Raw genomic sequence first — 57,671 nt, 5'->3', positions numbered from 1 at the left:
AGGAGATCTACACGATCGCGGAGATCCTCAAGGAAAGCCACCGCCACAGCTTCCGCCATGCGAAGGTGGATGAGCTGATCCTGTCGCAGCAGTCGATCTCCCATCTGATCGCCAGCTCCACGGTGAACCAGGGCTCGTCGCGCCTGTTCATGAACCTGATGAGCAAGGACAGCGGGGACGAGCTGTACGCGATCGCCAAGCGGCCGGAATGGCGCGTCTACAACGATGCTTACGAATGGCTGAAGGCGCGCGGCGCGCTGCTCGTCGCCGACGGCGACGACACGGGCATCATCCGCCGGCTCGGCGACACGATTCCGGAGCAGGCGCGGCTGTTCATCATCGCCGATACGGCGACGTACGAGGCGCTGGCTCTAACGGGGGCGAGCGAGAAGGCGTCCGTAACGAGAGAGCGGAATTGACCGCAGCGCCCCCGCCACCCCGCCTTCTGCCCGACTTCCGGCTCCGCCTGCGGGCCGATGCCCGGCTGCGGACAGCGTGATAAGCTGAGTCCATATCAGTCTATTTGAAGGGAGAATGGTCTTATGAACAGCGATACGGGCAGGGAGATTCGGCTGGCGGGCATCGGCACGGTGGAGGGCGGCAGGGCGGAGCGCACGATCATCGACGGCATGGGCAAGGTGACGGGCGACCTCGACAGCGGAGCGGTCATCGTGAACGGTCAGGCGACGTTCAAGGGCTCGGTGCAGGCGGAGCACGCGGAGATCAACGGTCTGGCGGGCATTCACGGCGGATTGAGGACGAAGAAATGCCGCGTGGAGGGCAAGCTGACGGTAGAGGAATCGCTGGAAGCGGACGAGGCGGCGGTCAACGGCAGCCTCACGGTGCACGGACCGTGCCGAATCGGCCGCCTGCTGTCGCACGGCAAGCTTCAGCTTGACGCGCTGAACGGCGACGAGATCCGGCTGGAGCTTCAGGGCGGCAGCAGCATCCGCGAGCTGTCGGCCCGCTTCATCCAGACCAAGGCCTCGAGCAGCGACCTGCACGGCTGGCAGAAGCTGCTGCCGCTGCCCGCCATCCAGAACCGGCTGCTGGCGCAGACGATCGAGGGCGAGGAGATCGTCTTGGAGCATGTGACGGCGAGCCTCGTGCGCGGGGTCAAGGTGCGGATCGGTCCAGGCTGCGAGATCGGCCGGGTCGAGTACACGGAGCAATTCGAGCGGCATGCGGATGCGCGCGTCGACAGCGAAGTCCGTCTGACCTGATCGAGAGGGGGAGTGCCGCATGGCGGCGAAAACTCATGACGAGCCGCGCCGCCTGTCTCTGACAGGGACAGGCGCGACTGGCGGCGGCAGCTATGAGAAGGCGCGCGTGCTCGGCGACGCCGTCGTGCACGGGAGCCTCGACTGCGTGCAGCTGGCCGTGACCGGCACGATGCGCGTGCACGGCGAGCTGAACGCGCTCAAGGCCAGCATCACCGGCACGATCTCCGCAGAGGGACTGTCGATCGGCCGCCTGCGGCTGACCGGCGAGCTGGCTTCCCGCGACGCCGCTTCGGTCCGCGAGCTGATCGGCACGGGCTCGATTACGGTGCAGGAGCGGCTGCATGTCGACCGCCTGCGCCTCAGCGGAGAGCTGCAGGCGATGAGCTGCGACGCTTCGGACATTCATTTGCGCGGCAAGGCCGCCGTGCCGGGCCGGCTGGACGCCGGCAGCATCGAGCTGCAGCTGTACGGCGACTCGTCCGTCGGCGAGCTGGTCGGAGACCGGATCGAGGTCAGCCGCCCGGCCTGGTGGACGAGGCTGTTCGGGATCTTTTTCCGGCCTTCGCGGCAGGCCCGCTTATCCGCCCATCACATCGAGGGGGCTGTCGTCCGGCTGGAGCATACCCGCGCGCACACCGTGCGCGGAGGCAGCGTGACGGTGGGCGACGGCTGCGAGATCGGAGCGGTCGAATATACGGAGGAGCTGATCGTGCATCCCGGCGCGGTCGTGAAGGAGCGGCGGCGGATCTAGCATCCGGCCGCCTTTTTTAGTTTCCGAACGGTCGCAGCCCCCGCCGGCCGACGGAGCCTAGGAGTAGAATCGCCGCAGCTCGGAAAACGAGCTCCTCAAGCCGTTTCCGCATCGTTCTCCCTCCCTCTCGATACGCCCATCCCGCACGGGCGGCGCGGAGCCGAGCATATACTGGCAGCAACCTGTTTTTACGACTGGAGGTGCGGGCCCGATGGTCCACCAGCTCGCGAATACGCTCCGCCCCTGCGGAGACGAAGGGCGATGAAGCTGCTGCTCGTCTTCTCGACGCCGAGCGGGGGCATGGAGACGCTCAACCGCATCCGCTCCCGGGCGCTCGCCGCAAGCGGCGTCGACTGCCACGTCCTGTATACGAACGAAGGGAGCGGCCTGCAGAACGCCCCCGGCGCGACCGTGCTCGTCTACCGCGAAACGGCAGACATCCTGGAGCTGATCCGCCGGGAGGGCTACGACATGATCGTCGTCTGCTCGCATGTCGTCCTGCTGGAGCAGATCCGGCTCAGCGGCTACGCGGGACGCCTCGTGTTCGAGGTTCAAGGGCTCGGCACGCCGCAGCAGGCCGAGGAATTCCTGCGCAACTACGGCAGCGTGCTGCGCTTTTGCGCGGACGGCCTTTTGTACCCCGTGACGGGCCATCTGCAGGCGATGTTCGGCGGCGCTTATCCGGAGCTGCCGCAGTTCTGCTTCGACGATCCGCTCGACACGGACAGCTTCGGCTACTCGCGCTTCCCGGTCGTGCCGTACCCGATCCTCGGCTGGATCGGACGGATCGAGCCCAACAAGAACTGGCGCGAGCTCGCGGCGATCGCGGAAGCGCTCGTGCCGGCTTTCCCGCAGCTGGCGCTGTGGATGTTCGAGGATGCGAGCCTGTACGATCCGGTCGAGCGCCAGTCGTTCGACCAGTGGCGCCAGACCTCTCCCGTCGCCGGGCGGCTGACGCTGCGCTCCAACGTGCCGCATTCGCAGATGGCTGATTATCTTAGCCTGATCGGCGATTCGGGCGGGCTGCTCGTCTCCTGCTCGATCCGCGAAGGCTTCGGCTACGCGGTCGCGGAGGCGCTGCTCTGCCGCTGCCCGGTGCTGGCGACCGACTCCGGCGGGGTGGCGCGCTTCATCTCGCCTGGTCAGACGGGGGAGCTGTACCCGCTCGGCGACATCGGCGCGGCTGCGGCCGGCGCCTACCGCCTCATGCAGGACGTCGCCTATCGGGAGAGCATCCGCGTCCAGGGCGAGCGCCATATCCGCGAGCGCTTCTCGGCTGCGGCCTATGTCGCTCATTTCCGCGCGATGCTCCAGGCGATGCAGGCGGTCCAGCCCAAGCGGCCTTGAGGCTCGGGACGGGGGCTCTCGCCCCGCTTCCCGCCTTCGGACCGCTCCGGCCTCGCCCGGCTGCGGCGGCCTTACGGCGCTTCGGCCTTGCGCCGAAGGGGCTCGCCCGGTAGAATGGTCGTAGTTTTTTCCGGCGGCTCGCCGCCAGGCATCGACCCGAGGTGAGTGATCATGATTGTTCCGGCTTCCTTCGAATCGCGCATGAAGGACCTGCTGCAAGATGAATACGAGGCGTTCCGCCGCAGCTACGAGCAGCCGCGGGCGCAGGCGCTGCGCGTCAATACGCTCAAGCTTTCGGCCGAGGATTTCCTCGCCGTCCAGCCGTTCCGGCTGGAGCCGGTGCCGTGGGCTCCGGCAGGCTTCTATTATGATGGCGAAGAGGACCGTCCCGGCCGGCATCCGTGGCATGAGGCGGGCCTCTATTACATTCAGGAGCCGAGCGCGATGGCCGTCGCCGAGCTGGCCGCTCCGCAGCCGGGCGAGCGCGTGCTCGATCTATGCGCCGCGCCCGGCGGCAAGACGACGCATCTGGCCCAGCTGATGCGGGGCGAGGGGCTGCTCGTCGCCAACGAGCCGCATCCGGCGCGGGCGAAGATCCTGTCGCAGAACGTGGAGCGCATGGGCGTCCCGCATGCGGTCGTGACGAGCGAGCTGCCGGATCGGCTGTCGCCTCGTTTCCCGGCCTTTTTCGACCGGATCGTCGTGGACGCTCCATGCTCCGGCGAGGGCATGTTCCGCAAGGACCCGGACGCCTGCGCGCAGTGGAGCCCGGACCATGTGCGGCTATGCGCGGCGCGGCAGGAAGACATCCTGCGCCATGCGGCGCTCATGCTGCGTCCCGGCGGCACGCTCGTCTACTCCACCTGCACGTTCGCTCCGGAGGAAAATGAAGGCGCCATAAGCCGCTTCCTGCGGGAGCATCCGGAGTTCTCCGTCGCGGCCGCGCAGAGGCAGGACGGCTTCGGGAGCGGCCGGCCCGACTGGACCGCCGACCCCGCGCCGGGACTGGAGCATACGGTGCGGATCTGGCCGCATCGGACGCGCGGCGAGGGCCACTACGCCGCGGTGCTGCGCAAGGCGGAGGAGGCGCCTGCGGGCGGCGCCAAGCTGAAGCTGGAGACGGGCCTGCGGCGGGACAAGCTGCCGGAGCCTTTTCTGCGCTTCGCCGAAGAGTCGCTCGCGGAGCAGCCGCAAGGGAGGATGCTCCTGTTTGGCGACCAGCTGTACGCGCTGCCGGAGGGCATGCCGGAGCTCGCGGGGCTGAAGGTGCTGCGGCCGGGCTTGCATCTCGGCACGCTCAAGAAGAACCGCTTCGAGCCGTCCCACGCGCTGGCGCTGGCGCTCCGGCCGAGCCAGGCGCGGCATGCCGCCGACCTGCCGCTCGGCTCGGCGGAGCTGGCGGCCTACCTGCGAGGCGAAGCGATCGCGGGCGGCGGAGCGAAGGGCTGGCAGCTCGTGCTCGCTTCCGGCTATCCGATCGGCTGGGGCAAGCTGGCGGACGGGCAGCTCAAGAATCATTTTCCGAAAGGGCTGCGCTGGACGGGAGTCCCGGCGAAATAGCCCGGAATGCCTCATTCGAAACGGGAACAAGTGTTCGAAATGCGACTAGGCAATTTCCCGTTCGCAGGGTATACTGGACTAAGTCAAGCATTCGGGAGGGCAGAGCGATGGAGCAGATGCTGGAGCGGATCATGTCGACGCTGGAGGGAATGAACGGCCGCTTCGATCGAATCGACGAACGGTTGGACAAGATGGATCAGCGCTTGGATAAGATGGACGAGCGTTTGGAGGCGGTCGAGCAGCGTCTTGACGGCATGGACCAGCGTCTGGGAGCGGTCGAGCAGCGTCTGGACGACGTAGACCAGCGTCTTGGGGCGGTCGAGCAGCGTCTGGACGGCGTGGACCAGCGTCTTGGGGCGGTCGAGCAGCGTCTGGACGGCGTGGACCAGCGTCTTGGGGCGGTCGAGCAGCGTCTGGACGGCGTGGATCAGCGTCTGGGAGCGGTCGAGCAGCGTCTGGACGACGTGGACCAGCGGCTGGGTCGCCTTGAAGAAGACGTCGATTCGCTTCAGACCCAGGTCGCGACGCTGAACGGACAGGTCTTTTCGCTCCACGAAAAGGTGGATGCCTACCATCTGGAGAATATTGCCGCAGACGAGAAGCTGATGAGCGAGATCATTCCCCTCCGTGGAAATGTAGAATTCCAGGATCATAAGATCATGCAGGTGGAGAAGGAGATGTTCTTCCTCAAGAAACAGCATGCTTGAGCCGGGTTCCTTACGAGGACAGCTCGGCACTGCGCATTATCATCGCTCCAAGATGTGCCCCGACAGCGGGACGAAGCAGAGGCCGCCTCCGCTTCGTCCCGTTTCGCTTTCCGGCTCAATGAAGCTGAAGCCCCGCCGCCACGTTGATCGTGAACGAGCCGCTGGCCGCCGGCCGCCAGCCGTCAGCTCCGGCCGCGACCATCAGGATGAGGCCGCCCAGCAGCGCCGCCGCGGCGAATCCCGTCCATGATTTCATCGTCATAGGTGCAGCTCCCTTCTCGATCTGACGCTCCATTCGAGCCGGCCGCCGGCAGGACGGCGATTGACGGGGGTTAACAGGAGCGGCGCGGAATGGCGATGTAAGAAGGAAAAGAAATCCGTTCAGGAGGTTCTCATGGATGTTCAAACAGGCTGGCGGCCTCCGCTCGCCAAAATAACGAAGCCGCAAGGCGGACTCGCCGGACTGACGGCCCGCCCCCGGCTGATCCGGATGCTGGAGCAAGGCGCCTCCTGCCGGCTCGTGACCGTCTGCGCCCCCGCCGGCTACGGCAAGACGACGCTGCTCCGCCAGTGGGCGGAGCAGGCCGGCCGCCCTGTCGCTTGGCTGTCGCTCGACGAGGCGGATGACGACGCTCCGCGCTTCTGGCGTCTGGTCGCGTTCGCTCTTGCGCAGGCGCTGCCGCCGAATTCGCTGCGACGCAGCCTTCCGCTCAGCTCGGCGCTGCCATCCTTGTCCGTTTCGGCTTTTCTGGACGCCCTCATCGGCGAGCTGGCGGAGGCCGGGGGCCGGATCGTCCTGGTGCTGGACGACATCCATCTCATCCGGGATGCGGGCATCCTGGAGCCGCTCGGCTACTGGCTCCGCTACTTGCCGCCAGGCGCCGCCGTCGTAGCGGCAGGCCGCTCGGCGCCGCGCGTCGGCGGCTCCAGATGGGCGGCCGAAGGCAAGCGGCTCGACCTGTCGGCGGCGGAAATCGCTTTCACCGAGGACGAGGCGGGCGCGTACCTGGACGCGGCGTTTCCCGGCACGTTCACTCCGGCCCAGCAGCTCCGCCTGCATCAGGCGACGGAAGGATGGGCGGCCGGCCTCCAGCTGTCGGGACTGTCCGGCGCGGCATCGCTCGGCCTCGAAGCGGGCGGGGAGGAGCTGGCGGCGTTCCTTATGGAGGAAGCCTACGGCCGCTTGCCGGATGAGCTGAAGCAGTTCCTGCTCCGTTCGGCGCTGCCGGAGCGGATCGACTCGGAGCTGGCTGCGGCCGCGGCAGGATGCGGCCGGGAGGAGGCGGAGGCGCTGCTCGGCCGCGTGCGGCGCGACAGCCTGTTCCTGCTGCCGGCCGGAGCGGATGGATGGCATCGCTACCATGCGCTGTTCCGCGGCTTCCTGCTGAGGCGGCCGGAGCTGTCCGACTTCAGCCGCCGGGACGCGCTGCAGCGCTGCGCCCTGGAGCTCGATCGGCGGGGGCTGGCTGCGGAGGCGATCGGCTGCGCGCTGAGCGCCGGCGACGGCAAGTGGAGCTCGGACAAGCTCGATGCCTTTGCCGCGCAGGCGCTGCGGCAGGGGGAGGGGCGCAGCCTGCTCGGCCTGCTGGAGCGGCTGGCGGAGCTGCGCGAGCTGACCGCCGAGCAGCAGCTGCTGCAGGCCTATCTGCTGGCTGTCGGCGGGAGCTTCGAGGCTGCCGGAGCGGCGATGGCGGGAGCGCGGCGCATCGCCGAGCGCCTTGAGCCGGGCCAAGAGCGGAGCCGGCTGAGCAGCGGACTGCTGTTCGTCGAGTCCAACCGCATCTTCTTCGGCGGACGCTTCGAGCTGTGGCAGCAGCTGGCGGACCGCGCGGGCAGGGAGCTGCTGCCGGCGGAGGGGATGTATTTCAACGTCGACTTCAACCGCTCGGAGCCTCAGGTAAGGCGCGCGGACATCGGGATGAAGGGCGTGCTGAGTCCCGATACGGAGGCGATCGGCCGCCAGTTCGCCGGGATGCTGGATGAAGGCGGCTGGGGCGGCAGCCTGGTGAGCCTGTACGTGAGGCTTGCGCTGGCTGAAGGCTACTTCGAGTGGAATCGGCTGGAGGAGTGCCGGACGCTGCTCGCAGGCGTGCAGCAGGACCGGTCCGCGCGCCTGACAGCCGGCCTGGCGGTGCCCGCGGCCATCCTGCAGGCCCAGCTCGATGCCGCCGACGGCAAGCTCGACGCCGCCTTGAATGAGCTGCTTGCCGCCGAGCGGCTGGAGGCGGCGCTGGAGCCCCAGTGGCAGGCGGGCCTCATCGCGGCGAGAGCCCGGCTGCTGCTGCAGGCCGGGCAGCCTGCGGCGGCCGGGAAGGCGCTCGCCTCGCTCGGCCTTCCCGGCAAGGAGCCGCCGGCTTACCATCGCGAGTTCGAGCTTATGACGCTGGTCCGCCTGCTGCTGAGCCAGCGCAGGCTGGAGCGGGCGCTGCGCCTGCTGGACGCCTTGGAGCGGCTGCAGCGGCGCGAGGGGCTTGTATCGGGACTGGCGGAGACCGCTGCGCTGCGGGCGCTCGCGGAGCAGGGCAGAGGCCGCCAGACGGAGGCGCTGCGGGCAATCGGACAGGCGCTGGCCATCGGGGAGGCGAACGGCTACGTCAGGCTGTTCGTCGCCGAAGGCGCGCCGATGCGCAAGCTGCTTGCCGCGTTCCGGGCCCGCGCTGACGGGCCGCCCAGCGGCAGCGAGCCGCGGAGCGCTTATGTCGAGCGGCTGCTGGGCGCGTTCGATTACGCCCCGCCGCGCGTGCTGGAGGCTGCTGCGCCGCTGGCGGAGCCGCTGACGGAGCAGGAGCTGATCCTGCTCCGCCATCTGGCGGACGGCGCCGCCAACCGCGAGATCGCGGACAGCCTCGGCTTGACGCCCGGCACCGTCCGCGTCTACCTGTCGCGGCTGTACGCCAAGCTCGGCGTCGCCTCGCGGCTGCAGGCCGTGCACGCGGCGCAGGAGCTGCGGCTGCTGCGCGGAAGCTAGAGGATCGTCCGCGCGCCGGGGCATTTCGGCGGCCGACGGCGAGAGCCGACGAGGGCGCTACGGCGGCCGTCCATCCGGAAATTGCACTCTAGCGGCAAGACAGCGCCAGGAAGCGCCGCTGGCGCAGACGCCTCTCGGGCAGCTCGATTGCAGCCGCCCTGATTGAAAAAGGCTGTTCCCCGTCCGTCGGACGGAAGGAACAGCCTTTTTCAATTCACAGATCGTCTAAGGCTGCGCCAGCCCTAGCCCCAGCTCCGCGAGCGGGATGTCGGCGATCGAGCCGACGATCCAGTCGGCCTCGGACAGATCCTGCTGGCCGGAGTTCGGGTTGCGCAGTCCGATCGCGCGCATGCCCGCCGCCTTGGCGGCGCGGACTCCGTTGCGCGAATCCTCCAGCACGACGCAGGCGTCCGGCGACACGCCCAGCTGACGAGCCGCTTCCCGGTACACATCCGGCGCGGGCTTGCCCATCGGCACTTCCTCGCCGCTGACGATGCAGCCGAATTTGTCCAGCAGGCCGAACTGGCCGAGCACCGCCTCGATGAAGACGCGCGGCGAGGACGAGGCGACGCCGATCCGCACGCCAGCGGCGAGCAAGGCGTCGATCAGCTCCGCGATGCCGTCCATCGCGGTCAGGCCGCTGGCGGCCAGCGCCTCCAGCTTGCGGTTCATCTGGAGCTCGATGATTTCGGCGATGGAAGGCTCGAAGCCGAACTGAGCCCGCAGCCGCTTCCACATTTCCGGATTGGTCATGCCGACGTAAGGCTCCAGCCCGTGCTGGTCGATTTCCGCGCCGAGCGCGCGGACCGTTTCGATGTCGACGGCGAAGTGCAGCGGCTCACTGTCGATGATGACGCCGTCCATGTCGAACAAAAAGGCTTGCTGAGTCATATCTACATTCCCCCCGAGTTAGTCGCGATGCTTGAATGGGTGGTGTCGTTCGCTCTCCGAAGCGTCCGGCGCAGCGAATGCGCGCCAGTCGATGCCGGCGGCCAGGCTGAGCAGCAGCGTCCAGAGCAGATAAGCGGCGGCCGCCAGCAGCAGCAACATGCCGAACACCGGGCCGGGCATTTCCCCCCGGTCGGCGAACGGCACGGAGAGCAGCAGGCTTGCCGCGGCGAGATGGAGCAGCAGGCGCAGCGCGGCCCTGCTCGCGCCGGCTATGCGGACGCGCCGGCTTTTCGAATCGAATCGGTGCTTGCCGCTAATGCGGATCCCTCCTTTGTTGGGGGAGAAGAGGCGCCGGCCGCTGTGATCGGCGTCCTCTTCTTTCCTCGTACACTGCGCCTGCGGACGCGAGCCTCCTCCAGCCGGGCCGCCGCTAGCTCAAGTCCGGCTCACGACCGGGATCCACAGCTCGTTGCGGTTCTCCTCCGGCGGGAGATACGCCTCCACCGCAGGCAGACCCGCCAGCTCGTAGCCGGCGGAGGGCACCCATTCGCGGTAAAAGCGGCTCCAGACTTCCTGCAGCGCCTCCGGCGGTCCGGCCGCCTCGAACACCGCCCACAGCGAGGCGGGAAACTCCAGCTCGCGCCAGCCCTCCGGCAAGGCCTCGCGAGAGACGCAGCCGAGGATGTAGTCGAAGCGCTCCCCCTCGCCCCAGCTGCCGCCGGCGCAGATGCCGAGGATGCCCGGCGGCCGCCCGCCCGGCTCTCCCAGCTCGAGGAAGCGCGCGAACGCTCCTTCCGCGGCGGCTTTCTGCCATAGCTGCGGCACCTCCGAAAAGGCCTCGCTCATCTGCACGCTCGTGCCCATCCCGATCGCGCGGAACGCGGGCAGCTTCTCCATCCGATAATTCATGTCAGATCCTCCCTGAGCTTCGAATCGAAAGGCGAGGCGAGGGAAGGCCAGCAGACGCGCTCCGGGCCGCCGCGCCTCGGAAGGCGAGAGGCCGTGCTGCTGGCGGAACGCTCGGGCGAATGCTTCCGGCGACTCGTAGCCGTAGCGCAGCGCGATGTCGATCACCTTGCCTCCTTCCGCCTGAAGGTCGGCCGCCGCGAGCGTCAGCCTGCGCCTGCGCACGTAATCCGCGAGCGTCATGCCCGCGAGATAGGAGAACATCCGCTGAAAATGATAGGCTGGGCAGCCCGCCCGGCGCGCCGCCTCGGCATAGGAAACCTCTCCGCGGAGGCCGCTCTCGAGGCACTCGACCGCTTCATTCATCTTGCTGGACCAATCCATGCTCCACGACCTTTCGTTCTTCAAGCCTACCAGGCTTCTACGCCGCTGTGCCTAGCATCAGACGCGCGTCTGCGGCTAGCCCGCATCGCCAGCCAAGGCAGCCGTTCCTTCTATTCTGCTCTCCCCCCGGGCCTATCCGCAACTATTTCGCTTGACGCGGAGTATACATTCGATTAATATCTAATTAGATTAATATCTAATCTAAATGAGGAATCGTCATGCAGCTGGAAAAAGTCGTCGCCTATCATAAGGCGCTTGCCGATCCGACCCGCATCCGCATGCTGATCCTGCTGGCGGACGGAGAGCGCAACGGCCTGGAGCTGGCCGAGCGGCTGTCGCTCGCGCCGGCGACGATCACCCATCATGCCGCCAAGCTCCGGGAAGCCGGGCTCGTCGGGGAGCGGCGGGAGAAGAATGCGATTTACTTTTCGCTGAACGAATACTTCCTGCGCGATGGAGCGGACGCGGCGATGGAGCTGATCCTCCGGTCGCGTGCAGGCGCGAGGAGAGAGGAGAGGGGCATGGACGAACAAAGAGAATTCGAAGAGCAGGCGCGCCGCGAAGAGCTGGAGAAGTACCGAAGCGGCGTGCTGCGCAGCTTTTTCGATCGGGAAGGCAGGCTGAAGAACATCCCGGCCCAGCTGAAGAAAAAGCTCGTCGTCCTGGAGCATCTGGCGCAGAAGCTGGAGCCGGGACGCAAGTATCCGGAGAAGGACATCAACGCGTTCATCCGCGAGTTCCATCCGGACTTCGCCACGCTGAGGCGCGAGTTCATCATGCAGCAGTACCTGTTCCGCGAGAAGGAGATCTACGAGCTCAACCCGGCCGAGATGTGGCCGCGCTGGGCGGAGCTTTCCTAGCCTGCTCGGCAGGCGGCTTGCAGCCGCAGCCCTTCCGCTTTTGCAGCCCGCCGCGCGCGGGCTGTTTCCCGTTGGCCGCTCCTTACGCACCGCCTGGCAGCGTCATTTTCTGAAAGCCGGCCGGGAACGGCTTCAGCCGTTTTCGCCCCTAGCCGCGCAGGCGCCGATCGGATATGCTGTCGGTATCGGAAAGGGGAAGAGAGAAATGGACATCTACGCGCATCCGCCGCTGACGAAGCAGGCGATCGCGCTCGGCCTGAAGGAGCTGGGCGTCAAGGAGGGCATGACGCTGCTCGTGCACTCGTCGATGAAGTCGTTCGGACGGTGGATTCCCGGCGGCAGCCAGGCTGTCGTCGAGGCGCTGGAGGAGGCGGCCGGGGCGTCCGGCACGATCGTCATGCCGACCCAGACGGCGGATCTGTCCGAGCCGTCGGCCTGGAGCCGGCCGCCGGTGCCGGAATCGTGGTGGCCGGTCATCCGCGCGGAGATGCCGCCGTTCCGCCCGGATCTGACGCCGACGCGGGCGATGGGAGCGGTCGTCGAGGCGTTCCGGCGCCGCGATGGCGCGCGGCGCAGCGCGCATCCGCAGGTGAGCTTTGCCGCCCGCGGACCGCTCGCCGAGGCGATCGCCTTGGAGCATCCGCTCGTTCCTCCGCTTGGCGAGCCTTCGCCGCTTGGCCGCCTTTATGAGCATGGAGCTCATGTGCTGCTGCTCGGCGTCGGCCATGTCAACAGCACGTCGCTTCATCTGGCGGAGCATCGGGCCGATTGGCCGGGCAAAAGGATGAATCGCCAAGGCGCGCCGATGCTCGTCCAGGGCGAGCGCCGCTGGGTCGAGTACGAGGAGCTCGCCTATGACGACAGCGACTTCGAGGCGATCGGCGAGGCGTTCGAGGCGTCGCATCCGCAGGCGCGCCGCCTGACGATCGGAGACTGCCTCGCCCGGCTCATGCCGATGCGGGAGCTCGTCGACTTCGCGGCGGAGCGGATGGCGCTTCGCGGCGCCGGCAGCTCCGGGCCTGAGCCAAGCTCGACGTCGGAGTGAAGGCCTTCCTTGGCGGAGCCTGACCGGGGATCTCTAGCTTGGAACGGATCGGGCGGAGCCTTCCTTCGATAGGACCTCCGCCAGAGTCGGGAAGCGTCCGACGACCGCCTTCATCTGGCGGCCGCGGCGCTTTTTTTCGTTGCCTGCGGAGGAGCCGGACCGGCGGCGCGGTTGTGCCCGGCGCAGGCGGCATGCTATCCTGCTTGATGACAAGCCCGATCGGCAGCCGCCGACGGGAGCAAAGGAGACCTGCATCATGAGCAAGGGCGCATTCATGGGAGAGGACCGGCAGGCTTGGCTGGACTCGTTTTCCTTCTCGATTCCGCTGAAGATCCGCTATTGCGAGACGGACATGCTGGGGCATGTCAATAATGTGAGCTATTTCATGTACTTCGAGCAGGGAAGGATCGAGTACTTCGAGAATTTGGAACTGACGGAAGATTTATTCAGTCAAAAGGCCGTATCCGTCGTCGCCGATCTGGAGTGCCAGTACCTGGATCAGATCTACCTCAAGGACGCGCTGCGCCTGCATGTCAAGACGGCGCGGCTTGGCCGCTCGTCGATCGACATCCAGTATGCGCTGACGGTGGACGGCAAGCTCAAGGCCGGCGGCCGGGGCGCGATCGTCCTGATCGACACGGCCGGCGGACGGCCGACGCCGATTCCCGACCATGCGCGCGAGGCGATCCGCCGATTCGAAGGCCCGCGGCTGGAGGAGTAGCCCGCCGTAGAGCGTGTCTGCAACCCCGCCCTAGGTCCAGGTGCAAAAACCGGCTGCGGCCCGAAGGCGGCGGAAGCCGGCCGAGGTAAGCTTTTCTTCAGGGAGATTCGTACATCATGTGGCGGCGGAAAAGCTTCGCAGACTATTTTTCGCCCTTGTCCCGTATGTATATCGTAGCGAGCCGCTCTTGGTCCCGAGAGACGCCCCGGGCAGGGCGGCCGCAGCCAGAGGAGGAAGCGTACGTGCACGCGAGCAGCCAGCAACGAATTCTTGTCCTGACCGGGACGCTGGGCGAGGGCCACAACCAGGCCGCGCGGGCGATCGCGGAGGCGGCCGCGGGAGCCGCGCCGAACGCCGAGACGACGATCGTGGACTATATGAAATGGACCCATCCGAAGCTTCATTCGGTCGGACGCTTCTGCTACATGCAGGGCATCAAGGGACTGCCGTCAGTGTACGGCGTCCTGTACCGGGCGACGCGCGAGGAGAACCGGCTGTCGACGCTGTTCAAGCAGCTGCGCACCTTCCGCACGGAGCGCATGCTGCAGCTGCTCGAGGAGCTCCGGCCGACGGTCGTCGTCTGCACGTTTCCGGCCGCTGCCGCAGCGATGTCCCATCTGCGGCTCCAGCGGCTGACGCGCGTGCCGACCGTCACCGTGCTCACCGACTACGCTCGGCACAGCTACTGGATCCATCCCGGCACCGACCGCTACATCGTCGGCGCCGAGCCGATCCGCCAGGCGCTCATCGCGAGCGGCGTGTCGCCGTCGCGCGTCGTCGCGACCGGCATCCCGGTGCGCCGCCAGTTCGGCCAGCGCCATGACCGCGCGGAGCTGCGGCGCAAGCACGGCCTCGATCCGCAGCTGCCGACGATCCTCGTCATGGGCGGCGGCGACGGCCTCATCGGCCGCAGCGTCATGCGCCTCGTCGAGGAGCAGGACGGCCTGCCGCGCGCGCAGTTCGTCATCGTCTGCGGCCGCAACGAGCGGCTGCGCCGCCAGCTGCAGGAGCGGCTGCGCAGCGTCGGGGACGCCCACCGAATCGTCGTGACCGGGTACGTGCCGCATGTGCACGAGCTGATGGCGGCGGCCGACGTCATGGTGACCAAGCCGGGCGGGCTGACCGTCTCCGAGGCGCTCGCGCAGGAGCTGCCGATGATCCTGTTCAAGCCGATTCCGGGACAGGAGCAGGAAAATTCCGCATACCTGGCCGGCCTTGGCGCCGCTCTGGAGGCGAGCAGCCGCGGCGAGCTGATGGACCAGCTGCGCGCGGTGCTCGAGCATGCGGCGCTGCGCGACCGGCTTCGCCGCAACGCGTCGCGCCACAAGCCGGTCGCGGGCGCGAGCCGCGCGCTCCAGGCGATCCTGGAGCTGCAGGATCCCCGCCGCGCGCCGGCGGATGTCGCGGCATCCGCGCTGGACGCGGCGGTCGTCGCGGCCGTCGCCGGCGGCGCCGCGCTGCAAGCCTCCGCCTCGGCTGTAGCGCAGGCTTGAGAGCGGGCGGGCCATCGTTTCAGAGAAGGAGCCGAATGACGACGACGTCATTCGGCTTTTTTAGCGTGGAAAAAATGTCTATCTTCGCGTGTGGATGAGATTGAGGGAGGGAAACGAACAGGGGAGGCTGCAATGATTTCGGGTTGCGGCCTTGGCATCGCGTGCCGGGGAGGCTGCAGCCCGGTTTTTTCGCGTTGATCGCGCAACGCGTATAAAGCGAATAAAGCGCCTTCTTGCAGCGGGCTTGGAATCCGCCTCGCCGTCCATTCGGTTAGGCGAGGCGATGTCGCTGCGGAGGAAATGGCGCGCTAGAGCGGTAAATCTGCCACTGAAGGAGGCGCAGCGGCGGAGAAGGAGCCCGTAAGTGGTAAATGTACCACTGATGGAGGCGCAGGCGCGGAGAAAGAGCCCATATGTGGTAAATGTACCACTGATGGAGAGGAGCGGGTGAATGGGCGTGGACGCGATCCGAAGCCCGATGCAGCCCGCGGCTCCCTGAACGCCTCCTGGCCGCTTCCCCTTCCAACTTGAATGCGCTATCATAGGGAAAAAGAATGCGCGGCATCTTCATTTCTTCAACCTGGAATTCGATGAAAATGAAGGAAATACGCATTCGCAGCTTCGGATCCCGCTCAAAAAAAGACTGGATTCCACCCGCAACCTTCACTATCATGATAGGAAACATGCCATGAGGCGCATCGGCATCTAGAGCTTCCGCTCATCCCGATCTGCATCGGTCCCGATCCGCATCCGCATCGGCATCCGTCCTCACCCGCACGACGGCACCCGCACCCGCATCTACGGTTTTCGGCCAGGAGGCATCCCGATGGAAAATTGGCTCGGTCGCTCGCTCAAGCATAAGCTGTCGCTGCTCACGATTCTGGCGGTGCTCGTTCCCCTCTTTTCGCTCGGGCTTCTTTCCTATTCGATCGCCGAAGGGCTGTCGGAGGAGAAGGCCAAGACCGAGGGCATGAAGACGCTGGACCTGCTCCAGGCCTACCTCGACAACATGGTCCGAGACGTGGAGAACATGTCTCTGTTCCTGATCGGCAACGAGAACGTGCAGCAGGATCTGCAAGCCCGGCAGTCCGATCTCCGCAAGCAGACCTCGATCATCAGCTTCCTGACCGATCTGGCTTTTTCCAAGGCGTACATCAGCAATATCGTCATCGAAAGCAACGACGGCCGCGCCGCCTACAGCATCCGCTCCGTCGTCAGCTCGGGGCTGGACGTGCTGCGGGCCGAGGACCCGGAGCACTACGATCCCGCCCGCAAGTTCTGGTCGACCGTCTATCGCCAGGACAGCTCCCTCGAGAGCCATCAGGTGCTGACGCTGTCGCGTCCGATCCGCAGCACGAAAAAATACGACAAGCCGATCGGCATCCTCCGCATCAGCCTCGACCAATCCGTCATCGCCCGCCAGCTGCGGCAGTCGGAGCTGCAGGGCTCCGGCTCGGTCGTGCTGCTGGACGCCGACAACCGGATCATGGCCGGTCCGCCGCAATGGGAGCTCAACCGCCCGATCAGCGACTACCTGCCCGGCTTGCCGGCGCTCTCCGGCGAAGGAGGCTCGCTGACCTACGGCGAAGGGGACGGCCGCTCGACGATCCTCTACCGCTCCCTGAACAGCGCGGACTGGAAGCTGGCCGGCATCATTCCGTTCGAGGAGTACCGCTCGCAAAACCGCTACTTCCTGACGCTGGCGGCGATCGCCGTCTGCATCGCGCTGCTGTTCGTCATCGTCGTCGTCGGCTTCATCGTGCGCAAGGTGACGGGTCCGCTCAGCTCGCTCACGCGCCAGCTCCGGCATGCCCATCCCGACGAGCCGCTGCCGGTGCTGCCGGTGACGACGATCGACGAGGTCGGGCAGCTCGTCATCAGCTACAACCGGCTCAGCGCCAAGATCGCCAACCTGACCGAGGAGGTCAAGCGCAGCGAGTCGCTCAAAAAAGAGGCGGACCTGCTCGCGCTGCAGGCGCAGATCAATCCGCATTTCCTGTACAATACGCTCTCGTCCGTGCAGTGGATGGCGCTCATGAACCAGGACGGGCGCACGGCCGAGATGGTCGGCGCGCTCAGCGACTTCCTGCGGTTCAGCCTCAACAAAGGGCGCGAGTACTGCACGGTGGCGCAGGAGTTCAGCCATGTGGACAGCTATGTGAAAGTGCAGTCGATCCGTTATCCGGACCGCTTCGAGCTCGTCTCGTCCGTACGGGAGGAGCTGCTGGAGCGGCCGATGCTCAAGCTGCTGCTGCAGCCGCTCATCGAGAACGCGCTGCTGCACGGCATCCTGAAGCGCCCGGAACCGGGCCGCATCGAGGTCGAGGCCGAGGCGGCCGAAGACGGGGCGATCCGCTTCATCGTGCGGGACAACGGCGTCGGCATCCCGGAGGAAAAGCTGGACGCGCTCCGCACGCTGCTCGGCAGGCGCATGCTGCCGGGGCTGGACGCCGACACCGGAGGCGACTACGGCAGCTACGGGCTGCGCAACGTGCATAATCGGCTGCTGCTGCATTACGGGCCGGAGGCGGGACTGCATCTGGACAGCTCGCCGGGCGTCGGGACGACCGTCAGCTTCCGGCTGCCGAAGCCAGGCATCGAGGAGGGAGAAGCATGAAGGTATTGATCGTCGACGACGAGGTCATCATCCGCACGGGACTCAGCACCGTGCTGCCGTGGAAGGAGCGCGGCTTCGAGCTGCTGGAGCCGGCGGCGTCCGCGGAGGAGGCGCTGCTGCGGCTGCCGCTGGAGCGGCCGGATCTCATCCTGACGGACATCTGCATGACGGGGGCGTCGGGGCTTGAGCTCGCCGCCCAGGCGCTGCGGGAGTACCCGGAGCTCGATATCATCGTGCTGTCCGGGTAAGACGAGTTCGCCTACGCGCAGCAGGCGGTGAGGGAGGGCGTCAGCGAGTATCTGCTCAAGACGAGCCGCCCCGGCGAAATTCTCGATGCCGCCGATCGCGCCAGGCAGCGCTGGCTGGCGCGCAAGCAGCGCGCGCAGACGAGCGCGCGGGAGTCGGCGGCCTACCGCGAGCAGCTGCTGGCGCGGCTGCTGCTTGGCGGCGGCGAGCCGGACGAGGAGCTGCTGCGCCGAGCGGTCGCGGCGCATCCGCAGCTCGCCGGCGTCGGACGCGGCCGGCTGCTGCAGCTGTGGCGGCTGGCCGCGGTCGAGCTGCCGAGCGGAGCGGCGGCTCCGGGCGCCTGCGCGGCAGCGGAAGGCGTGCAGGCGGCCGGCCGCATCGAGGCCTCGGTCGCCCGCGCCGTAGCCGCCGCTCGGGCCGCCGCGGCCGGCGAGCCGGCATCCGCGCCTGCGGAGGAGCCGGCCGACGCCGGCGAGCTCGCGGCCGCGCTCGGCTGCGCCGTCGTGCCGCATGAGCGCGGCGGCTGGCTGGCCGCGGCCGCCGTCGAGACGGAGCAGCAGCTGCAGCCATTGCTGCGGGCGGGACTGCGCCGCCTCGCCGAGCGCGGCCGGCCGGCGCTCGCCGCCTGCGGCGAGGCGGCCGCGGATTGGAGCGGCTTCGCCCGTGCGCGCCAGACCGCGCTGCAGGCGTTCGCCTTCCGCCATCTGGCCGCCCGCTCCGGCATCGTCCGCTACGACGACGTCGCCGGGCGCGAAGGCATGCGCGCCGTCTGCTCGCCGGAGGAGGAGCGCAGCCTGATCCGGCTGCTGCAGGCCGGCGGCGAAAGCGAGCTGGAGCGCGGCGTGGACGCGCTCCTGGAGCAGGCGCGCGCCGACGCGCAGGCGACGCCGGCCACGATGACCGCGTGGCTGTATTCGCTGCTCGCGGCCGCCCGCCGCTCGCTCGAGCGCTCGGCCGCCTCCATCGGCCGCGAGCTGCCGCCGATGCCGGAGGGCGCATCGCCGGCGGAGCTCGAGGAGCGGCCGCGCGAGGCGCTGCTCGCCGAGCTGCGCCTGCTCTCGCTTCGCTGGGCCGAGCTGGAGCGCGGCGGCCACTCCGCCGTCCGCCAGGCGGCGGAGTACATCCGCGCCCGCCTCGGCGAGAGCCTGACCTTGCAGCAGGTCGCCCGCAGCCTGCCGATGAACCCGACGTACCTGAGCGAGCTGTTCAAGCGCGAGACCGGGCAGACCTACCTCGAGTACGTCACGCGCCAGCGGCTCGAGCGGGCCAAGGAGCTGCTCCTGCAGACGCCGGCCAAGGTCGCGAGCATCGCTTCCGAGGTCGGCTACGAGGACGCGAAGTATTTCAACAAGCTGTTCAAGGCGGACACGGGGCTGACGCCGACCGAATACCGCCAGCTTCACGAACGATGACCCCCCTCCTCCCGAAGGATCTCCCCTGCGGCGGGAGCGGGGTCTTTTATATACTGAGGGCATAACAGGACAGGGGGATGCGAGCATGAACAAGAACAGATTCGGCAAGACGGCGCTGGCTTCGCTGGCGGCGATGGCGCTGCTGAGCGCATGCGGCAACGGAGCGGAAGAAAATGGCGGCGCTTCCACGAACGATTCCGGAGCCGGCGGCGGCAAGGTCAAGCTGACGCTCTGGCACAACTTCGCAGGCGACGACGCCCGTGCCAAGACGGTCCGCGCCAAGATCGACGAATTCGCCGCGGCTCATCCGGAGATCGAGCTGGACGCCCAGGCGATTCCGGTCGACGGCTACCGCCAGCGGCTGAGCACCGTCGCCGCGGCCGACGAGATGCCGGACGTATTCCTTTCCTACGCGGGCAGCCATATCAAGGGCTTCCAGGAATCGGGCCTCGTGCAGCCGATCCAGGAGCTGCTCGACGCCAAGCCGGAGTGGAAGGACAGCTTCCTGCCGGGCGCGTTCGACGGCTCCACGTTCGACGGCGCGACCTACACGGCGCCGCTGGCGATGTCGGCCACATCCTTCCTGTATTACAACGCGGAGCTGTTCCAGCAGCATAACGTCGCCGTTCCGAAAACCTGGGACGAGCTGATGGCGGCGGTCGACACGTTCAACAAAGCCGGCATCACGCCGATCGCGCTCGGCAACAAGGCGCCATGGGTCGCGCAGTCGACGATCCTCGGCTCGCTCGCGGATCGCGTCACCGGCACCGACTGGTTCAAGAAAGCCGTCGCCCAGGACGGAGCCGCGTTCACCGACGCGCCGTTCGTCGAAGCGCTCGGCTACTTCAAGCAGCTCGTCGACGCCGACGCGTTCGACAAGGGCGCCAACACGATCGACAACACGCAAGCCGAGCAGGTGTTCATCCAGGGCAAGGCCGCGATGATGGTGAGCGGCGCCTGGACGCTGACGAACCTCGCGACGACCCCGGAGGACACGCTCAAAAAGATCGAAGTGACCGTGCTGCCGGCCATCGCAGGCGGCAAAGGCGACGCGAACACGATCTCCGGCGGCCCCGGCGCGGGCTTCGCGCTCAGCAAGAAGGTCGAGGGCGACCGCAAGCAGGCGGCGTTCGACCTGATCTACGCGATCAGCGGTCCGGACGCGCAGAAGGCGATCGCCGAGAGCAACTCGATGGTCATGTACAAGACCGACGTCGATTCGTCGAAGGTCACCTCCCTTTACTACAAGGCGTTCGAGCTCGTCAAGACGGTCGGCATCACGCCGGTCTACGACGCGTACCTGTCCGCCGAAGCCGGCGAGGCGATCAACAACGGCTTGCAGGAAATCATGATGGGCGCGGCTCCGGACGCGGTCGCCAAAAACCTGCAGGACGCCCAGGCCCGCTCGCTCAACCCGTAAGCGCAGTTCCCAACGTCCGTCCCTATGCCACATCCGGGAGATCCGCTCCGCGCTTCGCGGGGAGGGTCTCCTTCTCCTAAGGAGGCGAATCCCCCTATGCCCGCATCTCTGCGCAGCAACCGCTTCATCCTGATTGCCCTGCTGCCCGCCTTGATCGTCTTCGTCCTGTTCGCCGTGCTGCCGATCCTCTGGTCGATCTACTACGGCTTTTTCCAGTGGAAAGGCATGGGCGACGCCAAGTTCATCGGCCTCGGCAACTATCGGGACATGCTGCAGGACCCCGTCTTCTGGCGGGCTCTGCGCAACAACCTGATTCTCGTCGTCTCGGCCATCGTCGGCCAGATTCCAATCGCGCTGGCCGGCGCCCTGCTCCTGACCGCGAACACCTGGTTCAACCGGCTGATCCGCTCCGCGCTGTTCATGCCGATGGTGCTGTCGACCGTCGTCATCGGCATGATCTGGGGCTACATCTACAACTACCAGTTCGGCCTGCTCAACCAGGCGCTCACGCTGATCGGCCTCGAGAGCTGGACCCAGGCATGGCTGTCCAATCCGAAGCTCAACATGTACGCCGTGTCGATTCCGATCAACTGGAGCAACATCGGCCCGTATCTCATCATCTTCATCGCCGCGCTGCAGAACATCTCCTCGGAGATCCACGACGCCGCCGCCATCGACGGAGCGACCGGCTGGCGCAAGCTCGTCAGCGTGACGCTGCCGATGATCTGGGGCACCGTCGTCGTCACGATCGTGCTGTGCATCGCCGGCAGCCTCAAGGCGTTCGACCATGTCATCGTCATGACCGGCGGCGGACCGGCCAAGTCGACCGAGCTGCTCGCCACCTATATGTACAACAGCACGTTCGCCGTCTACCGATACGGCTACGGATCGGCCGTCTCCACGATGATCCTGCTGATCAGCCTGCTGCTGATCGGCATCAACATGGCGGTCACCCGCCGCAAATCGAGCTGACGAGAGGGGAGTGCCGACTGTGAAAACGACCATCGCGCCGCCTGCCGCCGGCTCGGCCGGCGGCGAGAGAAGCCGCCTGCGCCGCCTGATCGGCGGCGGAGCGCTCAAGCTGGTCCTGCTGCTGTACGCCGCAGGCACGCTGTATCCGCTGTACTGGCTGTTCATCAGCGCCATGAAGACGAACGAGGACTTTTTCGCCCATCCGTACTCGCTGCCGAGCGAATGGGTGTTCACGAACATCAGCCGGGCTTGGGATCTCGGCAACATGGGACGCGCCATGCTCAACTCCGCCATCGTCACCTCCGTCTCGGTGGCGCTAACGCTGCTGCTCGGCACGCTGGCCGCCTACGTGCTCTCGCGCTTCCAGTTCCGCCTGCACAAGCTGGCGCTGGGCATCTTCGTCATCGGCATGCTCGTGCCGATCCACAGCACGCTCGTGCCGCTGTTCATCTTCATGAACAAGATCGGGATGCTCGACACCTATGGCGCGCTGATCCTGCCGTACACCGCCTTCGAGCTGCCGATCGCGATCTTCATCGTCATCGCCTACCTGTCCTCCATCCCGCGCGAGATCGAGGAGGCGGCGCTGATTGACGGTAACGGCTGGTGGGGCGTCTTTTTCCGCATGATCCTGCCGCTGTGCAAGCCCGCCCTGGCGACCGTCGCGATCCTGGCGTTCCTGCGCTTCTGGAACGACTTCGCGTTCGCGCTCGTCTTCATCAACTCGCAGGCGCTCAAGACGCTGCCGCTCAGCCTGTCCTTGTTCTCCGACGGCTTCGGCACCGACTACAGCCTGACGATGGGCGCGATGGCGATCGCCGTGCTGCCGACGATCATCGCCTACCTTATTTTCCAGGAGCAGATCATGAAAGGCATGACCGCCGGCGCCGTAAAGGGATGATTCGACGAATTTCTTCTTCAATTATATGGATAATTAGATGAAGGAATTTTAATCCATACTCTCTTTCTAACCAAAACATTGGGTCTTTTTGATCATAAAAAAGCCGCTTTTTTCGACAAAAAGCAGGCTTTTTACTATGAAGTCAATAGGACCTTTGTGCAACAATGAGTAGGATATGCTACTTAGATCATATTGACTAGGTTCATGAGCCCGTCTTATAATGACCCTGTGCAAATGTTGGTAATTGTAGATTTTTACTGGAATAATGATAATGCCGTCGAGAAGGAGCAAGGCGAATGGTATATGATGGGATCCTTCTAGGACTGATCGTCGGGTTCATCCGCGCGGGTTGGAAGAATGGGCTGATCGCGATCGGAAATCTCCGCATCAAAGGCGGATGGGCTTTCCCGATTCTGCTGCTCGTCCAATTTCTGCTCTTTTACCTGCAGGGTGACATTCCATTTTTCGCTCAGTTCAACGGATACTTTTATATGGTCATTTATGTCGTCGGACTCGCGCTCCTATGGATCAATCGTCACCAAAAAGGACTGGGCATCATCTTTGTCGGCGTGCTCCTGAACTTTCTCGTCATGATGGCGAACGGCGGACGAATGCCGGTATCTTTGGAAGCGGCGTCCGTATTGGATCCGATCTACATTGAAATGCTTCGCAGCGGAGATGCCGTAAGCAAGCATTTCCTGATGGACGAGTCTACCCGGCTTTACTTTCTGGGAGATATCATTCCGCTGTCGCCGCCCTATCCTCGAACTCAAGCCATCAGCATCGGCGATGTGGTGATCAATGTCGGGGCGTTCTTCTTCCTCTGTCAATTGATGGGAAAGAAATCAAAGGATTATGTCGCCTTGTCCCAAGAATCCTCTTAAGCTTTCTACACTCTAGGAAAGGGGGTGGGCAAACTATGAAGAAAGCCAATCTGAAAGTTATTTTCTTCAATATTTCCATTCTCGCATCCGTAGCCGTGGCTCTGACTTCGGGCTTTAGAGTAGGTTGATAGGAACCGAACAATTAGGAGTCGGAAGAACAACTCTTCTGATTCCTTTTTTTATATCTTTTTGGGGGAGCAACGACATGGGCGGTCAACAACGGTTAATTGGACTCCTAAAACCAAAAGAGTGGCTGGTAGTGGCAATTTGCCTCATGGGCACATTGCTGTTCTTGTCGTTTTTTTGGCCTGAGGGATTTTCGCTGGATCGTAAGGACTGGGTCATCTTCTATGCAATGGTAGCCGGGGCGATAGTGCTTGAGTACTTTATGTACAAGCTGCCTCCAGAAGGTAATCATCAATCCATGGATTCGACGATATTTCTTGCCTCCCTGTTCATTTATGGCGTTAAATTTTCCTTAATGGTACTGTTTGTAAGCGCGATTATTATCGTAATTAATCGTAGAACAGTGGCATGGTGGAAGCACTACTATAATTTCATTACCTACTCCGCCATGATTATAGGTGCTCATTGGGCTTTTCAGTGGATGGACGGGACGACGGGAGATTTTATCGTCGGTGAGATTTATGCTTTCGTCCTTGCTTTGATCGCATATTTCAGTGTGAATATTATTTTGGTAGCAGCTTACTTTTTCTTGCTCTATCGAAATCAGTTGATTCCAGTATTAGCTTTATTCGTTCGTGAATCGCTGTTCGCCTATATTGGAATCCTGCTTTTCTCCCTGGTGCTCGTCATTATGGTGTTGAAAACAGGTTTCTTCGGAATTCTCTTGTTCCTCATCATCGCCGTCCTGCTTTCCCATGTCTTCAAGCAGCTTTTCCTCATGTATCACGAAATCAACGACAAAGCCAATAAAGACCAGCGGACAGGGCTGTTCAACCACAGCTACCTCGAAGAAAAGCTGGATGAATATATCAAGCTCTACCGCGAGGATGGAAAGACGTTTTCCTTCGCTATGATCGACCTGGATGACTTCAAGAAGTATAACGACATGTACGGCCACCCGCAGGGGGACAAGCTGCTCGGCTTCGTCGGCTCCATCATCAAGGAGGAGTGCGAGCCTCACGGCTATCTGGCCGCCCGCTACGGCGGCGAGGAGTTCGCCATCATCATGCCGGAGCTGGACAAGAACAAGGCGAGGGCCTTCGTCAACCACGTCCGCAAGCGGGTGAACAACGCGCCGTTCGACGGCGTCGACGTGCTGCCGCACGGATGCGTCTCCTTCTCGGCCGGCATCATCGAAATGAGCGCCGACACCTACGAGAAGTCCCAGCTGGTCGGCTTGTCCGACCGGGCGATGTACATCTCGAAGTCCAAGGGCAAAAACGTCGTCACCGTCTATGGCGAGCAGACCTATCTGCCGCAGCAGTTCGAGCATGAGATCAACGAGCTCGAGCAGCAGATCCGCATCTTCCTCTCCAAGGACGTGTACACGTTCAAGCATTCCAAGCGCGTGTTCTCGTACGCGGTGGATATGGCCGGCATTCTCGAGCTCGGCGAGGAGGAGCGGCGCACGCTCATTCTCGGGGCGCTCATCCACGACATCGGCAAGCTGGAGGTACCGCGCGAGGTGCTGACCAAGCGCTCCAAGCTCGACAAGGACGAATGGGAGATCATCAAGAAGCATGTCACGTTCGGCAAGGAATTCCTGCTGGCGACCGGCAAGTACACGGACCTGGTGCCGCTCGTCGAGCTCCATCACGAACGGTATGACGGCGGCGGCTATCCGCATGGGCTGAAGGGCACCGAGATTCCGAAGCTCGCCCGCATGCTCTGCATCATCGACTCGTTCGACGCGATGACGACGGAGCGGCCTTACCAGCGGACGAAATCGTTTGCGGAAGCGCTTGACGAGATGCATCGCTGCACCGGCACGCAGTTCGATCCGGAGCTTGTCTTACCGTTCATCCGCTACATCGAGAGGCGGATCGAGCTGGGCGACATTCCGGACGAAGCGCTGGAGGCGATGGAGCAGCAGCGCAAGCAAGAGGCGAGGCATGACGACAGCCGCACATCATCGGGATAAAAAGGCGTTGCAGCAGCCGCTGCAGCGCCTTTCTCACTAGACGAGATCGCGGGGGAGGCAGGCCGTCAACCGGAGCATGGCGCCATGCGCTTCAGCGATGCCGAGGGTTGACGAATCGTGCCTCGGAGGGCGATAATCATAACACTTGTAAACGCTATCTCAGAAATGGGACACGAGAGGAGGGGGAAACGATCGCCAAGCCGGACAAAGTGCTGTCGAAGCTGCAGGAAGTGGCGGATCGCCGAAGCATTCTGGGCCTCTCCTGCGCCTATCTGATCCGAGGCCGCGTCGTCTGGAAGGGCAGCCTGGGACTGGCGGACCTCGAGCGCCGGATTCCGGTGACGGAGCGAACCGTATTCCGCATCGCCTCGATTTCCAAGACGATCGGAGCGGCTGCGATCCTGCAGCTGGCGGAAAGAGGCCAGTGCAGTCTCGACGACGACGCGGGCCGGCTGCTCGGCCTGCCGCTCCGCCACCCGCAGCATCCCGAGCAGCCGATCAGGCTCCGTCATCTGCTGACGCATACGAGCGGCCTCCAGGATGAATATGCCGCATTTGCCGCGGCATCGCGGCAAGAGCCGTTGCTGCCGCTGTCGGAGCTCTTGCTGCCGGGAGGCGCCTATCACCCCCCGCGCCTATGGGGCGAGCATCCCCCGGGCGATCCGGCGGGCTACGCCTATTCCAATCTGGGGGCGATCGTGCTCGCCACGATCGTGGAGCGGCTGAGCGGGGAGCGGTTCGACCGCTATTGCCGCAAGCAGCTGCTCCTGCCGCTCGGCATGAGCGATTCCAGCTTTCTGCTCCAAGACATCGAGGATCCGGACCGGATCGCCGTGCTGTACGAGCGGGAGCGCGGCAGCGGCTCGTGGACGCCGGCGCTCGATGACCGCGGCAGCCGCCACGAGCCGCCGAGCGCCGCCTTGCGCGACTACGTGCCGGGCGTCAACGGCTCGCTGTTCGCGCCGCAGGGCGGGCTGCGCACGACGGTCGCCGATCTGTCCCGCTGGCTGGAGATGCTGGCCGCAGGCGGCGAGCGTGGCGGCGTCCGGCTGCTGCGGGAGCGGACCGTGCGGGACATGATGGACAAGCACTGGGTCCGCGATCCGCAGGAGGGCTTTTACCGCGAGGGGGGACTGCAGCTGCAGCGGACGCGCGACCTGTTCCCCGGCCGCCTGATGGTCGGTCATGCGGGCGACGCGTACGGCCTCAAGAGCGGCATGTTCGTCGAGCCTGAGACCGGCACGGGCTTCGTCTATGCGATGAACGGCCTCGACGACGCCAAGGACGGCCATGTATTCACGGCGGCGGAGACGGAGCTGGCGCAGGCGATGACGGATATTTTCCGCAAGCGGTAGCTCGCCTGCCGCGCCGGAAGCCGTCGGATTTCCACGGTTTTTCCCGTTTACAGACCCGTCCGTCGATGTTAGAATGGTTTACATCAGATCGGCTTGCAGAGAAAAGCTTACAAGGGGTTATCACGATGCCGTATGATCGCAGCACGCTTTATGTGATCGGCGACGCCCAGTCCTCGGTCAACAACCCGATCACCCAGCAGTACAGCGCTTTTTTCATCGGGCTGGTCGTCGAGCAGGATACGGGCCTCATCGTCGATGCCGGCTGCTCGTCCACGATTCCGCTCACCTCGGAGTTCGTCAAGTCGATCTTCATCGGCTGCAGCGTGCTCGACGTCGATGCGGTGAGCGAGGAGATCCGCAGGCGCTATCACGGCTCCTCGCAGAAGGCTCTCATCGTCGCGTTCAAGGACGCCTCCAAAAAATTCAAATCCACACGCAGCGGCCGCGAAGAGCGGGAACAGCCCACTTCCGGCAGCGTGTAAGCTGCTTTATTTATCCGCAGGGCGCTTCGCCGCCACGCTCGTAAATAAAACCCAGCCCTTGCCGCCACCTCGATGGCGAGCTTCGGCTGGGTTTTTTCCATCCTATGAATGTAAAATTCCGACTCGGGAGGAAGAAAGATGAAGCTGTACGTATCGGTGGACATGGAAGGAATCACAGGCATGGTGGACAGCACGTTCGTCTTCCCGGGCAGGCACAATTACGCCCGCGGCCAGCAGATCATGACCGACGAGGCGAACCATGTAATCGCGTCGGCGTTCGACGAGGGCTGCGCCGAGGTGATCGTCAATGACAGCCACTCCAAGATGAACAATCTGCTGATCGAGCGGCTCCATCCCGAGGCGCAGCTCCTGTCCGGAGACGTGAAGCCGTATTCGATGGTGCAGGGGCTCGACGCCTCGTTCGCGGGCGCGGCGTTCATCGGCTACCATACGATGGCGCCGACTCCGGGCGTGCTCAGCCACTCGATGGTCTTCGGCGCGCACCGGATGTGGCTGGGCGGCAAGGCGGTCGGCGAGCTCGGCCTCAACGCTTACGTCGCGGGCCGCTACGGCGTGCCCGTGCTGCTCGTCGCCGGCGACGACCGGACGGCGGTCGAGGCCGAGGAGCTCATCCCCGGCGTCACGACAGCCGTCGTCAAGACGTACGTCTCGCGCACGTCGGCGCTCTGCCTGACGCCGGACAAGAGCGGCCAGCTGCTGCGGGACAAGACGAAGGAGGCGCTCGCCTCGCGCGGCCGCGTCCAGCCGCTCGTCCCGCCGGACAAGCCGGTGCTGGCGATCGAGTTCGCCAACTACGGGCAGGCCGAGTGGGCGCATCTGATGCCGGGCACGGAGCTCGACAACGGCAGTCCGGTCGTCACCTTCGCCGCCGCCGACATGCTCGAGGCGTACCGCGCCATGCTCGTCATGGTCGAGCTGGCCTCGCGCGCCGAATTCTGCTGAGCAGTCCCCCAGCCCCCGAAAGGAGCGTCGTACGGCTATGGCTTCCTACATCCTGAAACGGTTCATCTCCATGGCGGTCACGCTGTGGCTCATCGTCACGGTCACATTTTTCCTCATGCATTCCGTTCCGGGCAGCCCGTTCGACAAGGAGGGCCGGAATACGAGCCAGACGGCGGTCGACAACATGATGGCGTACTACCATCTGGACGAGCCGCTCGGCGTGCAGTACGTGCTCTATCTCAAGTCGCTGCTCATGCTTGATCTCGGCCCCTCGATCGGCCACTTCCCGACGACGGTGAACGACATGATCGGCCGCGGCTTCCCGGTGTCGTTCCAGCTCGGCATGCTGGCGCTGTCGATCTCGATCGTGTGCGGCATCGCGCTCGGCACGGTCGCGGCGCTGCGCAAAAACCGGCTCATCGACCAGCTCGCGATGGTGCTCGCGGTCATCGGCATCGCGGTGCCGAACTTCGTCGTCGCGACGCTGCTCATCAAGTACGTCGCCGTCGAGTGGCGGCTGCTGCCGGTCGCGACCTGGGGCACCTGGCGGCATGCGGTGCTTCCGGCGCTGGCTCTGTCGACCGGTCCGCTCGCCATCATCGCCCGCATGACGCGGGCGAACATGGTCGAGGTGCTGACCGCCGACTATATCGAGACCGCCCGCGCCAAGGGGCTGCATCCGGCGGTCATCGTCTTCAAGCACGCGCTGCGCAACGCGGTGCTGCCGGTCGTCACGCTGCTCGGCGCGCTCGTGGCGAACGTGCTGACGGGCAGCTTCGTCATCGAGAAGATCTTCGCCATTCCCGGCATGGGCAAATATTTCGTCGACGGCATCAACAACCGCGACTACTCGGTCATCATGGGCACGACGGTGTTCTACAGCGCGCTGCTGCTGGTCATGATGCTGATCGTCGACATCGTGTACGGCCTCATCGATCCCCGCATCAAGCTGCACCGGAAGGAGGGACGGCCATGAGCGTGCCGGATTCCCTGTTCGTCCCGATGAACCGCGATGCCGTCGACGCGGAGGCGATCGTGCGGCCGCGGCTGAGCTTCGCCCAGGAGGCGTGGCGGAGGCTCAAGCAGAACCGGCTCGCCTTTGCCGGCGCGCTGCTCATCGTGCTGCTGGCGCTGCTCGCGACCGTAGGTCCGTACCTGCCGGTGCAGAGCTACGACAAGCAGGTGCTGACGGACATCAACCTCGCGCCGTCGGCGCAGCATTGGTTCGGCACGGACGAGCTCGGCCGCGACGTGTTCGCCCGCATCGTCTACGGCGCGCGCATCTCGCTGTTCATCGGCCTGGCGGCGACGCTCATCGACGTCGTCATCGGCATCGTCTACGGCGGCATCGCCGGCTATGTCGGCGGCCGCGCGGACAACGTCATGATGCGCTTCGTCGACATGCTGTACGGCGTGCCGTACCTGCTCATCGTCATCCTGCTCATGGTCGTCATGGGTCCCGGACTCGCCACGATCATCGTCGCGCTGAGCGCGACCGGCTGGATCGGCATGGCGCGGGTCGTGCGCGGGCAGGTGCTCTCGCTCAAGTCGTCGGAGTACGTGCTGGCGGCGCGCTCGATGGGATCGAGCGGCTGGCGCATCATCCGCAAGCATCTCGTGCCCAACGCGATGGGCGTCATCCTCGTGCAGATCTCGTTCTCCGTGCCGTCGGCGATTTTCGCCGAGGCGTTCCTCAGCTTCCTCGGGCTCGGCATCCAGCCGCCGCTCGCGAGCTGGGGCGTCATGGCGAGCGATGGCCTGTCGGTCATCCTGTCGGGCCAGTGGTGGCGGCTGTTCTTCCCGGCGCTGTTCATCTCCGTCACGATGCTGGCGTTCAATCTGCTCGGCGACGGGCTGCAGGACATCTTCAATCCGAGACAGAGGAGGTCGTGACGATGTGGAGACGGAGCGATCGGGATCATCGGAAAAAGGCGGCGCTCTCGGCCGCAGCCGCGCCTCCAGCGCCGGAAGCGGCGCAAGCGCGTCCGGAGCGCGCCGACAGCGGCGGCGCTCCGGAGCCGGACCTCGGCCGGGCCGCGCAGGCGGCTCGGCCGCCGGGGGAGGTCATCCTGGAGGTCGACGACCTCCGGGTGAGCTTCCGCGCGCATGGCGGTCAGGTGCAGGCGGTGCGCGGCGTGAGCCTCTCGCTGCGGCAGGGCGAGACGCTCGCCATCGTCGGCGAGTCCGGCTGCGGCAAGAGCGTCACCGCCCGCAGCCTGATGCGGCTGCTGCCGGAGCATGCGGCCGTGCTGGGAGCCGGCTCCAGCATCCGCTGGAAGGGCCGGGAGCTGACGAAGCTCAAGGAAAAGGAGCTGCGCAAGCTGCGCGGCGCGGAGATCGCGATGATTTTCCAGGATGCGATGACCGCGCTCAACCCGACGCTGACGATCGGCGAGCAGCTGATCGAGGGCATCGCGCTCCATCGCAAGGTGCCGCGCTCCGAGGCGAGGCGGATCGCGGTCGACATGCTGGAGCTGGTCGGCATCCCGAGCCCGGAGACGCGGCTGAAGCAGTACCTCGGCGAATTCAGCGGCGGCATGCGCCAGCGCATCATGATCGCGATCGCCGCCTCGTGCAGCCCGTCGCTGCTTATCGCCGACGAGCCGACGACGGCGCTCGACGTGACGATTCAGGCGCAGATCCTCGACCTGTTCCGGATGCTGCAGGAGCGGACCGGAGCGGCGATCGTGCTCATCACGCATGATCTCGGCGTCGTCGCCGAGACGGCGGACCGCGTGTGCGTCATGTACGCCGGCGAGATCGTGGAGTCAGGCACGGTCCGCGAGCTGTTCCGCCGTCCGCAGCATCCGTACACGCAAGGCCTGCTCGCGGCGCTGCCCCGGCTCGACCGGGAGCGCGGGAGCACGCTCGTGCCGATTCCCGGCACGCCGCCGGATCTGTTCGCGCCGCCGCCCGGCTGCGCGTTCGCGGCACGGTGCCCGCACGCGATGGAGGCGTGCCGTCTGCACCGGCCGCAGATGGCGGAGCTTGACGGCACGCATGCGGTCGCGTGCTGGCTGCAGGATCCGCGCGCGGCGCGGCCGCCGGCCGCCGGCGCCGGAGCGGGGAGCGGCATGGCGGGCGAGCCGGCGCGCACGGCCCTCGGCTAGACCAATTCTTTTTTCAAAGGGGAGAGCGAACAAATGAAGATGAAGAAGCTTTCGATGCTGCTGATGAGCGTCATGCTGGCGGGAGGCGTGCTGGCGGCATGCGGCAATGACTCGTCGAACGGAGAGGCCGGAGAAGGAGAGGCGGCAGGCAAGATCCTGCGCTACAACAACGGCAAGGAGCCGACGTCGCTCGATCCGCCGATCGGCTTCGACCAGATCTCCTACGACATCGTCAACAACGCGTTCGAGGGGCTGGCGCGCCTCGGCAAGGACGACAAGCCGGAGCCGGCGATGGCCGCGGAGTGGAAGGTGTCGGACGACGGCCTCGTCTATACGTTCACGCTGCGCGACGGGGTGAAATGGTCGAACGGCGATCCCGTCAAGGCGTCGGACTTCGAGTTCGCCTGGAAGCGGCTGCTCAATCCTGAGACGGCATCCGACGCGGCGTTCCTCGCCTATCCGATCGTCGGCGCGGAGGACTACAACTCCGGCAAAGGCTCCGCCGACGCCGTCGGCATCAAGGCGAAGGACGACAAGACGCTCGAGGTCACGCTGCGCCATCCGGCGGCCTGGCTCGTGCAGATGACGGCCAGCCCGGCGTTTTTCCCCGTGCATCAGGCGACGGTGGAAGGCAACGCCCAGTGGGCGGGCGAAGCGTCGACGATCGTCAGCAACGGCCCGTTCACGATCACGGAGTGGAAGCATGAGGAAGAGCTCAAGATGGTCAAGAACAAGGACTACTGGGATGCCGGCACGGTGAAGCTCGGCGGCGTCACGTACAAGATGGTCAACGATACGAATACGGCCTATCAGCTGTTCACGACCGGCGAGCTCGACACGACCGGCAGCATCCCGGCCGACATGGCCGACCAGCTGTTCGCGGACGGCAAGGTCAAGGTCGAGGAATCCGCCGGCACCGCGTTCTACCGCTTCAACACGACGATGGAGCCGTTCACCAACAAGAGCATCCGCCAGGCGTTCGTCGCCGCGGTCGACCGCCAGCAGCTCGTCGATCTCGTCCTGCGCCAGAAGCATAAGCCGGCTGTCGGCTTCGTCTCGCCGGGTCTCGAGGATGCGGCCGGCGGCGACTTCCGCGAAGTCGGCGGCGACCTGATCGGCTTCGACGCGGCCAAGGCCAAGGAGCTACTCGCGGCGGGCATGAAGGAAGCCGGCTACTCGGCGCTGCCGCCGATCACGCTGACGTACAGCACCAACGACGTGAACCAGAAGGTCGCGCAGGCGCTGCAGGCGATGTTCAAGGACAATCTCGGCGTCGAAGTCAAGCTCGAGAGCAAGGAGAGCAAGGTGATGACGGCCGAGCAGAAGGCGCTGCAGCTGCAGCTGTCCCGCTCCTCGTTCCTGCCGGACTTCGCCGACCCGATCAACTTCCTCGACGGCTTCCAGTCCGACAATCCGTTCAGCCGCACCGGCTGGAAAAACGACAAGTTCGACGAGCTGATCCAGGGCGCGTACGAGCAGGCCGACGAGAAGCAGCGCTACGAGATGATGCACGAGGCGGAGAAGATCCTGATGGACGACGCGCCGATCCTGCCGCTCTACTACTATAACAGCGTCAATCTGGAGAGCGACAAGCTGTCCGGCGTCGTGCGCCATGCGTTCGGCTTCATCGACTTCAAGTGGGCGGAGCTGAAATGATGCTGCGGCCTCCCGCGCTGAAGCCGGGCGACACCGTCGGCATCCCGGCGCTCGCCAGCCCCGGCGATCCGGCGCAGATCGAGGCCGCCTCGCGGCAGCTCGAGCGGCTCGGCCTGCGGGTGCGGCTCGGCCGCACCGTGTCGCTGCGCCGCGGCTATCTCGCCGGCAGCGACGAGGAGCGCGCGGACGAGCTGATGGAGATGTTCGCCGATCCGTCGATCTCCGGCATCGTCTGCGCCCGCGGCGGCTACGGCACGGCGCGCATCGCCGACCGGCTCGACTACGGCGTCATCCGCGCCCATCCCAAGGCGTTCTGGGGCTACAGCGACATCACCTTCCTGCATGCGGCGATCGGCCGGCTCGCCGGACTGGTCACGTTCCACGGGCCGATGATGATCGACCTGCAGGAGCAGCCGGCCGGCAGCGGCGGCTTCGACCATGCGCGGCCGCATCCGGTCACGCTGGAGGCGTACCGGCAGCTGCTCGCTCCGCGGCGGCCGCAGCTCGGCGAGGAGCACGGGCCGCTGCGGCCGATCGTGCCGGGCGAGGCGAGCGGCCCGGTCGTCGGCGGCAACCTGACGCTGATCGTGAGCACGCTCGGCACGCGTTATGAGCTCGACACGCGCGGCCGGCTGCTGCTGCTCGAGGATATCGACGAGGAGCCGTACCGGGTCGACCGCATGCTCATGCAGCTGCGGCAGGCGGGCAAGCTGGACGATGCCGCAGGCATCGTCGTCGGCGACTTCCACAACTGCGGCCCGGCCAAGCGCAAGGCGTCGCTCTCGCTGGACGAGGTGCTGCAGGAGCATCTCGGCGCGGCGGGCAAGCCGGCGCTCGCGGGATTCCGCATCGGCCACGGCTCGCCGCAGCTGGCCGTGCCGCTCGGCGTGGAGGCGCGGCTGAGCACGGCGGAGCGCCGGCTGGACTTTGCGGAGTCGGGCTGGGTAGAGGACGAGGCGGCCAGCGGATCGGCGGCGGACAGCGAGAGAGGCTAGGGCGTGATTGCATGCAATCACGCCCTAGGCAGAGGAGGACATCCGGCATGAACATAGAGAGCATCAAGGCGATGCGCCAGTCGACCCCGATGGCGAGGCCGTTCCGCACGGCGCTGCGCACCGTGCGCGAGGCGGAGTCGATCATCGTGCGCGTCCGCGACCAGGACGGGCGGATCGGCTGGGGCGAGGCTCCGTCCACCGTCGTCATCACCGGCGACAGCCTGGAGAGCATCCAGGCGGCGATCGAGCATACGCTCGCGCCGCCGCTGATCGGGCAGAGCCTGCTCGGCTACGAGCGGCTGCTGCAGACGGTGCACGGCGCGATGGTCGGCAGTCCGAGCGCCAAGGCCGCGCTCGACATGGCGATCTACGATCTCGTCGCCCAGCACTGCGGCTTGCCGCTGTATCAGTTCCTCGGCGGCTACAAGGACCGGCTGGAGACCGACTTCACGGTCAGCGTCGGCGAGCCGGAGGAGATGGCGCGCGATGCGGAGGCGAGCGTGCGCGGCGGGTTCGACGTGCTCAAGATCAAGGTCGGCAAGGACGCGGCGGAGCTCGACGTGCGGCGGATCGAGGAGATCCGGGCGCGCGTCGGCCCGGACGTGCGCATCCGGCTCGACGCCAACCAGGGCTGGAGCGTCAAGGAGGCGGTGCGCGCCATCCGGCGCATGGAGGATCTCGGGCTGAATCTCGAGCTTGTCGAGCAGCCGGTGCGGGCGCATGACGTCGAAGGGCTGAAGGCCGTCACCGACGCCGTGCAGACGCCGATCATGGCGGACGAGAGCGTCTTTTCGCCGGCGGAGGCGCTGCGCGTGCTGCAGCTGCGGGCGGCCGACCTCATCAACATCAAGCTGATGAAGGCCGGCGGCATCTACAAGGCGCAGCAGATCAACGCGCTCGCCGAGCAGTACGGCGTCGAGTGCATGGTCGGCAGCATGATCGAGTCGCGCGTCGCCGTCACGGCGGCGGCGCATCTGGCGGCGAGCAAGAAGAACATCACGCGCTTCGACTTCGACGCGCCGCTGCTCATCGGCAGCGACATCGTCGACGGCGGCGTGCGCTACGACGGCCGCGTCATGACGTTCCCCGACGCGCCCGGCCTCGGCATCCGCGGCGTGCGCATCCGTCCGGGAGCGGGCGCGGCGGTTTCGTAGGGCGCGGTTTTCAAAAAAGCCAGAGCAAGATTCCAAGGTGAATCTGGCTCTGGTTTTTTACAAGATCCGCGCCGCCTGCATTCTCATGCCGGGAGGTGCATCCTTAAAGGACGACCGGCGAGAGCGGCTTGCTGCTGAAGGTTTTTTGCTTTGGCGCAAAGGATCGTAGACCGCCGGCGAAGAAAGTAGAACGAAGCTTATCGGCAAGGCATAGGCATGGCGAATTCAATCCTTGAAGGAGGCATGGCGGCATGGAGCAGGCGAGCGGAAAGGAAGCGCGCGTGGCGGTCAGCGTGGCCGGCGTATGGACGAGCCCGGCGCATGCGCGGGAGCAGGACGCGCCGGCGCTGGCGTCCCCGGCGGATGTGAGGGGCTGGATCGGCAGCATGGACCTCGAGCAGCGGCTTGACCTGTGCGAGGGCAATCGGCTGCAGACGCAGCTGCTGCTCGGCGAGCGGGTGCTCGTCGCGGAGGAAAAGGACGGCTGGGCGCGCATCCACGCGCCCGCCCAGGCGACAGCCAAGGAGCCGGACGGCTATCCGGGATGGATGCCGCTCGCGCAGCTCGTTTTCGACGGCGCCGCAGGCGAGCCGGAGCGGTGCGGGCCGGCGCCGATCGCGGTCGTGACGGCCGAGAGCGCCTGGCTGCATCTCGGCAGCGCGCCGCTCGGGGCGGCGGCCGACATCGCTCCGTCCGCTCCTGCCGCAAGCGGCGGAGCCGGCGCGGCAGCGGCAGAAGCCGCGGAGCCAGAGGCCGCCTGCGAGCCGCAGCCGTGGATCGAGCTGAGCTTCCTCACGGAGCTGCCGGTCCTCTCGGAGCGGGGAGATTGGGTCGAGGTCGCTTTGCCTCAAGGAGGCGGAGGATGGCTGCGCCGCAGCGACATCCGCCTGCGCGAGCCGCGGGAGACGTCGGCGCTCGTCGGAGAAGGCCGTCATGCCGGCCGCGTCATCGTAGAGCAGGCCAAGCGCTACTTGGGCCTCCCCTATCTCTGGGGCGGCATCTCCTCCTTCGGCTACGACTGCTCCGGGCTCGCTTATGCGATGCACCGCGCCGCCGGCTTCGTCATTCCCCGCGACGCGTCGGACCAGGCGCTCGGCGGGCTGCCTGTGGAGCGGGAGGAGCTGACGCCGGGCGACCTGCTGTTTTTCGCCTACGAGGAGGGCAAGGGCCGCATCCATCACGTCGGCATCTACGCAGGCGGCGGGCGGATGATCCACTCGCCCCGGACGGGCCGCTGCGTCGAGCTCGTCAAGCTCGACGAGAGCTACGAGCTGTACCGCGAGCATTGCGCCAGCCGCCGGTATTGGAAGTAAGCATTCGAGCCCGTTCTCCCGCCTCGTTGCGGGAGAGCGGGCTTTTCCGCTTGTTCAGGCGCTTCTTCATCTTGCCGAATTCCTAGCCGTCCCTCATCATGGAAGGATACGCCAGCACCGACGGGTGCAGGGAAGGAGCCGCCATGACGACCAAAATCATTTTTTCCTCGCCTCGCGTCGGCGAGACGAGCGACGAGCAGCTGCAGCGCATGCTGGACCGCCACGGGCTCGGCCGCCTGCTCGCCTGGAGCCGAACCGGCCAGGGCGCGATGAGCCAGACGCTGCGCATCGAGACGAGTACGGGAGCGTTCATCCTCAAAGGAAACCCGCTCTATCCCGGACAACTGGAGGAGGAGCGCTGGTTCACCGAGCAGCTGGCCTCGCGGACGAGGCTGCCGCTCCCGATTCCTTATATCGTAGACGAACGAACGGATCTGTTCGGCTGGAGCTACGCGATCATGCCGTGCCTGCCCGGCCGGCATCTTGGCGATCTGGCGGACGAGGGAGGCTTCGCCGGAGCGGAAGCGGCCGCCGAGGCGCTGCACGAGATCCACCGCTGGAAGGAACCGATGTACGGCGAATACGATCCGATTTCACGCAGGATCGTCCCGTTCGAGGGCGGCTACTACGGCTGGCTCTCCGAGCGCATCCTCTACTGGCTGCATGATGCGGCGCGGTTTTCCGCCATCGGCGCCGAGGACACGGCATGGACCGAGGAGAGGCTGCGGCAAGCGCAGCCCGATTTCGCCGAGCTCGGCCAAGCGGCCTTGTGCATGGGCGACTTCAAGCCGGGCAACTTCCTGCTGTCGAGCCGTCCGGCCGACGCCAGCCGCCTCGCAGTCAGCGGCCTGTTCGACCTGACGAACGCCTACTTCGGCGATCCGCTGGCCGATCTGGCCAAGCTGCTCGTCTATTACCGCGGGCGCGGCCGGCAGGACCTGGCGGCGTGCTTCCTGCGGGCCTATGCGGAGGGAATGGAAGACGAGCGAGGGCTGGGCAGCCGCCTCGGCGTGCATCTGCTGCATCAGAACGTGCTCGACTGGGGCTGCCTCAAGGCGATGGGAGCCGCCGACTGGCCTGCGGAGCTGACGTTCCGGGCATGGGCGGCCGCGCAGCAGGCGGATCTGGCCGACTGGCTGGCCGCCATCCAGCCGCGATCCGCGGGCAGGAGGGAGACGCCATGACGGAGCATCAGGCGGTGCTGGCCCGGGCCAGGGAGGTGGCCGAGCTCGCCGCGCGCGAGGCGGCGGCGCTGGCGCGGGATTATTTCACGCGGGACAAGCAGGTGCAGGACAAGGGCGACAGCGGCGATCTCGTCACCGTCGCCGATACGCTGGCCGAGGAGATCATCCTGGCGCATATCCGCGCGGCATTCCCGGACCATGAGATCCGCAGCGAGGAGACAGGCTGGCACGGAGCGCCGGGCGACTGGCTGTGGCTCGTCGATCCGCTCGACGGGACGAACAACTACGCGATCGGCTTGCCGGTATACGGCGTCTCGATCACGCTGCTTTACCGGCGCGAGCCGCTGCTCGGCGTCATTTGCGACTCCCATCTGGATCGGCTGTATGTGGCGGAGCAGGGAAAGGGAGCCTTCGTCGACGGAGCTCCGCTCTCGATCCGCCGCTGCCCTACCGTGCCGCGCATGACCGTCGGCTGGATCCAGGGACATGCCGTCGGCAAGGAAGGGCGGGTGCTCGCGCTCAAAGCCCGGCTCGAGGGCAGCTTCAAGCGCGTCCTGCGCCTATGGGCGCCGGCGCTGCAGTGGTGCATGCTCGCGCGCGGCGATCTGGACGCGATGGTGCTGTACAATTCGGAGGGCGACGATCTGTACGCCGGACTGCTGCTCGCCCGCGAGGCGGGAGCGGCGGTCGTCGATTTCGACGGCGAGCCTTTCGAGGGGATGAACGCGGAGCCGTATCTGATCGCCGCCCATCCCGATCATCTGCCGGAGCTGATCGCGCTCGTGCGGGACGGCTTGAAGGTGTGAGGCATGGCAGGCGAGCGGGCGTGCGCGCCGGACCCTGTTTAGACCTTTTTAACGGAGGTCGGCGATTCTTCTACCCTCTTTTTACCTCTCTATGGATTACGCTAAGGACATCGAAGAGTCGAGCAGAGAGGATCGGGAACGATGGGAGAAGAAGCGCTGAACGGGATGAGGCTGTACGTCGTCGATCGGGTGGAAAAAGGCTCATCATGCCGATGCGCCGTGCTGCAGCTGAGCTGCGGCGCCTGCAGCGGCTGGAGCGAGGCGGAGGTAGCCCGGTGCGGGCAGCCGTTCGATCTCGTGCGCTGGGCGTGCTGCCTGCAGCCGCTGCGGCGGATGACGCCGGAGCAGGCCATGCGCGCGGTGCAGGAGCGCGGGAGCGGCTGGGGAGAGCCGCGCCGCAGGCTCGTGCTGGGCGCGCTGCTCGAGCTGCGGGAGCGGTTGACGCGGCCGGAGCGGCCGAAGGAGCTGCCGGTCTGGACCGGCGAAGGCCGCCTCGGGGCCGCTGAAAGAGACGAGAGGGCGATGCTCGAGCGGGCCGCTTCCTATTACGAGATTTTGTGAAGGAGGAGCTGGAATGCGGAGCGAGACGGACATGATGGAGCTTTTTCTGGCGACGGCTCGGGAGGACGAGCGGATTCGAGCTGTCACGCTGGAAGGCTCGCGCACCGATCCGAACGCCGCGCCGGATCTGTTTCAAGACTATGATATTTCCTATCTCGTCTCGGATATGGATTCGTTCCAAGCCGATCCGGACTGGATCGACCGCTTCGGCTCGCGGCTGTGGCTTCAGACGCCGGAGGCGATGGAGCTGTTCCCGGCCGAGCTGGGGCGCCGCTTCTCGTACCTGATCCTGTTCGAGGACGGCAACAAGCTCGACCTGACGCTCATTCCGATGGAAGAGGCGTCAGCCTACGCGGCGGAGGACAAGCTGCTGAAGGTGCTGCTGGACAAGGACGGCCTGCTGCCGGAGGTGCCGCCTTCGACGGATGAGGACTACCGGGTCAGCGCTCCGAGCGAGGCTTATTTCCATGATTGCCGCAATGAGTTCTGGATGGTCTCGACCTACGTCGCCAAAGGACTGTGGAGGCGGGAGATCCTGTATGCAATGGATCATCTGAACGGCATCCTGCGGCCGATGCTGCTGCAGATGCTGGAGTGGCAGGCCGGCTATCGGACGGGGTTCTCCGTCAGCGTCGGCAAGAACCGCAAGCGGATCCGGCGGTGGCTGGAGGAGGACGAGTGGGAAGGGCTGATGCAGACATTTCCTGGGGGCAGCGAAGAGGAAGTCTGGGAAGCGCTGTTCGCGGCCGTCCGCCTGTTCCGGCGCTCGGGAGAACAAGTGGCCGCCCGTCTCGGCTGCCGCTATCCGGCAGAGGAGGACGAGCGCATGGCCGCTTATTTGCGGCGGGTGCAGTCTCTTCCCGCGGATGCAGGGCGGTTTTGACGCAATGGGTCGACGGCTTCAATAGCCGGGGCGAATCGAGGGGCGAAAAAGGGCTTGGATGCGCTCGGAAATTTCCCCCGCCAAGAGCAGCGCAAAAGACCCGCCGGACATCGATCCGGCGGGTTTCTCGCTTCCAGCATGCTCGCTTTTTTCGGCTGTCGACCGATCAGTCCGGCAGCATCTCGACCTCGATCGGTCGCAGCGCGTAGCCCGGATAGCTGGTCACGTCGAAGGTGAGCGGCTGCGGAAGCTTCTCCTCGGGAAGCTCCACGAAGATCGTCTGTCCTTCGGTAGAGGAGGTCCAGCCGATGGAGTTTTCCGAATGAACCGTCTGCCGCTGCCGCCCCATTCCGTCTGTAAATGAAGCCGAGACCAAGTCATATCCATACTTGCTCTCCCGCTCGTCGAGTCCGCTCAGGCGGAAAGCGAGCAGGTTGGAAAGCTCCACTTGTCCTCGCTGAATGGTCGTATCCGGAGAAACCAGCGAAACCCGATCATCCGGCGCCTCCAGCACGATCCGCCGTTCCGCGTCGACGACGATTTGCTGCCCCTTGGCGAACATGACGAAGCCGTCGGCGCGCAGCGTCAGCCGCTTCGGCTTCTGGAAGTAGCCGTTCTGGAAAAGCATGACCGGCTCGTCGCCGAGAAAGCCCATCGTGCTGCGCCACTCGCGGCCGGCCTCGTCCGTCAATCTGAGGTTGAGCAGATCGCGGATCTCCATCGTATTCGCGGGATCCTTGCGCAGCTTCAGTTCGAGCTGCAGCGGCGTCTGGCGGGCTGAGACGACGGTCAGCTTCTGGCCTTCGATCTCGAGCGTCCGGTTCAGAGGAAACTCGCGAACGAGCCCGGCTGACTTGTTAAGATCGATGTCGAGCGGCACCTCCAGCATGACTCCGGCTTGATTGACACGCAGCAAGACCTGCTCCGGGAGGCGCTCGCCCGGACTCATCTGCACGTCGATCATGTCCGGCTTGCTGTCTTCCGAGCCCTCCAATTCGGAAGATGGCGGCGTATAGCCCGATGAATACCCGGCAGACAGAACCTGGCCTTGCCCGTCCAGCATGCTCAGACGAAGAGGGACGGATTCGAACTCTTGCAAGTTCGTCCGGTAAAAAACGACCAGCCGCCGCTCGTCGGCGACGAGCGCCTCGACGGTCAGCCATTTGCCGTCCTTTTCCGCGGTGCGGCCGACAATCTGCAGCAGATCGCGATCGATCGAGCTGAGCAGGGCGGGATTCTCCCCGATCAGCCGCAGGAAGCCGGAAAGGCTAGGCACGCTGCGCAGCGCATCGGCGAACGCCGGACTGACCTTAGCCGCGCCGGCCGTCAGCGCCAGCAGCGAAATGAGCGCGGCAGCCAAGCCTAGGCCGAGCCTGCGTCTCCGCCTCGGCCGCGAGCGGCGCTTGCCGCGCTCCAGCCCAGCCCGGATCGCCGCCCGCAGCCGCTCGTCCGCCGCGAGCTCCGCGAGCTCCGCATCGCTCAACCGCCCGTCTGCCACGAGCTCCAACGGCTCGGCTTCGCTCAACCGCGCATCCGCCGCTCGTTCCGCATGCTCGGCTTCGCTCAACCGCGCGTCGGTCGCGAGCTCCGATGGCTCCGCTTCAGTCGTCCGCCCGCTCTCCCGCCCGCCGGCGGACGAGGCTCCCGCCTCCGCAGGCTCATGCCCGTCCGCCGGGCCTTCTTCCCCTTTGCGTCCAGGAACCTTACGTTCATCCTCCATGCTTGCCCTCCTCTCCTTTCCGCAGCTGTCCGCGCATCTGGCCGAGCGCCTTGTGCAGCCACGTCTTTACCGTGCCCGGCGGCTTCTCCAGCGCGCGGGCGATCTCGGTCAGCGTCATGTCCCGGTGGTACTTCATGCGTACGACATCTCGATACGGCGGCTCCAGCGAATCGACCACCGCCGCCAGATCGAGCCGCAGGTCGGCTTCTCCTGCTTCATCGGCGAGGGGGTCAGCCTCCCGGCCTCGCCGTTCCAGCAGCTCCGCCGCCTCCGCGCTGGGCGGCTGCCTGCGGCTGCGCTTCAGCTCGTCGGCGCAGACGCGCAGCAGGATGCGCACGAGCCAGGTGCCCATATAGTCCGGCTGGCGCAGCTCGCGGCGCTTGAGCCAGGCCCGGCATGCCGTTTCCTGCACGGCCTCGAGCACGTCGTGCTCGCCGGACAGGCAGGCCGAGGCGATGCGCCGCAGCCGATGCCGCTCGGCATCCATCAGCTCGAGGAACGCTTCCTCGTCGCCGGCGGCCGCCCGTCTCGCCAGCATCCTCTTCGGTTCAGGCTCTAGTGGAATCATAAGCGCTCCTTATCCGGGCTTCCCCGTTCGACGGCCCCTTGGCCGTCTGGCCGGGGCTCCTGATCATTAGACCTGCGAGAGGGGCGAACGGTTTTCCTCCCCGCGCATTTCGATGAGAGTTTATTCATGGAACGCCCTTTCGGCTGGCTCTAGCAAGTCCGCCTTTGTTATACTATCATCGAATCTAGCAAATACTAGTAGAGTGAAAGCCGGGCAAACGGGAAGCAAGTCCCCGCGCGGTAAGGAAGGAGCACGGGAGCATGAAGCTGGTCGTAGAGCCGGAAGCGGCTCGCTGGTATAAGCGGGAGCTGGGCCTGGAGGATGGAGAGCAGCTGCGCGTCTTCGTGCGGCTCGGAGGCTGCGGCAGCGTGCAGCCGGGACTGTCGCTCGGCATCATGAAGGACGAGTCGCGATCCCCGGGCTTGCGGGAGGAGCAGGAAGGACTGGTCTTTTTCATGGAGGAGGACCAGCTGTGGTATCTCGACGCCAAGGAGCTTCATCTCGTCTACGACGAGGCGGAGCGGGAAGCGGTCATCGAGGTGCGGGACGGTCCGTTGAAAGGGGGAGCCGAATGATTCGCAGGCTGACGATGCTGCTGATCGCGCTTCTGCTGGCGCTTCCGGCCTGGACGGCCGGCGAGGCGACGGCGGCGGGCGCGAGCTACAAGGTCGGCACCAAGTCGCTCGCCGTGCGCGAGGACGCCGACAGCGGCTCCGCCGTGAAGGGATACTTGAAGCAGGGCACGGTCGTACAAGTGACCGAGGAGAAATACGGCTGGGCGAAGCTGAGCGGCGGCGGGCTGAAGGGCTGGGCGGCCGCGCACTTCCTGGTGGCGTCGTCCGGCCCCGCCGGCGCTTCCGGCTCCGGCTCGTCTGTGACGACGGCTTCCGCCGCCAAGGACAGCGGCTGGAAGTCCGTCGCCGGCAGCGGCGTGCGGCTGCGCAGCGGACCGGGAACCGGCTACGATGTAGTCGGCAGCGTGACGACCGGCGACCGCGTCAAGATTGTCAAGCAAGAAGGCAGCTGGAGCCGCATCACGACCGAGAGCGGCCAGACGGCATGGATGAGCAGCCAGTACATCGGGGGGAGCGTGGCCGTCAGCTCCGGCGGCGGGCTCGGTCCGGCGACGGGCTCTTCCCGCGGCAGCCTGCAGGGCAAGCTGATCGCCGTCGATCCGGGCCACGGAGGCAACGACCCCGGCATGATCGGCACGACCCATGGCACCGAGGAGAAGGATCTGACGCTGAGCACGTCCAAGCTGCTGGCGGAGGAGCTGCGCTCGCTCGGCGCGCGCGTCGTCATGACGCGCACCAAGGACGGCGAGAAGCCGGCGCTGCCGGAACGGGTGAAGACCGCCGCCGACGCGGAGGCGGACGCATTCGTGAGCGTGCACTACAATTCCGCCAAAAACCAGGCGTCGGGAACGCTGGTCTTCTATTATTCCAAAAGCAAGGACGCCCCGCTCGCGCATGCGGTGGAGGGGCGGCTGCAAGGACTGAGCCTGCGCAGCAACGGCATCGCCTTCGGCGACTACCATGTGCTGCGGGAGAACCGGCTGCCGTCCGTCCTCGTCGAGCTCGGCTTCCTCAGCAACGCCAAGGATGAGAAGGAAGCCCGCACGGCGTCTTATCAAAAAGCCGCGGCCAAGGCGATCGCCGAGGGGCTTCAGGATTATTTCGCCCGCAAGTCCAGCTGAGCGCCTTCCGGCGCGGCTGACAAAAGAAGGTAGGTCGGACCGATGGATACGAATACGTTCCTCATCATGGGGCTGCAGCTGCTCGTGCTGGCCGGCGTCGGCTTGCTGCTGCTCCGGCGTCCCGGCAGCGGCAGGGGCGGACAGGATGCCCTGATCCGCGAGCTGCGCGCGGAGCTGGAGCGGCTGCGGGCGGATCTGCGCCGGGAGAGCTCGGAGCAGGCCGCGCAGGCGCGCCAGGAGGCTTCCGCCTCGGCGCGGCAGAGCCGAGAGGAGCTGGCGGCGGCGCTGAACGCGACGAACCGCATGCTCATGGCCAACATGAACGACATGGCCCAGCAGCAGAAGCATTTGCTGGATCATTTTTCCGAGCGGCTCTCGGAGCTGACCCGGGTGAGCGAGACCAAGCTGGAGCTTGTGCGCGGCACGGTGGAGGAGAAGCTGCGCCTGCTGCAGGAGGACAACGGACGCAGGCTCGAGCAGATGCGCGCGACCGTGGACGAGAAGCTGCATGCGACGCTGGAGCAGCGGCTCGGCGAGTCGTTCAAGCTCGTCAGCGACCGGCTGGAGCTCGTGCATCAGGGGCTCGGCGAGATGAAGAATCTGGCGAGCGGCGTCGGCGACCTGCGCAAGGTGCTGACGAACGTCAAGACGCGCGGCACGCTCGGCGAGATCCAGCTTGGCAACCTGCTGGAGCAGACGCTGACCGTCGAGCAGTACGAGCGCAACGCCGCCACGCGGCGCGGCAGCAGCGAGCGCGTCGAATTCGCGGTGCGCATCCCGGACAAGCACAACCCCAAGCAGTGGCTGTACTTGCCGATCGACTCCAAGTTCCCGATCGAGGACTATCAGCGGCTGCTCGACGCGCTTGACGCCGACGACCATGCGGCCGCGGCCGAGTGCTCGAGGCTGCTGGACGCCCGCATCAAGGCCGAAGCCAAGAGCATCCAGGCCAAGTACCTCGATCCGCCGAATACGACCGACTTCGGCATCATGTTCCTGCCGGTGGAGGGCTTGTTCGCGGAGGTGCTGCGGCGGCCGGGCTTGTGGGAATACGTGCAGCGGGAGCACCGGGTCGTCATCGCCGGTCCGACGACGCTCACGGCGCTGCTCAACAGCCTGCAGATGGGCTTCCAGACGCTGGCGATCCAGCAGCGCTCGAGCGAGGTATGGCAGGTGCTCGGCGCGGTGAAGACGGAGTTCGGCAAGTTCGGCGATCTGCTCGACAAGACGCAGAAGAAGCTGCAGGAGGCGAGCAACTCGATCGACGCCGCCTCGGTGCGCTCGCGCGCGATCGAGCGCAAGCTGCGCAAGGTGCAGGAGCTGCCGGCCGGCGAGACGCCGGATCTGCTGCTCGAGGCCGCCGGCGATTAGCCGCTGCAGGGCTTGGAGGCGGACTTCGGTCCGCCGAGGATCAGCAGGCGGCAAGAAATCAATTGAAGGCCCGGGCAGGCAGGCGATCAGCAGGCGGCAGGCAATCCATGAAGGCCCGGGCAGGCCGGGATGAAGGAGGCGCTGCGCATGGGCGGCATCGTGAATCTGCTCGCGACCGGGTACCGGGCGCATGAGCTGAATATTTTCAACCAGAAGCATGAGGCGATTCCGTACATCAAGGCGGCGGCGACGAGCCGGCTCGTGCCGCTGCTGGAGGACGGCCTGGAGTGGCTGCTGTCCCCGGGCGGCTACGGCTTCGACCTGTGGGCGGTGGAGGCGGCGCTGGAGCTGAAGCGGGACTATCCGCAGCTCAAGGTGTCGATCCTGACCGCGTACGCGAACGTCGACGAGAAGTGGAAGGACGACCGCAAGCTGTACTACGAGGAGCTGCTGCGCCAGGTGGACCATCATGCCAGCGTCAGCAAGCAGCCGTACGAAGGCGTCTGGCAGCTGACCGCCCGTGACAGCTTGCTCGTGCGCAAGAGCGACGCCATGCTGCTCTTTTACGACGAGGAGATGGGCGAGGGCAGCCCGCGCTACTTCAAGGAGCGCGCGCTGAAGCGTCAGGAGACGGGCGACGATTACCCGCTGCTCACGATTTCGGCGGAGACGGTGCAAAGCATCGCCGACGACGCTCGGAGCGCGGCGTTCGAGTAGAGGTCGCGCTATGAATCCAAGGCAGAATTGTGCCTTGGATGTTTGATTTCGGGCCGAATCTGGTGGATCCAAGGCAGAATTGTGCCTTGGATGTTTGATTTCGGGCCGAATCTGGTGGATCCAAGGCAGAATTGTGCCTTGGATGTTTGGTTTCGGGCCGAATCTGGTGGATCCAAGGCAGAATTGTGCCTTGGATGTTTGAATTTCGGGCCGAATCTACGGATCCAAGGCAGTTTTGTGCCTTGGATGTTTAATTTCGGGCCGAATCTATGAATCCAAGGCAGTTTTGTGCCTTGGATTATGAATTTCGGGCCGAATCTATGGATCCAAGGCAGATTTGTGCCTTGGATGTTTGGTTTCGGGCCGAATCTATGGATCCAAGGCAGATTTGTGCCTTGGATGTTTGGTTTCGGGCCGAATTTATGGATCCAAGGCAGATTTGTGCCTTGGATGTTTGATTTCGGGCCGAATCTACGAATCCAAGGCAGAATTGTGCCTTGGATGTTTGATTTCGGGCCGAATCTGGTGGATCCAAGGCAGATTTGTGCCTTGGAATGTTTGCGTCCCCAAAACGTCTCGCGAGGCGCAGCGCTCGTCGTCCTTCACCTTGCCCAAGCCGATCGGCATAAAGTAGGGCAGAATCCACTTCAACCGGGGCAGGTGGGAGAGGCGTGCAGAGCGACATCGAAACGGACGGACAGCCGGCGGACGGCTGGCATCATTCCACGAGCATGGAGCGTTCGCTATTAGGCCGTCTCGTGAACCGCAGGAACAAGGTCAAGGCCGAAAAGCCGCCCAAATACATTCCCAAGCAGCTGGTCGGCGCCGAGGCGCTCAGCCCGGTGTCGCTGCAGCTCAGCTTCAGCAAGCCGCTCGCGCCGGAGGAGCTGGAGGCAGCTCCGGCTTACCTCAAGCTCAGCGGCGGCTTGCAGGTGACGGGATGCCCGCGCCTGAAAAACGGCTCCCGCGCTTCCTACATCGTGCCGACGAGCCTTCAGCAGCCGGGCAAGCGCTACGCCTGCGCGTTCCGGGGCGGCGACAAGCTCGGCTTCCGCGCCGGCGTCGACCGGATCTTTTTCCGCCGCGCCGTGGCCTGCGCCTACGATACGGTCGAGCTCGCGGCATCGCTCGGCGATGCGGTGGTAGACGTGGGCAGGGTGACGGAGGCGGTACGGCCGGAGCTTGCCGGGAGCGGCTTCGAGCTCAGCGCCGACAATGTGTTCGAAGGACGATACTATCAAATCGTGCCGCCGCTCGACGGGCTGACCGTGCAGATCTCGCCCGAGCGCGGCCAGACGCTCGAAGCGACGTATATCCCGGGCACGCAGCTCGCGTCCGCCCGCCAAGCGCCGCGCTTCCGGCTGCCTGCCGGCTTCGCGTTCACCTCTGGCCAGCGGTATGCAGTCAGCGCGGAGTGGGCGCGGATCGGCCAGGACGAATTTACCGCCCCGGCCTATCGGCTGCCCGCGCCGCCGCACTCCGCGCCACCGCACTCCGCGCCGCCGCACTCCGCGCCGCCGCACTCCGCGCCACCGCACTCCGCGCCACCGCACTCCGCGCCGCCGCACTCCGCGTCGCCGCACTCCGCGTCGCCGCACTCCGCGTCGCCGCACTCCGCGTCGCCGCACTCCGCGCCACCGCACTCCGCGCCGCCGCACTCCGCGCCCATGCTGCCATCGCCGAAACTTCCTGCGCCTGCGCCGGAGCGGCTGCGGCCTTTGGCCGCGCTGCCGGCTCCCTCGCCAGCCAGGCGGAGCCCGAATTAGTCCGCTTCGACGGCAGCGACCGGGTATTACTTCAGGTTTGACGTTTGTTTTTTCAAGGATGTGCCGGAGGGGCATTCCCCTTCGGCTGTTCCTTGTCCTATACTGGGCTTGCGATCGCTGGCATGGGAGCGGCATCACGGCGCAGGCAGCACGACTCTCGACCTGCGTTTCTGTAAACGATTACAGGAACGCGCCTCCGCATGCTCGGTCTTGGTATCGATTACATTCACAGAGGAGGCTTCATGCAGTGATGAAACCGAGTATCCCTTCTGCGCAGCAGCGCGGATCCGGAGGCGGCCGCGCTAGACCGCCGGAAGCGAGAAAAGGCAAGGCGAAGCGCTGGCTGTCCGCGCTGACGGCCGCGGCGCTGGCCGCAGGCATGCTGCCGGCAGCGGCGTCGGCGGCGCCCGAAGCCGGCACGCTGCCCGCTTATTACAACCCGGCGCTGCCGCCGGAGAAGCGGGCCGAGGATCTGCTCGCCCGCATGACGGTTGAGGAGAAGGTCGGCCAGATGGTGCAAGCGGAGCGCGCCTCGGTGACCCCGGAGGACGTGCGGGCCTATCATCTCGGCTCCGTGCTGAGCGGCGGCGGCTCGTTCCCGAACGGCAAGCAGGCCGACAGCACGCTGGAGAACTGGACGGAGCTGTACGAGAGCTACCAGAACGGCGCTCTGTCGACGCGTCTGGGCATCCCGCTGCTCTATGGCGTCGATGCGGTGCACGGCCACAACAACGTCAAGGGAGCGACGCTGTTCCCGCATAACATCGGGCTGGCGGCAGCGGGCAGCGAGGAGCTGGCCGAGCGGGTCGGCGAAGCGGCCGCGGCCGAGATCCGCGCCACGGGCATCAACTGGACGTTCGCGCCGGCGCTCGCCGTCGTGCAGGATATCCGCTGGGGCCGCACCTACGAAGGCTTCGGCGACAGTCCGGAGCTGGCGGCCAAGCTCGGCGCGGCGTACATCAGGGGGCTGCAGGGCGAGAAGCCGGAGCAGCTCGCCGAACGCGAGCATGTCGTCGCCACGGCCAAGCATTTCGTGGGAGAGGGCTATACGGCAGGCGGCGTCAACCAGGGCAACGTTACTGCTTACAGCGAGGAAGACATCTGGAAGCTGGAAAAGCCGGTCTACGAAGCGGCCGTCAAGGCCGGCGTCGGCACGGTCATGGCTTCCTACCACAGCATCCAGGGGCTCAAGATGCACGCCAACGAGCGGCTGCTGCAGGACAAGCTCAAGGGCGAGCTCGGCTTCAAGGGCTTCGTCATCTCCGACTACAACGCCATCGATCAGATCACGCGGGACTCGGCGGGCAACGCGGTCAGCGGGCTGAAGGCCCAGGTGCGCACGGCGGTGAACGCCGGCGTCGACATGATCATGGAGCCGGATAAGTGGAAGCAGGTCTACGCCGATCTGAAAGCGCTTGCCGAAGAAGGCGCCGTGCCGATGTCCCGCATCGACGACGCCGTCACGCGCATCCTGACGGTGAAATTTCGCTCCGGCGTGTTCGAGCAGCCTTACGGCGACCGCGACATGCAGCAGGCGTTCGGCTCGCAGGCGAGCCGCGCCGTGGCGCGCGAGGCCGTATCCCGCTCGCTCGTGCTGCTCAAGAACGATCCCGTGCGCGGGGCGGACGGCATCGAGGCGCCGATCGTGTCGCTGCTGCCGACGATGAAAAATCTGCTCGTCGCCGGCAAGAACGCCAACGACATCGGCCGCCAGTCGGGCGGCTGGTCGATCACCTGGCAGGGCTCGGCCGGGGCGATCACGCCCGGCACGACGATCCTCGAGGGGCTGCAGGCGGCCGCCAAGGCAGCCGGCGCGACGGTGACGTTCAACGAGCACGGCCGCGGCGCGGCCGGCAAGGACGCCGCGATCGTCGTGCTCGGCGAGAAGCCGTACGCGGAAGGCAGCGGCGACGCCTCGAGCCTCGATCTGGACACGGAAGACCAGGCGACGCTGGACAACATCCGCGCGGCGAATCCGGATCTTCCGATCGTGCTCGTGCTCGTCAGCGGGCGTCCGATGACGGTTACGAAGCAGCTGGACCAGGTGCAGGGCCTCGTTGCCGCCTGGCTGCCCGGCACGGAAGGCGCGGGCGTAGCCGACGTGCTGCTCGGCGAGCGCGAGTTCGAGGGCAAGCTGCCGATCCGCTGGCCGTTCGAGCTGAGCGCTTACGCCAAGCCGGATCCGGGAGCGGAGGAATTCCTTTTCCAGACCGGCTATGGTCTTCAAAAGAACCAGGCGACTCCGCCGCTGCCGGAAGCTCCGCAACCGGAGACGCCGGAAAATCCGGGCTATGTGCAGATCGAGGCGGAATCGTTCGTCGCCCAGTCCGGCATCCAGACGGAAAAGACGCAGGATGCGGGTGGCGGCGACAACATCGGCTACATCGACGATGGCGACTGGACCGAGCACGAGGTCGAGCTCGAAGGCGGCCTGTATGACGTCGAGGTCCGCTACGCCAGCTGGGGAGACAGCTCCGGCCTCCGGATCGTCGACGGCAACAAGCAGGCGAGCGCGACGATCCCGCTGCCGCGCATCGCCAGCTACCAGGACTGGGGCTCGGCCGCGGCCAAGGATATCGAGCTTCCGGGCGGGCCTTGCAAGCAGAAGCTGCGCCTCTCGTTCCTCGGCGGCAGCTTCAACCTCAACTGGGTGAAGCTGACCCGCACGGGCGACGCGCCGTCGCCGACGACGGTGGCCTGCACGGAGGAGCCGGGCGGCCCGGGCACGCCGATCGAGCCGGAGATCGTACAGGAGGACGCGGTGCAGAGCTGGATCAGCCGCGAGCGCGATCCGGGCGACATCCGCTGGTACTACGCCCCGCGCTGGCAGGAAGGCGACAGCAAGCTGGCCCCGCAAGCCCCGCTCGACGTCGTGAAGCCGAACGAGGCGGCAGGCGAGGTCATCGAGCTCGATGCGGACACCGCCTATCAGTCCGTTTTCGGCATCGGCTCCTCCATGGAGGAATCGACCGTCGGCAATCTGATGAAGATGTCCCCGGAAAAGCGGCATGAGCTGCTCGTCCAGCTGTTCGACAAGGAGAAGGGAGCCGGCATGAGCCTCGTGCGCGTCACGATCGGCACGGCGGACTTCACGGGACAGCCGTTCTATTCCTACAACGACCTGCCGCCAGGCGAGACCGACCCCGAGCTCAAGAAGTTCTCGATCCAGAAGGACCGCGACCTCGGCATCATCTCCACGCTCCAGGAGATCCGGGCGATCAACCCCGACGTCAAGTTTTTCGGCTCGCCGTGGAGCGCGCCGGGCTGGATGAAGACGACGGGCAGCATGATCAAGGGCGAGGTGCTGGAGCCATACCTGCCAGTTTACGCCGATTATTTGGTGAAATTCGTGCAGGCATACGGCGACGAAGGCATCCCGATCGAGATGCTGACGATGCAGAACGAGCCGCTGCTCGAGATCGAGTATCCGAGCACGAAGATGAGCTGGCAGCAGCAAGGCCGCCTGGCCGCGCTGCTGCGGGCGAAGCTCGACGCCGCCGGCCTCGGCGAAGTGAAGATCCTCACCTTCGACCACAACCCGGGCGACACGATGGCGTATCCGGCGCAGCTGCTGCGCGACCCGGCCGCCTACGCGGCTGTCGACGGCACGGCTTTCCATGACTATGGCGGAGAGCTGAGCGAGATGACCCGGCTCAAGGAGCTGTTCCCGGAAAAGAACGTCTACCTGACGGAGCGCGCTGTCTGGGGCACGCAGGGAGCGGACCGCATCGCGCAGTACTTCCGCAACTGGGCGCGCAGCTACAACTCGTGGGTCGTCATGCTCGACAGCGACATCCGCGCCCACCAGTGGACGGGCGTGCCGGATCCGACGCCGGTCATCCAGGACTCCGCGGACCGCGACCACTACTGGCTCGCGCCGGAGACGTACCTGATGGCGCAGTTCTCCAAGTTCGTCCTGCCGGGCTATGAACGGATCGACAGCAATTACGGCAGCAAGGACACCGTCACCAACGTCGCCTTCCGCAGTCCGGACGGCAAAAAGATCGTCGCGGTGCTCATCAACCAGACGGCGTCCGACCAGCCGGTCAAGCTGCTCAGCGACGGCACGCAGATCAGTGCGGTCGTGCCGGCCAAGTCCGTCGCCACCTACAGCTGGACCCGTCCGGAGCTCGGACGGACCGCCCCGGGCCGCTTCGCGGCGTCAAGCTTCGACCGGGCCGAGGGCTCGTATTCGGCCGACGCGGCGACAGGCGTCGTCGACGGCCTGAACGCCGACCCGGCGCAAGGCCAGGCGGCCTTCGACTACGGCGTGAACGTGCGCAAGGCCGGCCGCTACACGCTCGACCTGAGCTATGCGGGACAGCCTGCGGACGCCTCGGTCACGGTAAAAGCCGGCGGCGCGACGGCCGCCTATGTGCCGGTTACGCGCGATACGTACGGCGAGTTCGCCGCTGTCCGCGTCCAGCTCGACCTGCCGGCCGGGGAGCAGCAGCTGCGCCTTGAGGCGGCGGGCACCGGCTACCGGCTGCGGGAGCTGCGATTGCAGCCGGCAGCCGGCGAAGCGGCGCTGCCGCAGCGCGTCGAGGCCGAAGCGGCCTCCAGCACGGCGCATGCGCTGCTGCTCGAGGCTCCGGCAGGCGCATCCAAGGATGCGGTCAGCCTGCACGGCGGCAGCGAGCTGAACGTCCGCGTTTCCGCCCCGGAATCGGGCCTGTACCAGCTGCAGTACCGCTACCGCACGGAGTCCGAGGCCAATGCCACGGTGAGCTGGTCCGTCTACGGGGGCAGCCCGATCCACAGCGACGCGCTGCCGGCATCGTCCGCGTGGACGACGGCATCGGGCACGATCCGCCTCAGCCAGGGAGCCCAGCAGCTGCGGCTGACGGCGGCGGATGGACCGCTCGCGCTCGACTGGGTGCAGCTCGGGCCGGTGCTTCAGGTGAAAGACAACCCGCGCCTCATCGCCGTGCCGGGAACGGCTTCGGCGGATGATTACGCCGCGATGTCCGGCTTCAAGCCGGGAGCCGGCGGTTCAGCCGACGGACGCCAGCTCGGCGAGTCGGACGCGGACGACTGGGCCGACTACCGCTTGTCCGTGCCTGAAGCCGGACGGTACACGGTGACGCTGGAGCTGCAGTCGCAAAACGGCGGCATCGGCGCGTTCAGCCTGAAGCTCGGCGAGTCCGTGCTGGCGACGTACGACGTGCCGCAGATCTACAACAACTGGATCACGGTGCGCAAGACAATCGACCTGCCTGCAGGCGAGCAGACGCTGCGGCTCGCTGCGAACGTCGGCGGCTTCAACGTCGGCTCGCTGGCGGTCGAGCCGCTGCGCCCGCAGACGGCGGGGACGGACGGAGCGCTGCAGCTCGAGGCGGAGAGCTATTTCGACGCCGACCGCAACGCGATCGAGACGAACCGCAGCGCCGGCACGGCCAACGTCGGCTATACCAATGCCGGCAACAAGCTCCATTATGGAGTGGACGTGCCGCAGGCCGGGCGTTATAAAGTCACTTACCGCTATGCGACGCAGCAGTCCGGCGTGTCCGCGGCGCTGCTCGCGGACGGCCAGTCCGTCGGCGCGGTTTCGCTTCCGTCCACCGGAGGCTGGGGCACGTACCGGGAGGTCTCGGGCATCGTCGCCCTTCCGGCCGGACCGCAGCAGCTGTCCGTGCTCATCCAAGGCGACGGCTTCAACCTCGACTGGCTGCGCCTCGTCCCGACGGACGAGGAGCCGGCCGTCCAGCCGGAGCGGGCGGCCATCGCCAAAGCTTCGCTCAAGGCCGGCAAGCACGCCAAGCCGCAAGCGGTGACGCTGGCCAGCGGAACAGCGGATGCCGCCGTCTACTACACGCTGGACGGCAGCCTGCCGAGCGCGCAGAGCGGCAGGCGCGCCGACGGTCCGATCCAGGTGGAAGGCATGGTCGTCATCCGCGCCGTCGCCGTCAAGGCCGGCATGGACGCCAGCTTCGTGTCCGCGTTCACTTATGTGACCGGTCCGGCTGATCCGCAGCCGAGCACGGATCCGGGCACGTCGCCGCAGCCGAGCGAGTCGCCGGGCTCATCGCCGACGCCGAGCGCGGGACCTCCGGCCACGCCGGAACCGACCGGCGGTCCGATCGCGACGCCGGCGCCAAGCGCGTCTCCAAGCGCTTCGCCGACCGCGTCTCCCGGCGGCAGCCTGACCTCCGGCCAGCCGAAGCTCGACGCGGCTTCCGGCATCGCCTCCGTCGCGGTCAGCCAGGCCGAGCTCGACCAGGCCGGCTCGGCGGGCGGCAAGATCACGATCAACGTTCCATCCGCGGCAGGGGCGACAGGCTACACGGTCATCCTGCCGGCCGAAGCGCTGCGCAGCGGCGCCTCCAGCCTGGAGCTGCGCCTGCCGAACGGCACGCTGCTGCTGCCGGCCGGCTGGCTCCAGGGAGCGGCGCTGGCCGGAGCCGACGTCCGCCTGACGCTCGCGGAGGCGGCGGACCGCAGCGCCCTCACGGCGGCGCAGCAAGCCGCTTCCGCGGGCCTGCCGATCTATCGCATCGAGCTGGACAGCGGCGGCAAGCCGGTCGTGCCGGCCGCATCGCATCCTGCGGCAAGCGTCTCCGTGCCGGCCAAGCTGGCCGGCCAGGCACTGGCCGACTCCCATCGCATCGCGGTGCGGCTGCTGGACGGCAGCCGGTCGCTCCCGGTTCCGAGCGGCCGCTACGCCGCCGGCGCCGGCGCTGGCGGCGGCAGCGTGAAGTTCGATGTCCGGGCATCCGGAACCTATGCAGCCGTTCTTTCCGGCGCCGAGTTCCGCGACCTGACCCGGCATGCTTGGGCGCAGCAAGCGATCGAGGCGCTGGCAGCCCGCGGAATCGTCCAAGGCGTGGACGAGCAGCGCTTCCAGCCGGGAGCTGAGGTCCGCCGCGCTGACCTGCTGCTGCTGCTCGTACGCGCGTTCGAATTCTCCGCCGATGGCGAGGCATCGTTCCGCGATATTCCGGCAGGAGCCTATTATGAGGAGGCGGCACGCATCGCCAAGCTGCTGGGCCTGGCCCAAGGCCGCGAGGAGGGACGCTTCGATCCGCTCGCGCCGGTCAGCCGCCAGGAGCTGATGACGCTCCTCGCCCGCGCGGCCGAGCTGGCCGGAGAGCCGCTTGAGCCTGCTGCGCTCTCCAGCCTGGCGGCCTTCCGCGACAGCGGCTCCGTCGCTCCGTATGCGGCCGCCAGCGCGGCGGCGCTCGTCCAGGCCGGCATCGTCGGCGGCGACAACGGCGCGCTCAAGCCGCAAGGCACGGCCAGCCGCGCGGAAACGGCAGCGATGCTCTACCGCCTGCTGGAGCGCAGCTGATCTATTGGAGCAGGACGGAACGGGTCAATCCGCCGCCCCCGACACCGACTTCATCGCAACGCCAAAAGCCCTTTCCCGCTCCAGCGGGAAAGGGCTTTTGGCGTTGCTCGGCTCCGTGCCTGCATGAGGTCAAATCCGCCTGCATGAGGTCAGGTCCGTTTGGACGAGGCGCGGTTGCGAGTGCGGGTGCGCTTTTTCCGAGCCGGCTTGGCGGCAGCGGAGCGGCGGGGGCGCTTGCCGCCGCCAGGCTTTGCTCTCGGACGGCTCGCCCGAGCGGGAGGAGCGCCATGGCGGGCAGGCTCAACCGCCCGATCAGGCAGATCTCCCGCCCGATCCGCGGCCTCGCCCGAGCCGAGCCCTGCCCCGGCGCTGTCTGTCTCTCCCGAGCCGAGCCCTGCCCCGGCGCTGTCTGCCTCGCCCGAGCCGAGCCCTGCCACCGCAACGTCTGTCCCGTCCGAGCCGGGGCCTGCCCCCGCGCCCGGCGCCTCGTCCGGGCCGTCCGCGGCCGCATCGGATCGTTGCGGATGCGCTTCTGCGGCCTCTTCGCCGAAGCTCACCGCCGATCCCTCCGCTCCGCTGCTCTTCTCCGCAGCCGGGACATCCGCCTGACCGCTTTCCTTGGCGGATGTCCCGGCGGCCGACATCATCAGCTCCATCGGTCCCGGATACAGGAACGGCTCCTCGCTGCCGCTGCGGACCGAAAAGCGGAGCTCCCGCACATAGGACGGCTCCTCCATCGGCTGGACGGCGAGCCACTGCATCTCGTCTTCCGATACGCTTTGCTTTACTACGATCAGATGCATCATGAAGTGATGGGCGACGTTCATCTGGCTCTGCCGCAGCAAGGACAGCTCATGCGGCTCGTACATGCCTTCGTATTGGGGATAATAAAAGAACTCCAGCCGCACGAGCCGCAGGTCCGGGGCCTCCTCGCCCTGCAGCGACCAGCTTCGCTCGGCGCAGAAGCGGTATTCGTCCGGATCGACGTAACAGACCGGGTGGGACGTCCAGTATCGGGGAGACTGCTCGCTCAGAAGCGAGCGGTAAGCCGGGTTCGCCAGATGCGACGAGGCATGCGCGTAGGGAGCGGCGATGCATACGACAGCTCCATGGCGGCAGACGCGATAAAGCTCCTTCATCAGTCGGAGCGGGTCCGCCGAAAATTGCGCGCTGTCCGCCAGCATCGCGAAGTCGACCGAATCGTCGCTCAGCGGCAGCGGCGTGTCGAAGTCATGCACCAAGTCGACATCCGGCAGCCTGCGCGTATCGATGCCTATGCAGCCTGGATGCTTGGCCGCGCCGCAGCCCAGATCGATCCTCACATCATCTCATCCTTTGCAAGAAACGGGTTCGTACAGTCTATTCCGCCTGCGCGCCATCCGTTTATGCGAACGCCTTTCAGGGCCGTCTATTCCTCGATGTGGGAAAAAGAAAAGAAAAAATGATGGGCTTCCTGGCCGGGAGAGGCCGGCTTGCTATGCTCGCGGATGAAGTCCTGGATCATTTCGACGAAGGCCTCAGACTCTTCCTTGGTCAGATAGAGGTCGCTGTTCGTCACCGTGCCGGTCTGCTTCTTGCCGGAGCTTTGATTGTCCAGATATTTCTGCTTGCTGGCGTCGAACATGCGGGCGACGAGCTTCTGCGCCTCCGACGCGAAGACGGTGCGGATCGATTCGTCGACATCGTCTCGCCTCACCTGGACGCTCCCCTCGAACGCCTTGTAATATTTCGCGGTAATGCCGTTGATCAGGCGCGTCTCCTTCAGCTCGAGGAGGCCGATGCTTTCCAGCTTGCGGGCATGATAGTACACCTTGGCCGGCACCTCGCCGAGCTGGTCGGCGATTTCCTTGATCGTAGACGGCTCCGTGGCCTTGTAGAACTGGTCCAGGATCTTCATGCGGTATGGATCGGAGAAGATGCGGATTTCCTCGATCGTCTTGAGCACTTTCGTTTCGATGGCGGCCACTCCTGACTGCCCGGAGGCGGATGTAGGTTCCAGTATACTATATTTTCATGAAACTCTTGCGGGTGAGCAGAAAGAAAGCAGGCAGCACCATCAGTATGCCCGCGCCGAGATAGAGCGTCTCGACCGGAACGAGGCTTCCCGCCGCGCCTACCGCGATCGCGCCGACCGGCAGCAGCGCCGAGGAGATCATCGAAGAGAGGGAGCTGACGCGTCCGAGCATCCCGGCAGGCGTCACTTCCATCATGTACGTCGAGAGCGGCGTATTGATGAAAGGAATGGCGGCTCCGCTGCTGAAAGCGAGCGCCGCGACGATGACGGCAGGCTGCCACTCGATCGCGGCAGGCAGGAAGTATAGACCCTGGCTGGCTCCCAATAGGAAGCAGCCGAATACGATCAGCGAGCTTTTGCGGAAGCGGCTCCCCCAGGCGCCTATGGCGAGACCGCTGAGGATCATGCCGGTCAGCAGGCAGACGCCGAGCAGGCTAAGGACGGACGGTCCCGCGTGCAGCACGTCTTTGACATAGACCGGCCCCATGACGTTGTGCGGGATGAGGCCGACGTTGAGCAGCGCGCCCGTCATCAAGGTGAGGATCAGCAGCGAGTGGGAGCGGACGAAGGAGAGGCCGAGCTTGAAGTCTTGCCAGTATGCCGTCTTTTTCGCGCCTGCATCGTCCTGGGAGGGCGATGGGCGATCGTCGCCAG

General features: G+C 65.9%; 48 protein-coding genes (2 of these 48 only partly in view). 39 read left to right on the top strand and 9 right to left on the bottom strand.

Features of this window, described 5'->3' with window-relative positions; genetic code table 11:
• The 6 genes from B8V81_RS08835 to B8V81_RS08810 form a co-directional block, all read left to right on the top strand.
• On the top strand, nucleotides 1-419 hold the final stretch of the coding sequence (locus B8V81_RS08835) for an ion channel (RefSeq protein WP_101808165.1). The gene continues 649 nt to the left of window position 1, outside the view; 419 of the gene's 1,068 nt are visible here — the last part of the coding sequence; the start codon falls outside the window, past its left edge; its stop codon occupies nucleotides 417-419.
• A 123-nt stretch (nucleotides 420-542) separates the two neighbouring features.
• A complete protein-coding gene (locus B8V81_RS08830; protein ID WP_101808164.1) occupies nucleotides 543-1,223 on the top strand; it encodes a bactofilin family protein in 681 nt (226 codons plus the stop codon).
• A 19-nt stretch (nucleotides 1,224-1,242) separates the two neighbouring features.
• Nucleotides 1,243-1,974 carry a hypothetical protein gene (locus tag B8V81_RS08825; protein ID WP_101808163.1) on the top strand — a complete coding sequence of 244 codons (732 nt, stop codon included), beginning with the start codon at nucleotides 1,243-1,245 and terminating at the stop codon, nucleotides 1,972-1,974.
• 261 nt (nucleotides 1,975-2,235) lie between these two features.
• Nucleotides 2,236-3,321, top strand: a complete 1,086-nt coding sequence (locus B8V81_RS08820; protein WP_101808162.1) for a glycosyltransferase family 4 protein — start codon at nucleotides 2,236-2,238, stop codon at nucleotides 3,319-3,321.
• Nucleotides 3,322-3,492: 171 nt separating this feature from the next.
• Nucleotides 3,493-4,881 (top strand): RsmF rRNA methyltransferase first C-terminal domain-containing protein, encoded by a 1,389-nt coding sequence (locus B8V81_RS08815; protein WP_101808161.1) that lies wholly within the window; start codon nucleotides 3,493-3,495, stop codon nucleotides 4,879-4,881.
• Between the two features lie 107 nt (nucleotides 4,882-4,988).
• Entirely contained in the window at nucleotides 4,989-5,588 is a 600-nt protein-coding gene (locus tag B8V81_RS08810; protein ID WP_101808160.1) for an LA_3659 family protein, read from the top strand.
• Nucleotides 5,589-5,703: 115 nt separating this feature from the next.
• On the opposite strand, the gene B8V81_RS25175 is transcribed toward B8V81_RS08810, so the two are convergent.
• Entirely contained in the window at nucleotides 5,704-5,850 is a 147-nt protein-coding gene (locus tag B8V81_RS25175) for a hypothetical protein (protein ID WP_180968404.1), read from the bottom strand.
• A 132-nt stretch (nucleotides 5,851-5,982) separates the two neighbouring features.
• On the opposite strand from B8V81_RS25175, the gene B8V81_RS08805 reads away from it, so the two are divergent.
• A complete protein-coding gene (locus B8V81_RS08805; protein WP_101808159.1) occupies nucleotides 5,983-8,556 on the top strand; it encodes a winged helix-turn-helix domain-containing protein in 2,574 nt (857 codons plus the stop codon).
• Nucleotides 8,557-8,781: 225 nt separating this feature from the next.
• Here B8V81_RS08805 and B8V81_RS08800 read toward each other — a convergent pair whose 3' ends face one another.
• The 3 genes from B8V81_RS08800 to B8V81_RS08795 all read right to left on the bottom strand — a co-directional run bounded on the left by B8V81_RS08800 (nucleotide 8,782) and on the right by B8V81_RS08795 (nucleotide 10,761).
• Nucleotides 8,782-9,447 (bottom strand): HAD family hydrolase, encoded by a 666-nt coding sequence (locus tag B8V81_RS08800; RefSeq protein WP_101808158.1) that lies wholly within the window; start codon nucleotides 9,445-9,447, stop codon nucleotides 8,782-8,784.
• An 18-nt stretch (nucleotides 9,448-9,465) separates the two neighbouring features.
• Nucleotides 9,466-9,615 carry a hypothetical protein gene (locus tag B8V81_RS25170; RefSeq protein ID WP_153784237.1) on the bottom strand — a complete coding sequence of 50 codons (150 nt, stop codon included), beginning with the start codon at nucleotides 9,613-9,615 and terminating at the stop codon, nucleotides 9,466-9,468.
• 267 nt (nucleotides 9,616-9,882) lie between these two features.
• On the bottom strand, nucleotides 9,883-10,761 hold the full coding sequence (locus B8V81_RS08795; protein ID WP_228551690.1) for an AraC family transcriptional regulator: 879 nt from the start codon (nucleotides 10,759-10,761) through the stop codon (nucleotides 9,883-9,885).
• A 194-nt stretch (nucleotides 10,762-10,955) separates the two neighbouring features.
• Between B8V81_RS08795 and B8V81_RS08790 the strand changes: the two genes are divergently transcribed.
• From B8V81_RS08790 to B8V81_RS08660, 26 genes are all read left to right on the top strand, one after another.
• Nucleotides 10,956-11,597 carry a DUF2087 domain-containing protein gene (locus B8V81_RS08790; RefSeq protein WP_101808156.1) on the top strand — a complete coding sequence of 214 codons (642 nt, stop codon included), beginning with the start codon at nucleotides 10,956-10,958 and terminating at the stop codon, nucleotides 11,595-11,597.
• Between the two features lie 205 nt (nucleotides 11,598-11,802).
• Nucleotides 11,803-12,642 carry an AAC(3) family N-acetyltransferase gene (locus tag B8V81_RS08785; protein ID WP_101808155.1) on the top strand — a complete coding sequence of 280 codons (840 nt, stop codon included), beginning with the start codon at nucleotides 11,803-11,805 and terminating at the stop codon, nucleotides 12,640-12,642.
• Between the two features lie 256 nt (nucleotides 12,643-12,898).
• Nucleotides 12,899-13,363 carry an acyl-CoA thioesterase gene (locus B8V81_RS08780; protein ID WP_101808154.1) on the top strand — a complete coding sequence of 155 codons (465 nt, stop codon included), beginning with the start codon at nucleotides 12,899-12,901 and terminating at the stop codon, nucleotides 13,361-13,363.
• Nucleotides 13,364-13,605: 242 nt separating this feature from the next.
• Complete coding sequence (locus tag B8V81_RS08775; RefSeq protein ID WP_180968403.1) at nucleotides 13,606-14,856, top strand: MGDG synthase family glycosyltransferase; 1,251 nt, start codon at nucleotides 13,606-13,608, stop codon at nucleotides 14,854-14,856.
• A gap of 826 nt (nucleotides 14,857-15,682) precedes the next feature.
• Nucleotides 15,683-17,473 (top strand): cache domain-containing sensor histidine kinase, encoded by a 1,791-nt coding sequence (locus B8V81_RS08765; protein WP_101808151.1) that lies wholly within the window; start codon nucleotides 15,683-15,685, stop codon nucleotides 17,471-17,473.
• Nucleotides 17,470-17,721 carry a response regulator gene (locus tag B8V81_RS08760; RefSeq protein ID WP_342352565.1) on the top strand — a complete coding sequence of 84 codons (252 nt, stop codon included), beginning with the start codon at nucleotides 17,470-17,472 and terminating at the stop codon, nucleotides 17,719-17,721. The genes B8V81_RS08765 and B8V81_RS08760 overlap by 4 nt, the downstream gene beginning before the upstream one ends.
• A 27-nt stretch (nucleotides 17,722-17,748) precedes the next feature.
• On the top strand, nucleotides 17,749-19,131 hold the full coding sequence (locus tag B8V81_RS26125) for a helix-turn-helix transcriptional regulator (RefSeq protein ID WP_342352564.1): 1,383 nt from the start codon (nucleotides 17,749-17,751) through the stop codon (nucleotides 19,129-19,131).
• Between the two features lie 85 nt (nucleotides 19,132-19,216).
• Nucleotides 19,217-20,551, top strand: a complete 1,335-nt coding sequence (locus B8V81_RS08750; RefSeq protein WP_052333188.1) for an extracellular solute-binding protein — start codon at nucleotides 19,217-19,219, stop codon at nucleotides 20,549-20,551.
• A 96-nt stretch (nucleotides 20,552-20,647) separates the two neighbouring features.
• Nucleotides 20,648-21,523: a carbohydrate ABC transporter permease gene (locus tag B8V81_RS08745; protein ID WP_028598803.1), complete on the top strand. Its 876-nt coding sequence runs from the start codon at nucleotides 20,648-20,650 to the stop codon at nucleotides 21,521-21,523.
• Between the two features lie 19 nt (nucleotides 21,524-21,542).
• Nucleotides 21,543-22,424 (top strand): carbohydrate ABC transporter permease, encoded by an 882-nt coding sequence (locus B8V81_RS08740; RefSeq protein ID WP_416362098.1) that lies wholly within the window; start codon nucleotides 21,543-21,545, stop codon nucleotides 22,422-22,424.
• A 296-nt stretch (nucleotides 22,425-22,720) separates the two neighbouring features.
• A complete protein-coding gene (locus B8V81_RS08735; RefSeq protein WP_028598805.1) occupies nucleotides 22,721-23,308 on the top strand; it encodes a DUF5317 domain-containing protein in 588 nt (195 codons plus the stop codon).
• A gap of 904 nt (nucleotides 23,309-24,212) precedes the next feature.
• On the top strand, nucleotides 24,213-25,415 hold the full coding sequence (locus tag B8V81_RS08730) for a bifunctional diguanylate cyclase/phosphohydrolase (RefSeq protein ID WP_228551688.1): 1,203 nt from the start codon (nucleotides 24,213-24,215) through the stop codon (nucleotides 25,413-25,415).
• 230 nt (nucleotides 25,416-25,645) lie between these two features.
• Entirely contained in the window at nucleotides 25,646-26,770 is a 1,125-nt protein-coding gene (locus tag B8V81_RS08725; RefSeq protein ID WP_180968402.1) for a serine hydrolase domain-containing protein, read from the top strand.
• Nucleotides 26,771-26,895: 125 nt separating this feature from the next.
• Nucleotides 26,896-27,252, top strand: coding sequence for a DUF3870 domain-containing protein (locus B8V81_RS08720; RefSeq protein ID WP_043111230.1), 357 nt, complete (start codon nucleotides 26,896-26,898; stop codon nucleotides 27,250-27,252).
• A 138-nt stretch (nucleotides 27,253-27,390) separates the two neighbouring features.
• Entirely contained in the window at nucleotides 27,391-28,215 is an 825-nt protein-coding gene (locus B8V81_RS08715) for a M55 family metallopeptidase (RefSeq protein WP_101808150.1), read from the top strand.
• A 37-nt stretch (nucleotides 28,216-28,252) separates the two neighbouring features.
• Complete coding sequence (locus B8V81_RS08710; RefSeq protein WP_028598808.1) at nucleotides 28,253-29,191, top strand: ABC transporter permease; 939 nt, start codon at nucleotides 28,253-28,255, stop codon at nucleotides 29,189-29,191.
• Nucleotides 29,188-30,108, top strand: a complete 921-nt coding sequence (locus B8V81_RS08705; protein ID WP_101808149.1) for an ABC transporter permease — start codon at nucleotides 29,188-29,190, stop codon at nucleotides 30,106-30,108. The genes B8V81_RS08710 and B8V81_RS08705 overlap by 4 nt, the downstream gene beginning before the upstream one ends.
• Nucleotides 30,109-30,110: 2 nt before the next feature.
• Nucleotides 30,111-31,325 (top strand): ABC transporter ATP-binding protein, encoded by a 1,215-nt coding sequence (locus B8V81_RS08700; protein WP_101808148.1) that lies wholly within the window; start codon nucleotides 30,111-30,113, stop codon nucleotides 31,323-31,325.
• A 39-nt stretch (nucleotides 31,326-31,364) separates the two neighbouring features.
• A complete protein-coding gene (locus B8V81_RS08695) occupies nucleotides 31,365-32,981 on the top strand; it encodes a peptide ABC transporter substrate-binding protein (protein WP_101808254.1) in 1,617 nt (538 codons plus the stop codon).
• On the top strand, nucleotides 32,978-33,976 hold the full coding sequence (locus B8V81_RS08690) for a S66 peptidase family protein (RefSeq protein ID WP_101808147.1): 999 nt from the start codon (nucleotides 32,978-32,980) through the stop codon (nucleotides 33,974-33,976). Before B8V81_RS08695 ends, B8V81_RS08690 begins: the two co-directional genes overlap by 4 nt.
• Nucleotides 33,977-34,023: 47 nt before the next feature.
• On the top strand, nucleotides 34,024-35,130 hold the full coding sequence (locus B8V81_RS08685; protein WP_028598811.1) for a dipeptide epimerase: 1,107 nt from the start codon (nucleotides 34,024-34,026) through the stop codon (nucleotides 35,128-35,130).
• 251 nt (nucleotides 35,131-35,381) lie between these two features.
• Nucleotides 35,382-36,443, top strand: a complete 1,062-nt coding sequence (locus B8V81_RS08680) for a C40 family peptidase (protein WP_101808146.1) — start codon at nucleotides 35,382-35,384, stop codon at nucleotides 36,441-36,443.
• Nucleotides 36,444-36,586: 143 nt separating this feature from the next.
• Complete coding sequence (locus B8V81_RS08675; protein WP_180968401.1) at nucleotides 36,587-37,627, top strand: phosphotransferase family protein; 1,041 nt, start codon at nucleotides 36,587-36,589, stop codon at nucleotides 37,625-37,627.
• Nucleotides 37,624-38,433 (top strand): inositol monophosphatase family protein, encoded by an 810-nt coding sequence (locus B8V81_RS08670; protein ID WP_101808144.1) that lies wholly within the window; start codon nucleotides 37,624-37,626, stop codon nucleotides 38,431-38,433. Before B8V81_RS08675 ends, B8V81_RS08670 begins: the two co-directional genes overlap by 4 nt.
• 141 nt (nucleotides 38,434-38,574) lie before the next feature.
• Nucleotides 38,575-38,994 carry a hypothetical protein gene (locus B8V81_RS08665; RefSeq protein WP_101808143.1) on the top strand — a complete coding sequence of 140 codons (420 nt, stop codon included), beginning with the start codon at nucleotides 38,575-38,577 and terminating at the stop codon, nucleotides 38,992-38,994.
• 13 nt (nucleotides 38,995-39,007) lie between these two features.
• On the top strand, nucleotides 39,008-39,877 hold the full coding sequence (locus tag B8V81_RS08660) for an aminoglycoside 6-adenylyltransferase (RefSeq protein WP_028598816.1): 870 nt from the start codon (nucleotides 39,008-39,010) through the stop codon (nucleotides 39,875-39,877).
• A 166-nt stretch (nucleotides 39,878-40,043) separates the two neighbouring features.
• Here B8V81_RS08660 and B8V81_RS08655 read toward each other — a convergent pair whose 3' ends face one another.
• Both B8V81_RS08655 and B8V81_RS08650 read right to left on the bottom strand, forming a co-directional pair.
• Nucleotides 40,044-41,597: a DUF4179 domain-containing protein gene (locus B8V81_RS08655; RefSeq protein WP_028598817.1), complete on the bottom strand. Its 1,554-nt coding sequence runs from the start codon at nucleotides 41,595-41,597 to the stop codon at nucleotides 40,044-40,046.
• Nucleotides 41,587-42,135 carry a sigma-70 family RNA polymerase sigma factor gene (locus B8V81_RS08650; RefSeq protein ID WP_028598818.1) on the bottom strand — a complete coding sequence of 183 codons (549 nt, stop codon included), beginning with the start codon at nucleotides 42,133-42,135 and terminating at the stop codon, nucleotides 41,587-41,589. The genes B8V81_RS08655 and B8V81_RS08650 overlap by 11 nt, the downstream gene beginning before the upstream one ends.
• A 290-nt stretch (nucleotides 42,136-42,425) precedes the next feature.
• Between B8V81_RS08650 and B8V81_RS08645 the strand changes: the two genes are divergently transcribed.
• From B8V81_RS08645 to B8V81_RS08620, 6 genes are all read left to right on the top strand, one after another.
• A complete protein-coding gene (locus B8V81_RS08645; RefSeq protein ID WP_028598819.1) occupies nucleotides 42,426-42,740 on the top strand; it encodes a HesB/YadR/YfhF family protein in 315 nt (104 codons plus the stop codon).
• Nucleotides 42,737-43,861, top strand: coding sequence for an N-acetylmuramoyl-L-alanine amidase family protein (locus tag B8V81_RS08640; RefSeq protein WP_101808142.1), 1,125 nt, complete (start codon nucleotides 42,737-42,739; stop codon nucleotides 43,859-43,861). Before B8V81_RS08645 ends, B8V81_RS08640 begins: the two co-directional genes overlap by 4 nt.
• A 42-nt stretch (nucleotides 43,862-43,903) precedes the next feature.
• Nucleotides 43,904-45,232: a DNA recombination protein RmuC gene (locus tag B8V81_RS08635; protein ID WP_043111233.1), complete on the top strand. Its 1,329-nt coding sequence runs from the start codon at nucleotides 43,904-43,906 to the stop codon at nucleotides 45,230-45,232.
• Between the two features lie 156 nt (nucleotides 45,233-45,388).
• Entirely contained in the window at nucleotides 45,389-45,949 is a 561-nt protein-coding gene (locus B8V81_RS08630) for an SLOG family protein (protein WP_028598822.1), read from the top strand.
• A 671-nt stretch (nucleotides 45,950-46,620) separates the two neighbouring features.
• Entirely contained in the window at nucleotides 46,621-47,715 is a 1,095-nt protein-coding gene (locus tag B8V81_RS08625; RefSeq protein WP_101808141.1) for a hypothetical protein, read from the top strand.
• A gap of 250 nt (nucleotides 47,716-47,965) precedes the next feature.
• Nucleotides 47,966-55,003 carry a glycoside hydrolase family 3 N-terminal domain-containing protein gene (locus B8V81_RS08620; protein ID WP_101808140.1) on the top strand — a complete coding sequence of 2,346 codons (7,038 nt, stop codon included), beginning with the start codon at nucleotides 47,966-47,968 and terminating at the stop codon, nucleotides 55,001-55,003.
• 149 nt (nucleotides 55,004-55,152) lie between these two features.
• Here the strand turns inward: B8V81_RS08620 and B8V81_RS25980 are convergent, their stop codons facing one another.
• The 3 genes from B8V81_RS25980 to B8V81_RS08605 form a co-directional block, all read right to left on the bottom strand.
• On the bottom strand, nucleotides 55,153-56,325 hold the full coding sequence (locus B8V81_RS25980) for a methyltransferase domain-containing protein (protein ID WP_052333191.1): 1,173 nt from the start codon (nucleotides 56,323-56,325) through the stop codon (nucleotides 55,153-55,155).
• An 86-nt stretch (nucleotides 56,326-56,411) separates the two neighbouring features.
• Entirely contained in the window at nucleotides 56,412-56,969 is a 558-nt protein-coding gene (locus tag B8V81_RS08610) for an ArsR/SmtB family transcription factor (protein ID WP_240479013.1), read from the bottom strand.
• Nucleotides 56,970-57,006: 37 nt separating this feature from the next.
• On the bottom strand, nucleotides 57,007-57,671 hold the 3' portion of the coding sequence (locus B8V81_RS08605; protein ID WP_028598825.1) for an MFS transporter. It continues 622 nt past the right edge of the window; the window shows 665 of its 1,287 coding nt (coding positions 623-1,287); its start codon lies beyond the right edge, outside the window; its stop codon occupies nucleotides 57,007-57,009.

This window comes from Paenibacillus pasadenensis (assembly GCF_002864175.1).
Taxonomy (GTDB): Bacteria; Bacillota; Bacilli; order Paenibacillales; family Paenibacillaceae; genus Paenibacillus_O; species Paenibacillus_O pasadenensis.
The sequence above is the reverse complement of the archived record's forward strand: the minus strand, read 5'-3'. Positions and strand labels throughout refer to the sequence as shown.

Coding starts and splice junctions, on each gene's coding strand:
- B8V81_RS08765 (WP_101808151.1), top strand. CDS start 15,683: ATGGAAAATTGGCTCGGTCGCTCGCTCAAGCATAAGCTGTCGCTGCTC.
- B8V81_RS08780 (WP_101808154.1), top strand. CDS start 12,899: ATGAGCAAGGGCGCATTCATGGGAGAGGACCGGCAGGCTTGGCTGGAC.
- B8V81_RS08620 (WP_101808140.1), top strand. CDS start 47,966: ATGAAACCGAGTATCCCTTCTGCGCAGCAGCGCGGATCCGGAGGCGGC.
- B8V81_RS08800 (WP_101808158.1), bottom strand. CDS start 9,447: ATGACTCAGCAAGCCTTTTTGTTCGACATGGACGGCGTCATCATCGAC.
- B8V81_RS08730 (WP_228551688.1), top strand. CDS start 24,213: ATGTATCACGAAATCAACGACAAAGCCAATAAAGACCAGCGGACAGGG.
- B8V81_RS08665 (WP_101808143.1), top strand. CDS start 38,575: ATGGGAGAAGAAGCGCTGAACGGGATGAGGCTGTACGTCGTCGATCGG.
- B8V81_RS08710 (WP_028598808.1), top strand. CDS start 28,253: ATGGCTTCCTACATCCTGAAACGGTTCATCTCCATGGCGGTCACGCTG.
- B8V81_RS08640 (WP_101808142.1), top strand. CDS start 42,737: ATGATTCGCAGGCTGACGATGCTGCTGATCGCGCTTCTGCTGGCGCTT.
- B8V81_RS08825 (WP_101808163.1), top strand. CDS start 1,243: ATGGCGGCGAAAACTCATGACGAGCCGCGCCGCCTGTCTCTGACAGGG.
- B8V81_RS08645 (WP_028598819.1), top strand. CDS start 42,426: ATGAAGCTGGTCGTAGAGCCGGAAGCGGCTCGCTGGTATAAGCGGGAG.
- B8V81_RS08685 (WP_028598811.1), top strand. CDS start 34,024: ATGAACATAGAGAGCATCAAGGCGATGCGCCAGTCGACCCCGATGGCG.
- B8V81_RS08810 (WP_101808160.1), top strand. CDS start 4,989: ATGGAGCAGATGCTGGAGCGGATCATGTCGACGCTGGAGGGAATGAAC.
- B8V81_RS08695 (WP_101808254.1), top strand. CDS start 31,365: ATGAAGAAGCTTTCGATGCTGCTGATGAGCGTCATGCTGGCGGGAGGC.
- B8V81_RS08720 (WP_043111230.1), top strand. CDS start 26,896: ATGCCGTATGATCGCAGCACGCTTTATGTGATCGGCGACGCCCAGTCC.
- B8V81_RS08655 (WP_028598817.1), bottom strand. CDS start 41,597: ATGGAGGATGAACGTAAGGTTCCTGGACGCAAAGGGGAAGAAGGCCCG.
- B8V81_RS08750 (WP_052333188.1), top strand. CDS start 19,217: ATGAACAAGAACAGATTCGGCAAGACGGCGCTGGCTTCGCTGGCGGCG.
- B8V81_RS08700 (WP_101808148.1), top strand. CDS start 30,111: ATGTGGAGACGGAGCGATCGGGATCATCGGAAAAAGGCGGCGCTCTCG.
- B8V81_RS08830 (WP_101808164.1), top strand. CDS start 543: ATGAACAGCGATACGGGCAGGGAGATTCGGCTGGCGGGCATCGGCACG.
- B8V81_RS08820 (WP_101808162.1), top strand. CDS start 2,236: ATGAAGCTGCTGCTCGTCTTCTCGACGCCGAGCGGGGGCATGGAGACG.
- B8V81_RS08735 (WP_028598805.1), top strand. CDS start 22,721: ATGGTATATGATGGGATCCTTCTAGGACTGATCGTCGGGTTCATCCGC.
- B8V81_RS08650 (WP_028598818.1), bottom strand. CDS start 42,135: ATGCTGGCGAGACGGGCGGCCGCCGGCGACGAGGAAGCGTTCCTCGAG.
- B8V81_RS08790 (WP_101808156.1), top strand. CDS start 10,956: ATGCAGCTGGAAAAAGTCGTCGCCTATCATAAGGCGCTTGCCGATCCG.
- B8V81_RS08635 (WP_043111233.1), top strand. CDS start 43,904: ATGGATACGAATACGTTCCTCATCATGGGGCTGCAGCTGCTCGTGCTG.
- B8V81_RS08690 (WP_101808147.1), top strand. CDS start 32,978: ATGATGCTGCGGCCTCCCGCGCTGAAGCCGGGCGACACCGTCGGCATC.
- B8V81_RS08745 (WP_028598803.1), top strand. CDS start 20,648: ATGCCCGCATCTCTGCGCAGCAACCGCTTCATCCTGATTGCCCTGCTG.
- B8V81_RS08815 (WP_101808161.1), top strand. CDS start 3,493: ATGATTGTTCCGGCTTCCTTCGAATCGCGCATGAAGGACCTGCTGCAA.
- B8V81_RS08715 (WP_101808150.1), top strand. CDS start 27,391: ATGAAGCTGTACGTATCGGTGGACATGGAAGGAATCACAGGCATGGTG.
- B8V81_RS08705 (WP_101808149.1), top strand. CDS start 29,188: ATGAGCGTGCCGGATTCCCTGTTCGTCCCGATGAACCGCGATGCCGTC.
- B8V81_RS08675 (WP_180968401.1), top strand. CDS start 36,587: ATGACGACCAAAATCATTTTTTCCTCGCCTCGCGTCGGCGAGACGAGC.
- B8V81_RS25175 (WP_180968404.1), bottom strand. CDS start 5,850: ATGACGATGAAATCATGGACGGGATTCGCCGCGGCGGCGCTGCTGGGC.
- B8V81_RS08805 (WP_101808159.1), top strand. CDS start 5,983: ATGGATGTTCAAACAGGCTGGCGGCCTCCGCTCGCCAAAATAACGAAG.
- B8V81_RS08680 (WP_101808146.1), top strand. CDS start 35,382: ATGGAGCAGGCGAGCGGAAAGGAAGCGCGCGTGGCGGTCAGCGTGGCC.
- B8V81_RS08670 (WP_101808144.1), top strand. CDS start 37,624: ATGACGGAGCATCAGGCGGTGCTGGCCCGGGCCAGGGAGGTGGCCGAG.
- B8V81_RS08660 (WP_028598816.1), top strand. CDS start 39,008: ATGCGGAGCGAGACGGACATGATGGAGCTTTTTCTGGCGACGGCTCGG.
- B8V81_RS08760 (WP_342352565.1), top strand. CDS start 17,470: ATGAAGGTATTGATCGTCGACGACGAGGTCATCATCCGCACGGGACTC.
- B8V81_RS08785 (WP_101808155.1), top strand. CDS start 11,803: ATGGACATCTACGCGCATCCGCCGCTGACGAAGCAGGCGATCGCGCTC.